The 57671-nt window shown below is 61.0% G+C and carries 54 protein-coding genes (1 of these 54 running past the window's edge); 24 read left to right on the top strand and 30 right to left on the bottom strand.

The genetic code is table 11. The annotated features are described in order from the left end of the window. A protein-coding gene (locus SM765_RS21980) for an ABC transporter permease (RefSeq protein WP_065272092.1) crosses the window boundary here: on the top strand, positions 1-525 show its 3' portion. It extends 297 nt beyond the left edge of the window; 525 of the gene's 822 nt are visible here — the last part of the coding sequence; its start codon lies off the left edge, out of view; the stop codon is at positions 523-525. Continuing rightward, complete coding sequence (locus SM765_RS21975) at positions 525-809, top strand: hypothetical protein (protein WP_065272091.1); 285 nt, start codon at positions 525-527, stop codon at positions 807-809. The genes SM765_RS21980 and SM765_RS21975 overlap by 1 nt, the downstream gene beginning before the upstream one ends. Here the strand turns inward: SM765_RS21975 and SM765_RS21970 are convergent. Continuing rightward, entirely contained in the window at positions 781-1383 is a 603-nt protein-coding gene (locus SM765_RS21970) for an alpha-ketoglutarate-dependent dioxygenase AlkB family protein (protein ID WP_274829352.1), read from the bottom strand. The genes SM765_RS21975 and SM765_RS21970 overlap by 29 nt on opposite strands. Before the next feature lie 211 nt (positions 1384-1594). Here SM765_RS21970 and dnaK point away from each other — a divergent pair, with 211 nt between their 5' ends. The 3 genes from dnaK (at position 1595) to radC (ending at position 5652) form a co-directional block, all read left to right on the top strand. Then, entirely contained in the window at positions 1595-3514 is a 1920-nt protein-coding gene (gene dnaK / locus SM765_RS21965; RefSeq protein WP_065272089.1) for a molecular chaperone DnaK, read from the top strand. Between the two features lie 82 nt (positions 3515-3596). Then, entirely contained in the window at positions 3597-4751 is a 1155-nt protein-coding gene (dnaJ, locus tag SM765_RS21960) for a molecular chaperone DnaJ (protein WP_274837882.1), read from the top strand. A gap of 139 nt (positions 4752-4890) precedes the next feature. Next, positions 4891-5652 (top strand): RadC family protein, encoded by a 762-nt coding sequence (gene radC / locus SM765_RS21955; RefSeq protein ID WP_370570789.1) that lies wholly within the window; start codon positions 4891-4893, stop codon positions 5650-5652. A 21-nt stretch (positions 5653-5673) separates the two neighbouring features. Here radC and SM765_RS21950 read toward each other — a convergent pair whose 3' ends face one another. From SM765_RS21950 to secA, 3 genes are all read right to left on the bottom strand, one after another. Then, positions 5674-7227 (bottom strand): substrate-binding domain-containing protein, encoded by a 1554-nt coding sequence (locus SM765_RS21950; protein ID WP_274836071.1) that lies wholly within the window; start codon positions 7225-7227, stop codon positions 5674-5676. A 24-nt stretch (positions 7228-7251) separates the two neighbouring features. Beyond that, positions 7252-8181 carry a hypothetical protein gene (locus SM765_RS21945; protein ID WP_274836069.1) on the bottom strand — a complete coding sequence of 310 codons (930 nt, stop codon included), beginning with the start codon at positions 8179-8181 and terminating at the stop codon, positions 7252-7254. 202 nt (positions 8182-8383) lie between these two features. Then, positions 8384-11110, bottom strand: a complete 2727-nt coding sequence (gene secA / locus SM765_RS21940; RefSeq protein WP_274829348.1) for a preprotein translocase subunit SecA — start codon at positions 11108-11110, stop codon at positions 8384-8386. 178 nt (positions 11111-11288) lie between these two features. On the opposite strand from secA, the gene SM765_RS21935 reads away from it, so the two are divergent. From SM765_RS21935 to mutT, 3 genes are read left to right on the top strand one after another with little or no spacing between them, the layout of a single operon-like run. Continuing rightward, positions 11289-12140 carry a peptidylprolyl isomerase gene (locus SM765_RS21935; protein WP_274829347.1) on the top strand — a complete coding sequence of 284 codons (852 nt, stop codon included), beginning with the start codon at positions 11289-11291 and terminating at the stop codon, positions 12138-12140. A gap of 4 nt (positions 12141-12144) precedes the next feature. Next, complete coding sequence (gene argJ, locus SM765_RS21930; RefSeq protein ID WP_274837880.1) at positions 12145-13371, top strand: bifunctional glutamate N-acetyltransferase/amino-acid acetyltransferase ArgJ; 1227 nt, start codon at positions 12145-12147, stop codon at positions 13369-13371. After that, positions 13368-13766: an 8-oxo-dGTP diphosphatase MutT gene (gene mutT / locus SM765_RS21925; protein WP_065272081.1), complete on the top strand. Its 399-nt coding sequence runs from the start codon at positions 13368-13370 to the stop codon at positions 13764-13766. Before argJ ends, mutT begins: the two co-directional genes overlap by 4 nt. 517 nt (positions 13767-14283) lie before the next feature. Here the strand turns inward: mutT and infB are convergent. From infB to pip, 6 genes are all read right to left on the bottom strand, one after another. After that, positions 14284-16770, bottom strand: coding sequence for a translation initiation factor IF-2 (infB, locus tag SM765_RS21920; protein ID WP_065272080.1), 2487 nt, complete (start codon positions 16768-16770; stop codon positions 14284-14286). Between the two features lie 8 nt (positions 16771-16778). Further along, entirely contained in the window at positions 16779-17399 is a 621-nt protein-coding gene (locus SM765_RS21915; protein WP_274831714.1) for an RNA-binding protein, read from the bottom strand. A gap of 29 nt (positions 17400-17428) precedes the next feature. Further along, on the bottom strand, positions 17429-19063 hold the full coding sequence (nusA, locus tag SM765_RS21910; protein WP_065272078.1) for a transcription termination factor NusA: 1635 nt from the start codon (positions 19061-19063) through the stop codon (positions 17429-17431). Continuing rightward, positions 19063-19680: a ribosome maturation factor RimP gene (gene rimP, locus SM765_RS21905; RefSeq protein WP_274837879.1), complete on the bottom strand. Its 618-nt coding sequence runs from the start codon at positions 19678-19680 to the stop codon at positions 19063-19065. The genes nusA and rimP overlap by 1 nt, the downstream gene beginning before the upstream one ends. A gap of 164 nt (positions 19681-19844) precedes the next feature. Further along, positions 19845-20690 carry an ABC transporter substrate-binding protein gene (locus tag SM765_RS21900; protein WP_274837878.1) on the bottom strand — a complete coding sequence of 282 codons (846 nt, stop codon included), beginning with the start codon at positions 20688-20690 and terminating at the stop codon, positions 19845-19847. Then, on the bottom strand, positions 20687-21667 hold the full coding sequence (gene pip / locus SM765_RS21895; RefSeq protein WP_065272074.1) for a prolyl aminopeptidase: 981 nt from the start codon (positions 21665-21667) through the stop codon (positions 20687-20689). Before pip ends, SM765_RS21900 begins: the two co-directional genes overlap by 4 nt. A gap of 49 nt (positions 21668-21716) precedes the next feature. Between pip and ubiG the strand changes: the two genes are divergently transcribed. Further along, a complete protein-coding gene (ubiG, locus tag SM765_RS21890; protein ID WP_274836062.1) occupies positions 21717-22466 on the top strand; it encodes a bifunctional 2-polyprenyl-6-hydroxyphenol methylase/3-demethylubiquinol 3-O-methyltransferase UbiG in 750 nt (249 codons plus the stop codon). 307 nt (positions 22467-22773) lie between these two features. Here ubiG and SM765_RS21885 read toward each other — a convergent pair whose 3' ends face one another. The 4 genes from SM765_RS21885 to SM765_RS21870 all read right to left on the bottom strand — a co-directional run bounded on the left by SM765_RS21885 (position 22774) and on the right by SM765_RS21870 (position 25131). Beyond that, the gene (locus tag SM765_RS21885; protein WP_065272072.1) at positions 22774-23211 is read right to left on the bottom strand and encodes a MarR family winged helix-turn-helix transcriptional regulator; all 438 of its coding nucleotides are present in this window, start codon (positions 23209-23211) and stop codon (positions 22774-22776) included. After that, complete coding sequence (locus SM765_RS21880; protein ID WP_274837877.1) at positions 23211-24041, bottom strand: carbon-nitrogen hydrolase family protein; 831 nt, start codon at positions 24039-24041, stop codon at positions 23211-23213. The genes SM765_RS21885 and SM765_RS21880 overlap by 1 nt, the downstream gene beginning before the upstream one ends. A 17-nt stretch (positions 24042-24058) precedes the next feature. Continuing rightward, positions 24059-24316 (bottom strand): glutaredoxin 3, encoded by a 258-nt coding sequence (gene grxC / locus SM765_RS21875; protein WP_065273656.1) that lies wholly within the window; start codon positions 24314-24316, stop codon positions 24059-24061. A gap of 86 nt (positions 24317-24402) precedes the next feature. Beyond that, a complete protein-coding gene (locus tag SM765_RS21870) occupies positions 24403-25131 on the bottom strand; it encodes a ComF family protein (RefSeq protein ID WP_274837876.1) in 729 nt (242 codons plus the stop codon). Positions 25132-25145: 14 nt separating this feature from the next. Here SM765_RS21870 and SM765_RS21865 point away from each other — a divergent pair, with 14 nt between their 5' ends. The 3 genes from SM765_RS21865 (at position 25146) to SM765_RS21855 (ending at position 30233) form a co-directional block, all read left to right on the top strand. Continuing rightward, on the top strand, positions 25146-25976 hold the full coding sequence (locus SM765_RS21865; protein ID WP_274837875.1) for a methyltransferase domain-containing protein: 831 nt from the start codon (positions 25146-25148) through the stop codon (positions 25974-25976). Positions 25977-26101: 125 nt separating this feature from the next. Beyond that, positions 26102-27163 (top strand): ferrochelatase, encoded by a 1062-nt coding sequence (gene hemH, locus SM765_RS21860; protein ID WP_274837874.1) that lies wholly within the window; start codon positions 26102-26104, stop codon positions 27161-27163. 67 nt (positions 27164-27230) lie between these two features. Then, positions 27231-30233: an aminotransferase class III-fold pyridoxal phosphate-dependent enzyme gene (locus SM765_RS21855; RefSeq protein WP_274837873.1), complete on the top strand. Its 3003-nt coding sequence runs from the start codon at positions 27231-27233 to the stop codon at positions 30231-30233. Between the two features lie 91 nt (positions 30234-30324). Here the strand turns inward: SM765_RS21855 and SM765_RS21850 are convergent, their stop codons facing one another. Next, the gene (locus SM765_RS21850; protein WP_065272066.1) at positions 30325-30507 is read right to left on the bottom strand and encodes a hypothetical protein; all 183 of its coding nucleotides are present in this window, start codon (positions 30505-30507) and stop codon (positions 30325-30327) included. A 138-nt stretch (positions 30508-30645) separates the two neighbouring features. Beyond that, entirely contained in the window at positions 30646-31263 is a 618-nt protein-coding gene (locus SM765_RS21845) for a L,D-transpeptidase (protein WP_065272065.1), read from the bottom strand. A 167-nt stretch (positions 31264-31430) separates the two neighbouring features. On the opposite strand from SM765_RS21845, the gene dalA reads away from it, so the two are divergent. Then, a complete protein-coding gene (dalA, locus tag SM765_RS21840) occupies positions 31431-31925 on the top strand; it encodes a divisome-associated lipoprotein DalA (RefSeq protein WP_065273655.1) in 495 nt (164 codons plus the stop codon). 63 nt (positions 31926-31988) lie between these two features. On the opposite strand, the gene SM765_RS21835 is transcribed toward dalA, so the two are convergent. From SM765_RS21835 to hslO, 8 genes are all read right to left on the bottom strand, one after another. Further along, complete coding sequence (locus SM765_RS21835) at positions 31989-32507, bottom strand: L,D-transpeptidase family protein (protein WP_065272064.1); 519 nt, start codon at positions 32505-32507, stop codon at positions 31989-31991. Positions 32508-32570: 63 nt separating this feature from the next. Then, complete coding sequence (locus SM765_RS21830; RefSeq protein ID WP_274836054.1) at positions 32571-33368, bottom strand: ion transporter; 798 nt, start codon at positions 33366-33368, stop codon at positions 32571-32573. Between the two features lie 23 nt (positions 33369-33391). After that, on the bottom strand, positions 33392-34639 hold the full coding sequence (locus tag SM765_RS21825; protein ID WP_274836053.1) for a class I SAM-dependent RNA methyltransferase: 1248 nt from the start codon (positions 34637-34639) through the stop codon (positions 33392-33394). Between the two features lie 78 nt (positions 34640-34717). Beyond that, on the bottom strand, positions 34718-36571 hold the full coding sequence (locus SM765_RS21820) for an ABC transporter ATP-binding protein (RefSeq protein ID WP_274837872.1): 1854 nt from the start codon (positions 36569-36571) through the stop codon (positions 34718-34720). Then, positions 36565-38409, bottom strand: coding sequence for an ABC transporter ATP-binding protein (locus SM765_RS21815; protein ID WP_274837871.1), 1845 nt, complete (start codon positions 38407-38409; stop codon positions 36565-36567). The genes SM765_RS21820 and SM765_RS21815 overlap by 7 nt, the downstream gene beginning before the upstream one ends. 224 nt (positions 38410-38633) lie before the next feature. After that, positions 38634-39797, bottom strand: coding sequence for a CCA tRNA nucleotidyltransferase (locus SM765_RS21810; protein ID WP_274837870.1), 1164 nt, complete (start codon positions 39795-39797; stop codon positions 38634-38636). Then, complete coding sequence (locus tag SM765_RS21805; protein WP_425537305.1) at positions 39797-40369, bottom strand: CoA pyrophosphatase; 573 nt, start codon at positions 40367-40369, stop codon at positions 39797-39799. Before SM765_RS21805 ends, SM765_RS21810 begins: the two co-directional genes overlap by 1 nt. 65 nt (positions 40370-40434) lie before the next feature. Beyond that, a complete protein-coding gene (gene hslO / locus SM765_RS21800; protein WP_274829333.1) occupies positions 40435-41421 on the bottom strand; it encodes an Hsp33 family molecular chaperone HslO in 987 nt (328 codons plus the stop codon). A 76-nt stretch (positions 41422-41497) separates the two neighbouring features. On the opposite strand from hslO, the gene SM765_RS21795 reads away from it, so the two are divergent. Further along, entirely contained in the window at positions 41498-41935 is a 438-nt protein-coding gene (locus tag SM765_RS21795) for an NUDIX hydrolase (RefSeq protein ID WP_274837868.1), read from the top strand. 282 nt (positions 41936-42217) lie between these two features. On the opposite strand, the gene SM765_RS21790 is transcribed toward SM765_RS21795, so the two are convergent. Then, on the bottom strand, positions 42218-43450 hold the full coding sequence (locus tag SM765_RS21790; protein WP_370570785.1) for a PP2C family protein-serine/threonine phosphatase: 1233 nt from the start codon (positions 43448-43450) through the stop codon (positions 42218-42220). A 215-nt stretch (positions 43451-43665) separates the two neighbouring features. On the opposite strand from SM765_RS21790, the gene SM765_RS21785 reads away from it, so the two are divergent. Then, positions 43666-43989 carry an Hpt domain-containing protein gene (locus tag SM765_RS21785; RefSeq protein ID WP_065272056.1) on the top strand — a complete coding sequence of 108 codons (324 nt, stop codon included), beginning with the start codon at positions 43666-43668 and terminating at the stop codon, positions 43987-43989. 58 nt (positions 43990-44047) lie between these two features. On the opposite strand, the gene ilvA is transcribed toward SM765_RS21785, so the two are convergent. Both ilvA and SM765_RS21775 read right to left on the bottom strand, forming a co-directional pair. Further along, positions 44048-45286, bottom strand: coding sequence for a threonine ammonia-lyase IlvA (gene ilvA, locus SM765_RS21780; RefSeq protein ID WP_274837866.1), 1239 nt, complete (start codon positions 45284-45286; stop codon positions 44048-44050). Between the two features lie 82 nt (positions 45287-45368). Further along, positions 45369-46127, bottom strand: coding sequence for a hypothetical protein (locus SM765_RS21775; protein WP_274831729.1), 759 nt, complete (start codon positions 46125-46127; stop codon positions 45369-45371). Between the two features lie 137 nt (positions 46128-46264). On the opposite strand from SM765_RS21775, the gene SM765_RS21770 reads away from it, so the two are divergent. The 3 genes from SM765_RS21770 (at position 46265) to SM765_RS21760 (ending at position 48317) form a co-directional block, all read left to right on the top strand. After that, positions 46265-47491, top strand: coding sequence for an argininosuccinate synthase (locus tag SM765_RS21770; protein ID WP_274831730.1), 1227 nt, complete (start codon positions 46265-46267; stop codon positions 47489-47491). Then, positions 47488-47952, top strand: coding sequence for a DUF1810 domain-containing protein (locus tag SM765_RS21765; protein WP_274836047.1), 465 nt, complete (start codon positions 47488-47490; stop codon positions 47950-47952). Before SM765_RS21770 ends, SM765_RS21765 begins: the two co-directional genes overlap by 4 nt. A gap of 80 nt (positions 47953-48032) precedes the next feature. Then, positions 48033-48317: an SCP2 sterol-binding domain-containing protein gene (locus tag SM765_RS21760; RefSeq protein WP_274836046.1), complete on the top strand. Its 285-nt coding sequence runs from the start codon at positions 48033-48035 to the stop codon at positions 48315-48317. 22 nt (positions 48318-48339) lie between these two features. Here the strand turns inward: SM765_RS21760 and SM765_RS21755 are convergent, their stop codons facing one another. Both SM765_RS21755 and SM765_RS21750 read right to left on the bottom strand, forming a co-directional pair. Further along, on the bottom strand, positions 48340-49053 hold the full coding sequence (locus tag SM765_RS21755) for a sulfotransferase-like domain-containing protein (protein ID WP_274836044.1): 714 nt from the start codon (positions 49051-49053) through the stop codon (positions 48340-48342). Beyond that, complete coding sequence (locus tag SM765_RS21750) at positions 49053-49961, bottom strand: D-amino acid aminotransferase (RefSeq protein ID WP_065272049.1); 909 nt, start codon at positions 49959-49961, stop codon at positions 49053-49055. The genes SM765_RS21755 and SM765_RS21750 overlap by 1 nt, the downstream gene beginning before the upstream one ends. A gap of 141 nt (positions 49962-50102) precedes the next feature. On the opposite strand from SM765_RS21750, the gene msrA reads away from it, so the two are divergent. The 6 genes from msrA to SM765_RS21720 all read left to right on the top strand — a co-directional run bounded on the left by msrA (position 50103) and on the right by SM765_RS21720 (position 56358). Then, positions 50103-50768, top strand: coding sequence for a peptide-methionine (S)-S-oxide reductase MsrA (msrA, locus tag SM765_RS21745; protein WP_065273652.1), 666 nt, complete (start codon positions 50103-50105; stop codon positions 50766-50768). Positions 50769-50990: 222 nt separating this feature from the next. Next, positions 50991-51767, top strand: coding sequence for a substrate-binding periplasmic protein (locus tag SM765_RS21740; protein ID WP_082996063.1), 777 nt, complete (start codon positions 50991-50993; stop codon positions 51765-51767). Between the two features lie 154 nt (positions 51768-51921). After that, the gene (locus SM765_RS21735) at positions 51922-54141 is read left to right on the top strand and encodes a putative bifunctional diguanylate cyclase/phosphodiesterase (RefSeq protein ID WP_274837864.1); all 2220 of its coding nucleotides are present in this window, start codon (positions 51922-51924) and stop codon (positions 54139-54141) included. Positions 54142-54402: 261 nt separating this feature from the next. Continuing rightward, a complete protein-coding gene (locus tag SM765_RS21730; protein ID WP_342455894.1) occupies positions 54403-55188 on the top strand; it encodes an energy-coupling factor ABC transporter ATP-binding protein in 786 nt (261 codons plus the stop codon). Beyond that, positions 55163-55762, top strand: coding sequence for an energy-coupling factor transporter transmembrane component T family protein (locus tag SM765_RS21725; protein ID WP_274837863.1), 600 nt, complete (start codon positions 55163-55165; stop codon positions 55760-55762). The genes SM765_RS21730 and SM765_RS21725 overlap by 26 nt, the downstream gene beginning before the upstream one ends. A gap of 47 nt (positions 55763-55809) precedes the next feature. Beyond that, the gene (locus SM765_RS21720) at positions 55810-56358 is read left to right on the top strand and encodes a biotin transporter BioY (RefSeq protein WP_274837862.1); all 549 of its coding nucleotides are present in this window, start codon (positions 55810-55812) and stop codon (positions 56356-56358) included. A gap of 106 nt (positions 56359-56464) precedes the next feature. Here the strand turns inward: SM765_RS21720 and SM765_RS21715 are convergent, their stop codons facing one another. Further along, positions 56465-56905: a response regulator gene (locus SM765_RS21715; protein WP_274829320.1), complete on the bottom strand. Its 441-nt coding sequence runs from the start codon at positions 56903-56905 to the stop codon at positions 56465-56467. Positions 56906-57671: the final 766 nt, after the last annotated feature.

Below are 57671 nucleotides of genomic sequence, written 5' to 3'. Positions count from 1 at the left end.
AGCAGCCCGATGATGCAGCACGCGCCGATGAACACCATGGTGGCGATCCTGTCAGCGGCGCTTGGCTCACTTTATATCCAGGTGCTGTCGCTGCTGATCATCCTGTTCGTCTATCACGTCGCCTTTACCCCGGTGCATATCGAACAACCCATCGGCGCCTTTGGTATGGTTTTGCTGGCCTGGTTCACTGGCGCGGCGGTCGGGCTTGTTTTTCTGGTGATGAAGCCTTGGGCACCCAGCCTCGTTGGTATCTTCTCGATGATCTACCAGCGCGCCAACATGATCGCCTCGGGCAAGATGTTCCTCGCCAATACCCTGCCGACCTTCATGCTGGCCATGTTCGACTGGAACCCACTGTTCCACTGCATCGACCAGTCGCGCGGCTATGTCTTCATCAACTACAATCCCCACCACAGCACATGGCAATACGCCGCCTGGGTGGGTCTGGTGCTGGTGATGATCGGCCTGATGGGTGAATTCTACACCCGCCGCCACGTCTCGCTCAGCTGGAGCGCGCGCCGATAGTGGCGCACCCATACCACGTTCTTGCTTCGGTCAACCTGCCTGACGGCACCAACAGCATCTGCGTCGATATCTTCCGGCGGGATGATGGCTCGTTCGGGTTTGACCTGTTCCGGCGCGAACCCGAAGACGGACGCGGCTGGTTTTCTATCGGCTATTTTGGTGATCGCCGTTTCAACAGCGCCGCAGAGGCCGCGGTGACAGCCTGCGCCGACGTACATTGGCTGAAAGACGCAGCCCCCGACCTGGTCCAACGCTTTAAGTCACAACGCGCAGCGTCAGATTGAGCCGCCCACCTTTGGGCAAGAGCCGCGAAGACTTGAACCGGATCCGGTCCACCCCATGATAGGCCAGCCGCGCCTCTCCGCCCATGACCACCACGTCGCCGGAATTGAGCCAGAGCGAATCCGTCTTGCCGCCGCGTGTCGGATTGCCAAGGCGCAGCAGCCCGTCATCACCAAGGGAAATGGACACAACCGGATAGGAGAAATCCGCCTCGTCCTTGTCCTGATGCAGACCCATGCGCGCGTCTTCGCCGTAGTAGTTGATGAGACAGCAATCGGGCAGACGCTCCAACCCCGTCAGTTCCCGCCAGATGTCGAGAATCGGTTCCGGGATCGCGGGCCAGTCGCTGCCGCGCGGATGCTTTGGAGCGTAGCGGTAGCCCTCGGCGTCGGAATACCAGCCGAACGCCCCAGCCGAGGTCATGCGCACCGACATCTGCCCGCCTCCAGGCACCACAGGCGAAAACAGCGGCGCCGCCTTCAGAACCGGGCGCAACGCCGCGATCAGGTTCCGCTGCGCATCGGGGGTCAGATGGCTTTTGTAAATCTCGAACCCGCGCAGGCGCAGCTTGCTCATCGCCGTTATTCCATTCTTAACCACGGCCCATGCAAAAAAGCGCATTGAATCGTCTTTCTCGACGCGTTCAGGCGCTTGCAGGGGCAAATTCCGCTCCCTATATACGCCGTGACGCCGGGAGATGCAGACCTCCTGGCACCGAAATCGGGGTCTGGATGCCAAAACGGGTCCAGGTCTCGGGAAATCGCCTTGAAAAGAAAAGGGATCGAAAATGAGCAAAGTTATCGGGATCGACCTCGGGACCACCAACTCCTGCGTTGCCATCATGGATGGTTCGCAGCCGCGCGTGATTGAAAACGCCGAAGGGACCCGCACCACTCCGTCCATCGTCGCATTCACCGACGAAGAGCGTCTGGTTGGCCAGCCCGCCAAACGTCAGGCCGTCACCAACCCGGACAACACCATCTTCGGCGTCAAGCGCCTGATCGGCCGCCGGTTTGACGATGCGGATCTGGCAAAAGACAAGAAAAACCTGCCGTTCAACGTGATCAGCGGCGGCAATGGCGACGCATGGGTCGAAGCCAAGGGTGAGAAGTATTCGCCGAGCCAGATCTCGGCCTTCATTCTCGGCAAGATGAAAGAGACCGCGGAGTCCTACCTCGGTGAGGAAGTGACCCAGGCCGTCATCACCGTGCCTGCCTATTTCAACGACGCACAGCGTCAGGCCACCAAAGACGCAGGCAAGATCGCCGGTCTTGAAGTCCTGCGTATCATCAACGAGCCGACAGCCGCCGCGCTGGCCTATGGTCTCGACAAGGAAGACACCCAGACCATCGCGGTTTATGACCTTGGTGGTGGTACCTTCGACGTGACCATTCTGGAAATCGACGACGGCCTGTTCGAAGTGAAGTCGACCAACGGCGACACCTTCCTCGGTGGTGAAGACTTTGACATGCGCATCGTCAACTACCTCGCGGATCAGTTCAAGAAAGAGCACCAGGTCGACCTGACCAAGGACAAGATGGCCCTGCAGCGACTGAAAGAAGCCGCTGAAAAAGCCAAGATCGAACTGTCCTCCAGCTCGCAGACCGAAATCAACCAGCCGTTCATCTCGATGGATCCGTCCTCGGGCCAGCCGCTGCACATGGTCATGAAACTGACCCGCGCCAAGCTGGAAAGCCTGGTTGGCGACCTGATCAAGGCTTCGATGAAGCCCTGCGCCGCAGCTCTGAAAGACGCCGGTCTGTCCGCGTCCGACATTGATGAGGTGGTTCTGGTCGGTGGTATGACCCGGATGCCGAAAGTCATCGAAGAGGTGACCAAGTTCTTCGGTAAAGAGCCGCACAAGGGTGTGAACCCGGACGAAGTGGTCGCCATGGGCGCCGCCATTCAGGCCGGTGTTCTGCAGGGTGACGTGAAAGACGTTGTTCTGCTCGACGTGACCCCGCTGAGCTTGGGTATCGAAACCCTGGGTGGTGTCTTCACCCGCCTGATCGACCGCAACACCACTATCCCGACCAAGAAGTCGCAGGTGTTCTCGACCGCGGAAGACAATCAGAACGCCGTGACCATTCGTGTGTTCCAGGGTGAGCGCGAGATGGCTGCCGACAACAAGATGCTCGGTCAGTTCAACCTCGAGGACATCCCGCCGGCACCGCGCGGCATGCCGCAGATCGAAGTGACCTTTGACATCGACGCCAACGGTATCGTTTCGGTCGGCGCCAAGGACAAGGCGACCGGCAAAGAGCAGACGATCACCATTCAGGCTTCGGGCGGTCTGTCCGATGACGACATCGAAAAGATGGTCAAGGACGCCGAGGACAACGCCGAGGCGGACAAGGAACGCCGCGAGCTGATCGAAGCGAAGAACCAGGCCGAAAGCCTGATCCATTCGACCGAGAAGTCGCTTGAAGAGCACAGCGACAAGGTGGACCCGTCCACCGTCGAAGTGATCGAACTGGCGGTTGCCGCGCTGAAGGACGACCTGGAAAGCGACAAAGCCAATGCCGAGAAGATCAAGGCTGGCATCCAGAACGTCACCGAAGCGGCGATGAAACTGGGCGAAGCGATCTACAAGGCGCAGGCTGAAGAAGGTGAAGAAGAACCCACAGCTGCTGACGAAGCCAGCGGCCCGGGCGACGACGACATCGTGGATGCCGAATTCGAAGACCTGGACGGCGACAAACGCTAAGGTCTGAATCATTGGCTTGACCCTCGGGCCGGTCCGGACCCCGGACTGGCCCGTTTTACGTTGAGGCAGAAGGGGTAAACCGATGTCAAAACGCGACTATTACGACATTCTCGGGGTGGCCAAAGGCGCCACCGCCGAGGAAATCAAAAAAGGCTATCGCAAGAAAGCCAAGGAACTGCACCCGGATCGCAATGCCGATAACCCGGATGCCGAAGCGCAGTTCAAAGAGGCCAACGAGGCCTATGAGGTTCTGAAGGACGCCGAGAAGAAGGCAGCCTATGACCGCTATGGTCATGCCGCCTTTGAAAACGGCATGGGCGGTGGCGGCGGTCCCCGCGGCGGCCATCCGGGCGGCGGCGATTTCTCCTCGGCCTTCTCGGATGTGTTCGACGACCTGTTCGGCGACTTTATGGGGGGCCGTGGCCAGGCAGGCGGGCGTCAGCGCGCATCGCGCGGCGCGGATCTGCGCTATAACCTGCGCGTCACCCTGGAAGAGGCCTTCTCCGGGCTGCACAAGACGATCAAGGTTCCGACCTCGGTCGCCTGTACCTCCTGCGAGGGCACCGGTGCCGAAGGTGGGGTCGAACCCACCACCTGCCCGACCTGTTCGGGCATGGGCAAGGTGCGTGCGCAACAGGGCTTTTTCACGGTGGAGCGCAGCTGTCCGACCTGTTCGGGCCTGGGCCAGATCATCAAGAACCCGTGCAAAACCTGCCACGGCCATGGCCGCGTGGAAAAGGACCGCTCGCTGTCGGTGAATATTCCGGCGGGTGTGGAAACCGGCACGCGAATCCGTCTGGCTGGTGAAGGCGAGGCGGGCCTGCGCGGTGGACCTCCGGGCGATCTCTACATCTTTGTCGAGGTTTCGCCGCACGATCTGTTCGAACGCGACGGCAACAATCTTTATTGCCGGGTGCCCGTGTCGATGGCCACAGCTGCCCTGGGCGGTGCCATCGAGGTGCCGACCATCGACGGCGGCCGTGGCCGCGTCCAGATCCCCGAAGGCAGCCAGTCCGGCCGTCAGATGCGTCTGCGCGGCAAGGGTATGCCTGCGCTGCGTGGCGGTAGCCCCGGTGACATGTTCATCGAGCTGGCCGTGGAAACGCCGGTCAACCTGACCTCCCGACAAAAGGAACTGCTGCGCGAGTTCGAAGACCTCTCGGAAGAGAACACGAACCCGGAATCCCGCAGCTTCTTCTCCTCGGTCAAAAGCTTCTGGGACGGCATGAAGGGGTAATCCCTGAACCCTCCCCGGCTTTTGGGTCGAATACCATCGCAAAAACGCCCCCTCGTGGGGCGTTTTTACTTTGTGCAGCCCACCCCGCTGGCCCTTAATACCGAGGACAGGCCTGATACCTTCAACGATGGTGATCGTGGTGAAAGCTGGCGCATTCCGGGACAAGACCCTGCCACTGTTTGATTGCAGTGACGAAGCGCGCGCCGCGCTGGTGCCTGCCGGACGCCTACCGTCCTATATCAAGGATCACCGCGCCCGGCTGCGCCTGCGGTTCATGGAGGGCGGCGCGGCAGCCATGCCGGATTATGAGCTGCTGGAACTGATACTGTTCCGGTCGATCCCGCGTCAGGACGTCAAACCGCTGGCCCGCAGGCTGATGGACACCTTCGGCGATTTCAACCGGGTCATCACCGCCCCGGCAGAGCGCCTGTTGCAGGTAAAGGGCATTGGCGAAGCGGTGATCACCGACCTTAAGGTGCTGGAGGCCGCCGCCCACCGAATGGCGCGTTCCCGCATCATGCAGCGGCAGGTGCTATCCAGTTGGGATGCGCTGCTGGACTACTGCCACACCACCATGTCCCACTCTGAAGTCGAGCAGTTCCGGGTGCTGTTCCTGGACCGCAAGAACGTGCTGATCGCGGATGAGGAACAGGCCCGCGGCACCGTTGATCATGTGCCGGTCTACCCGCGCGAGGTCGCCAAGCGGGCGCTGGAGCTGAACGCCAGCGCTGTGATTCTGGTGCACAATCACCCCTCCGGCGATCCGACCCCCTCGGAAAGCGATATCAGCATGACCGCAACCATTGAGAACGCCCTGACCGCGCTTGGCATCACCCTACACGATCACCTGATCATCGGGAAATCGTCAGAACTGAGCTTTCGCAGCCACGGATATCTGTAGTGCTGGCAACCGCCGCAGGGGTCAGCGTACCCAGACTTCAACCCGGCGGTTCACCTCGCGGCCCCAGGCGCTGTCGTCGCAGGCCATGGGCAGGGCCTCACCAAAGGCAGCCACGTCGATCTCTACCCGGTCGAGATTGGCGGTCTCTGCCGCTGCCGCCACCGCATCGCGTACCGCATTGGCCCGCTTAATGGCGATCTTGCGGTTTGTCTCAGCCGGTCCCACTCCGTCGGAGAAGCCGACGAAGAGCAACCTGTGCGAATCGTAGATCCCGGCCTCCAGCGCCCGGCCCAATTGCTCGATATTGCTGCGGGATTGTGCATCGGGGCGGGTTGAACCCGGTTCAAACCGGAAGGATGTTGTCAGCCTCTGGAGCCCGCGCAGAGTAGATGTCAGCCGCTGCAGTTCTTCCAGATCCACCTCCGGCCCTGCCGCCTCTATCGCGTTGGCCAGCCGGTCCCCCTGGGCGGCAATCGACACGCGTTCCGGCGCCTGATCGACGAATCCCGCCCTGCGGATCACGATCTGCGCGCCGGGACCACGCACGTAGCTAAGGAAATCCCGCGCCACCTTGGGCAGCCGCCGTTCCGGCAGATAGAGGAACATGGGAGAGGTCAGAGGGTAATCCTCAGTCTTGATCGACCGGCGCGTCGCGCGCAGGGAGAACCCACATGGCCCGGTCAGGGTCAGCGCTCGCGCGGTGCCCGTATTGGCAAAACTGCCGATAGCGAGTGCGAAGGGGTCCGTGGCAACCATGCGCACCATCGTGCTGTGCCGGTCATGGCGACGCAGATCAGGCATTAATGTCGCCTTGGCCGGGGCCAGCAGCTTGTCCTCAACCGCCTGGGCCAGGCCTGAGCCTTCGACCGGCAGGTGCAGGGAAATCGGTGCATCGGCGCCGCCCAGCTCGGACCAGTTGGTGATCTCACCGGAAAGGATCGCAACCAGCTGCGGCAGAGAGATACGCTGCACCGGGTTTTCCGGCGACACCAGCGGCACCATCGCATCAAGCGCCAGAACCCGGCTACGCGACGGGCCCGTCATATCCCCCATGCCAGCCGCCTGCGCGTGTTCGCGCTCGGCCGGGCGGATTTCCCGCAGCGCCATGACGATATCCGCCTCATCCGCCAGAAGATCAGCAAAGCCTTCGTCGGTATTGCTGACGAAAAAATCGAACCGGGCGGCGGGACGATCCCCGCGCAGCAGAACATATTCGAAATTGTCGCCGGGCAGCGGATCGCGGCGCGTCTGGTAGCCGTTGCGCAGGGCAAACCCTTCGATCAGGGCGGGCAGCAGGACCTCTGCCATGGTCGAGGATCCCGACAGGGTGATCTCGGCCACGTAATCGGACAGGCTGGGACAGCCCGGACCGTCACAGCTGACCCCGGATCCGTCGACGGTCAACTCGCCGAACTTGGTGTCGACACGGTAATATTCTCCGTCGAATCCCAACAGGTTGCCGGTGATTTCCACGGCCCCATCGGGAGAAGACAGCGTGACATCCTGGGCGGCCAGCGATGTGACAGTTCCGGACAGAAGAAGTGCGGCGCAAATCGCCGCACGAAAGAAAGCCATGAGAAATCCTGGAATGAATGCGGATCAGTTGGAGGCGATTTTCAGGTTTTCCAACAGATTATTCAACACCAGAAAGTCACCCTTGGCCGCGCAATCAGGGATTGCCAGCGTCAGGTCGCGGGTCTGCAGTTTACTCTGCCCGCCAGCCCGATGCAGGGTCAGGGCCTGCGCCTCAACATCACGGCCACAGTTGATCGCGGTGATCTCTGCCTCGACGCTGATTTCCACCGTTTCTCCGGCTTGTTCGGCGGCGCGCGGGAAGCTGTAAACCTCGGCCAGACGCGGCGCCAGCTGGCTGTCATCGCCCAGCCGCACCATATGGCCCATGCCAGAGGCCGGGTCAGAACCATGCCAGACATGCCCCGGCGCGCCATAGTCGGCGCCGTTTTCGCGGGCATGAATTTCAAAACCGCTGTTGCCGGTCCATTGCAGCGCGACGCGGTCGATTTCGGAAAGGTCCGGCACCGGCACCACTGCGACTTCGGCCATCCCGTCCTGCGGCTCGATGATGAATACCGCCGAAGTGGCCAGAGCTGGCACCTCTTGTGTCAGATGGCCCGTATCATCCAGCGCCACCGTGAACATCATGCCCTGATGATGCACCGTCAGCCGCTTTCCCGCCTGGCAGGGCGCGGATACGTCGAGTTTCACCATGGCACCGGGCAGTGCATTAGCTGCGACCGACAGGGCGCAGTCATCCTTGGCGACAGCCGCTTCGGCCTGCGCGGTCTCTGCCTGCTGCGGCGCCGGATCTTCGTGCGGAACCGAGGTCAGCGTGATGTTCTCGATGGTCAGCTCGGACAGATCCGGATCGGCCGGGACCTGCACCGACGCGGCACTGATCTCCGGTGTTTCATAGATACGCGGAGCGGCGGACTGCTGCATGAAAAAGCCGATCCCCAGCGCACAGGCCACGGTTCCGCTGCTCAAGATCAAGATACGTTTGTCCATCATCACACACTCCACACCCTGGATAGGTTAAGGAAGTATAGCATGGGAAAGGCGGCCAGTTTGTGGCCGCCTGCGGGAGAGATTCGGGCAGAATAAAGAGAATTTTAATATCTCTGTCTGAATGGCCCCCGCGTGCGGTCAGGCCAAATCAGGGGCCGATCCCCGGTTAAAACGGCTGGCGTTCAACCGGGGATGCAGGCGTATCTCAGGCCAGACGCCCGTGGCAATGTTTGAACTTCTTGCCCGATCCACAGGGGCATTTGTCATTGCGCGACGGGTTGCCCCAGGTTTCGGGATCATCCTCGACAAATCCGGGCGCGGGCTCTTCCGCGAGTTCAGCAACAGCTTCGCCTTCTGCAGCAGGCGCAGGTGCGCCGCCAGCGGAGGCCATTTGCTGCATGGCGGCCTGGCGGGCTGCCATTTCCATCATCATCTGGCGCTGCTCTTCTTCGTTCATCGGACGCACGCGGCTCAGCTGCTTGGCAACGTCTTCGCGCAGGGAGTCGAGCATGCTTTCGAACAGCTGGAAGCTTTCGTTCTTATACTCGTTCAGCGGATCACGCTGCGCATAGCCGCGGAAGCCCACGACCGAGCGCAGATGCTCCAGCGTCAGCAGATGTTCGCGCCACTTGGCGTCGATGGTCTGCAGCAGCACCTGCTTTTCGATGTTGCGCATGTTTTCCGGACCGAAGGCTTCGGTCTTTTCCGCCATCAGCGCATCGCTTGCGGCCTCAAGCCGTTCGCGGATCTGTTCGTCGTCGACGCCTTCCTCGGCAGCCCATTCGGCCACCGGCGCGTCGATGCCCAGCCCTTCAAGCACAGCGGCCTGCAGGCCTGCGGTGTCCCACTGTTCGGCGTAGGTCTTGGGCGGCATGTAAGTGTCGATCAGGTCGTCGATCACCTCGTGACGCATATCATTGACGATCTCGGACAGATCCTCTGCCGCCATGATTTCACGGCGCTGGCCAAAGATCACCTTGCGCTGGTCGTTCATCACATCGTCGAACTTCAGCACGTTCTTGCGCATGTCGAAGTTGCGGCCTTCGACCTTGGCCTGGGCACGTTCCAGCGATTTGTTCACCCAGGGGTGAATGATCGCTTCGCCTTCTTTCATGCCCAGCGAGGACAGGACCTTGTCGAGGCGCTCGGACCCGAAAATCCGCATCAGGTCGTCTTCGAGGCTGAGATAGAACCGGGTACGGCCGGGGTCACCCTGACGGCCCGAACGGCCGCGCAGCTGGTTGTCGATGCGGCGGCTTTCGTGGCGTTCAGAGGCCATCACGAACAGGCCGCCCGCGTCCAGAACCTTCTGCTTTTCTTCGGCGTGCTTGGCTTCCTCGGCGGCGCGCAGCTCGGCAGGATCGGCATCGGGGTTGGCCTCAAGCGCGGCCATCACCTTGATGTCAACGTTGCCGCCCAGCTGAATATCGGTACCCCGGCCAGCCATATTGGTGGCGATGGTCACCGCACCAAGCCGCCCTGCATCGGCGACGATCTGCGCTTCCTGCTCGTGGTGGCGCGCGTTCAGCACGTTGTGTTCGATGCCTTCCTGCTGCAGCATCTGGCTCAGCAGTTCGGATTTCTCGATCGAGGTGGTGCCCAGAAGAACCGGCTGCCCCTTGGCATGGGCCTTCTTGGTCTCTTCGATCATCGCGCGGTATTTTTCCATCGCGGTGCGGTAGACTTGGTCGTCCTCGTCCACCCGTGCAATCGGCCGGTTGGTCGGAACCTCGACTACGCCCAGACCATAGATCTCGGCGAATTCCTCGGCTTCGGTCATGGCAGTACCGGTCATGCCCGACAGGCGGTCATAAAGGCGGAAATAGTTCTGGAAGGTCACCGAGGCCAGCGTCGTGTTCTCGGGCTGGATCTGCACCTCTTCCTTGGCTTCGATGGCCTGATGCAGGCCTTCGGACAGGCGGCGCCCGGCCATCATGCGGCCGGTGAATTCGTCGATCAGCACAACCTCGCCATCGCGCACGATGTAGTCCTTGTCACGCTGGAACAGTTTATGCGCGCGCAGGGCCTGGTTAACGTGGTGCACCACGGTGGTGCTTTCGGGGTCATAGAGCGAGGCCCCCTCTTCCAGCAGGCCGCGTTCGATCAGCTTCTGCTCAAGGTATTCGTTGCCCTCTTCGGTGAAGGTCACACCGCGGGTCTTCTCGTCGATCTCATAGTGTTCCTCGCTCAAGAGCGGGATCACCGTGTCGATGGTGGTATAAAGCTCGGAGCGATCTTCAGCCGGGCCGGAAATGATCAGCGGCGTACGCGCCTCGTCGATCAGGATCGAGTCGACCTCATCGACGATGGCAAAGTTGTGATACTTCTGGAACACTTGGTCCAGGCTGGGCTTCATGTTGTCGCGCAGGTAGTCAAAGCCCAACTCGTTGTTGGTCGCATAGGTCACATCGGACTGGTAGGCGGCCATCTTCTGATCGTCGGGCTGACCGGACCAGATCACGCCTGTCGTCATGCCCAGCTGTTCAAAGACCTTGCCCATCCATTCGCTGTCACGTTTGGCCAGGTATTCGTTCACCGTAACCACATGCACGCCCTTACCGGTCAGCGCATTGAGGTAGGCTGGGAAAGTGGCGACAAGTGTCTTACCCTCACCCGTTTTCATCTCGGCGATATTGCCCTGATGCAGGAAGACACCGCCCATAAGCTGCGTATCAAAGGCCCGCAGACCCAGCGCCCGGCGGGCCCCTTCGCGTACGTTGGCAAAGGCTTCGGGCAACAGAGCGTCGAGGGCTTCACCGTCCAGCGCGCGTTTGCGCAGCTCTTCGGTTTTCTCGATCAGACCCTGGTCGCTGAGCTTTTCGAATTCGGGTTCCAGCGCGTTGATCTTTGCGATCAGCGGCCGCGTCGCCTTGATTTTTCGGTCATTCGGTGTGCCGAAAATCTTTTTGGCGAGTGTTCCGATACCCAGCATGTGCTCTCCCACGGTCCTGTCATGGCTTCTGACCTAAGGCAGGCTTGCCCGCCCTGCCCGCAACCCATAAACAAAGGTGGAAACGACGGTCCTGCCATTGGCCCTTAGGCGATGTAAGCGGCAGGCATATAAGTGTCAACGCCGCGCCATGCTGCGGCCCGGGAATAGGAAGAATTGAATGCTGAAAGGTCTCACTTTTCTGCGAGGCGCGGCAACTGCGGCCCTGATGGCGCTGCCTTTGTCGGTACAGGCCGCACCGCATGCCAATACCGTGGTGGCCTCAGTCAACGGCGAAGAGATCACCCTTGGTCACATGATCATGGCCCGTGAAAACCTGCCCCAGCAGTACAAGCAACTGCCGGACGAGGTGCTGTACAACGCCATTCTGGACCAGCTGATCCAGCAGACAGCACTGAAACAGCAACTGCATGGCGAAGTGCCCCACTACGTGGAGCTGTCGGTCGAAAACGAAAGCCGGGCATTGCTGGCCGCTGATGTCATCGAAATGGTGATGGCCAACGCAACCGGTGAGGAAGCCCTGCGCGCGGCCTATGACCGTAAATACTCCACCGGCGATGGCGGCGATGAATTCCACGCGGCGCACATTCTGGTGGAAACCGAAGAAGAAGCCAAAAAGATCAAGATGGAGCTGGAAGACGGCGCCGATTTTGCCACCACTGCCAAGGCGCGGTCGACCGGCCCCTCCGGGCCGAGCGGCGGTGATCTGGGCTGGTTCGGGCTGGGTAGTATGGTTCCCGAATTCGAAGAGGCTGTACTTGCCATGCGGTCGGGGGATATCTCTGATCCGGTGAAAACCCAGTTCGGCTGGCACGTGATCCTGCTGCGCGAACGGCGCAAATCTGCCGCGCCCAGCTTTGACGAAGTGCGCGGCGAGCTGGAGCAGGAACTGCGGACACGCGCCGTCGAAGATCGCGTCAACGCACTGACAGCTGAGGCCACCATCGAACGACCCGAAATCGAAGGGCTGGACCCGGCGATGATTAAAGATCTTGGCCTGGTAAGGAACTGATCCGATGGCAAAACCTCTGCCCTGTTCTCCACTGGCTCCGGCCGGATTTCCCGATCTTCCCACGATCAAAGGCGTGCGGTTCGCCACCGCAGCCGCTGGTGTAAAATACAAGGACCGGACCGATGTTATGCTGGCGGTACTGGATCCGGGCACCACGGTTTCCGGGGTGTTCACTCGCTCCAAGACGCGATCTGCACCTGTGCGCGATTGTCAGGAGAAACTTGGGGCAGACCCTTCGGCTAGCGCCGCTATTCTGGTCAACTCGGGCAATTCCAATGCCTTTACCGGTCATCACGGGCAAACCTCGGTGGCAGAGATCGTCGCCGCCGTCTCCGGCATCACTGGGGCACCAGCGGGGCGCGTCTTTACCGCCTCGACCGGGGTGATTGGTGAACCGCTGCCGCATGATCGGATCGTCGCCAAGATCGCCGAGCTGAATGATGGGCTGAATGCCGATGCGCTGGAAGCAGCAGCCGCCGCCATCATGACCACCGATACCTTTGCCAAGGGCGCTGGCGCCACGGTCACCATCGACGGGCAGACCGTGAACATCGCCGGAATCGCCAAAGGTTCCGGCATGATTGCGCCTGATATGGCGACCATGCTGGTCTATATCTTCACCGATGCCAAGATCGAGCAAAGCGCGCTGCAGGCGCAGCTGGCCAAAATCTGTGACCGGACCTTCAACTGCATCACGGTAGACAGCGACACCTCGACCTCGGACAGCCTGATGCTCTGTGCGACCGGCGCATCGGGCGTTGACGCAACCGGGAACCCGGAGTTTGAGCAGGCGCTGGAGGGCGTGATGCTGGATCTGGCGCATCAAGTCGTCCGCGATGGGGAAGGCGCCACGAAGTTCGTCGAGATCCAGGTGACCGGCGCCGAAAGCGACGCAGATGCCAAGACCCACGGGCTGGCGATTGCCAATTCGCCTCTGGTGAAAACCGCAATCGCGGGTGAGGATCCCAACTGGGGCCGCGTGGTGATGGCAATCGGAAAATCCGGCGCTGCGGCGGACCGGGACCTGCTGTCGATCTCCTTCGGCGATGTTCTGGTGGCTGAAAATGGCTGGGTTGCGCCCTCATACAAGGAAGAGGACGGCGCCGCGCAAATGAAACAGGACGAGATCACGATCAAGGTGGATCTGGGTCTTGGCGATGGCGCGGCAACGGTCTGGACCTGCGATTTGACCCATCAATACATCACCATCAACGCGGATTATCGGTCATGAAAACGGTTCTCGTCTCGGCCGTGGCCCTGATCGACGTCGAAGGGCGGATCCTGCTGGCGCAGCGCCCCGAAGGCAAATCCATGGCCGGGCTTTGGGAATTCCCCGGCGGCAAGGTTGAAGCCGGGGAGACCCCCGAAGTGGCGCTGATCCGCGAACTGGAAGAGGAGCTGGGCATCAACACCTGGCAATCCTGCCTAGCGCCGCTGACCTTTGCCAGCCACAGCTATGAAGATTTTCACCTGCTGATGCCGCTGTTTGCATGCCGCAAATGGGAGGGCATTCCGCAGGCCCGGGAAGGCCAGGTTCTAAAATGGGCGCGGCCGCAAGAGCTGCGTGATTACCCGATGCCTCCGGCCGATATTCCGCTGATTCCGATCCTGCGGGATTGGCTGTAGCGTTCAAAAACTGGCGGTCCGCCCGGCGGGCTGCCCTCTGCATACCCCGAATTTCCCCTCCAATCCGGACGCAATTTACTACCGGATATTGGAGATTTGTCGGTAGAAACACTAGCCATTGTTGCTTTGGCGCAAGTCGTCAAGATTTTGTTAACCAATTTGTCAAAAACTGGTTACACTATCTGGCAGTGAACCTTTTTGAACTTCTCCCTGACGAAGGATCAGACAACAGGTGGACCTATTTGGGCACGTGTTTTCTGGTCCGGGACAGGTTCATGCAGGCACACATCAACGACCGCAACGGGGTGCCGGTAGGCGCGGCAGAACGCCTCCGAATACCACCGATTTTCGCGGCACACTGAAGACCCACTGAAGACCAATCACTCACGGCAATAGAGGGCAGCCCGGCGGCTGCCCTCAGCCGTTTTGGCGGGCACTAGACCTCCCACCACCTCAAAGATGCAAAAACCCCGGCACAGAGGCCGGGGTTTTGACTGTTTCTGAGTGTCGCAGCGCCTTAGTCGAGCTTACGTTCAACTTCCTGACGCTCGAAGATCTCGATGACATCGCCTGCGCGGATATCTTCGTAGTTCTCAAAGGCCATACCGCATTCCTGACCGGACTGAACCTCTGCGACTTCATCCTTGAAGCGCTTCAGCGTTTTCAGCGTGCCTTCGTGGATCACAACGTTGTCACGCAGCAGACGCACACCAGCCGAGCGACGGGCAACGCCTTCGGTGACCAGACAGCCGGCAACCTTGCCGACGTTGGAGACCTTGAAGACGTCCTTGATAGTCGCGTAGCCGATGAAGTTTTCCTTGATCTCGGCCGACAGCAGGCCCGAGGCCGCCGCTTTCACGTCATCCACAAGGTCATAGATCACCGAGTAATAGCGGATCTCGACGCCCTTCTGGTTGGCAGTGTTACGGGCCGAGGTATTGGCACGGACGTTGAAGCCCATGACCGGCGCACCGGAAGCTTCGGCCAGGCCGATATCGGTTTCGGTGATGGCACCAACACCCGAGTGCAGCACGCGCACGCGCACCTCGTCGTTGCCGATCTTCTCCATCGCCTGAACGATCGCTTCGGCAGAGCCCTGCACGTCTGCTTTGACCAGGATCGGCAGTTCGGAGACGTTTTCGTCTTCCTTAGCCTTGGCCATCAGCTGTTCCAGAGTGGTCGCAGCACCGGCTGCGGCGCGTTTGTCCTTGGCGGCCTGCTCGCGGTATTCCGCGATTTCGCGGGCCTGTGCCTCGGTCTCGGTCACGTTCAGCACGTCACCCGCTTCGGGCGTGCCGTTGAGACCCAGAACCTCGACCGGAACCGACGGACCGGCTTCCTTGACGCGTTCACCCTTGTCGTTGATCAGCGCACGGACCTTACCGTACTGCTCACCCACAACGAAGATGTCGCCCTGATGCAGAGTACCGTTCTGAACCAGAACAGTGGCAACCGGGCCGCGGCCCACGTCCAGCTGTGCTTCGATCACGGCGCCTTGGGCGGCACGGTTCGGGTTGGCTTTCAGTTCCAAGATTTCCGCCTGTAGCGCGATGGCTTCCAGCAGTTCATCCAGACCCTGGCCGGTCACGGCGGACACTTCCACGTCCTGAACGTCGCCGGACATGGCTTCCACGATCACCTCGTGTTGCAGCAGCTCGGCACGCACCTTGTTCGGATCGGCGGCAGGTTTGTCGATCTTGTTGATCGCCACGATCATCGGAACACCGGCAGCCTTGGCGTGGTTGATCGCCTCGATGGTCTGCGGCATGACCGAATCGTCGGCAGCCACAACCAGAACCACGATATCCGTCACCTGAGCACCGCGAGAGCGCATCGAGGTGAAGGCCGCGTGGCCCGGCGTATCGAGGAAGCTCAGTACGGTGCCGCTATCGGTGGTCACCTGATACGCACCGATGTGCTGGGTGATACCGCCTGCTTCGCCAGCCACAACCCGCGCATCGCGGATCGCATCCAGCAGCGAGGTTTTACCGTGGTCGACGTGGCCCATGATGGTGATCACCGGCGGACGCGGCTGCAGATCTTCTTCCTTGTCCTCGACCTCTTTGATCACGTCTTCGACGTCAGAGTCGGAAACGCGGACAACTTTGTGGCCGAATTCTTCGATGATCAGTTCAGCCGTATCGGCGTCGATCGACTGGTTCTGGGTGACCATCATGCCCATGTTCATGAGCGATTTGACCACGTCACCAACGCGTTCCGCCATACGGTTTGCCAGCTCGGAAACAACGATGGTTTCCGGCAGCTGCACGTCACGGATGACCTTTTCACGCTCGACGGTGCCCATTGCCTTCTGACGCGCGCGCTCCTGCTTGCGCTTCATTGCGGCCATGGACCGCTGACGGCCACCTTCGCCGGTTGCCTGACCCAGTGTCAGCTTACCCGAACGGCGACCTTGGTCGCGGCCTTTGCCACCACGGCCACGCTCTTCGCGTTCGCGGTCGGCTTTGCGCGGGGCCTGCGCTGCGGGTTTGGCCGCAGAACGACCTGCGGCGGGACCGGCAGATTTTGCCTTCTCCGGCTCTGCTGCCGGAGCCGCTGCTGCACGCTTGGCCGCTTCTTCAGCTTCGAGGCGCTTGCGCTCTTCCTCTTCCGCCTTGCGACGGGCTTTTTCCTCGGCTTCGCGCTGTTCGCGTTCCTTGGCTTCCTGCTCGGCGCGGCGGCGCTCACGCTCTTCGGCACGGGCCTTTTCCTCGGCCTCGCGCTGCGCGGCTTCTTCGACTTCACGCGCCTTGGCAGCCTGCAGCGCCTTCAGGCGGCGGGCCATTTCCGCGTCGGTGATGCCGGCAGGTCGACGGGATCCATCCGTCGCGGGAGACGCACCACTGCCGCCTTTACCCGCACCCGGCTTGGGAACCACAACGCGTTTGCGCTTGGTTTCCACTACGACATTCTTGGTCCGCCCATGGCTGAAGCTTTGTTTCACGTTCCCAGGCCGGGAACCACCACGCAAACCCAATGTCTTTTTGCCGTCACTATCGCTCATAAAGCTCTTTATCCTTCCGTGCGGCCCTTGCCGCCCACCATTTCGCGCAAACCCTGCAATCGTTGCGCTTCCTCTACAACACGTTTGCTGAGTCCACCAGAGGCCAGCGCCGCATGTATCACAGTTTGACGCCCAAATGCCATCCCCAGCTCATCCGCAGAGAGGCAACCGATATAGTTCCCCCGGTGCGGCGTGCTCAGTTTCGACTTTCCACGCCCGGATCCGTCAGCCGCCTGAATCAGCACACTCGCCTCTTCCTTCAGCAGCCAATCCTTGACTTTTTCATAGCCACCGACCGCATCACCCGACTTGCGGGCCAGGCTGATCAGATCAACGAGACGGCGCAGAACCTGCCGCTCCACCTCGTCTGCAAGGTCTTCGGGCACCTTCACCTGGGCCTTGAAGCCACGGGCGAAGAGTTTCTTCTTTACCGCCGTATCTAACGCAGAACGGCTGGCGGTCACATAAACGCCCCGACCGGGGAGTTTACCGAACACATCCGCAACGACCTGCCCGTCGGGGCCCATCACGAACCGGATGAGACCCTGCTTGGGCTGGATCTCACCTGTTGCGATGCACTTTCGCTCCGGGCCGTCTGACCGGTCTTTTTCGGCGCCTCCGCGAGCCATTCAGCGTCTCCTTTCAGGAGCAGCGGGGATCAGACCCCGGCCCCTGTGTCAGCGGCTTCTTCGTCACCTTCGGCCTCGTCATCTTCCGAGACTTCCGGTTCCAGTTCGGCGGGATCAACCCAGCCCAGCAAGACGCGGGCTGTCATGACCATATCCTGTGCCTCTTCCAGCGACATGCCGAAAGGTTCCAGAATACCGTCGTCCTTGATCCGTTCGCCGCCATCCGTGGTCCAGCCGCCGGCCAGTTCCCAGTCCGCGCAGGTGGCAAAGTCTTCCAGCGTCTTGATGCCGTCCTTTGCCAGTGCCTCAATCATCTGGGGTGTCAGACCGTCAAAGTCAATCAGGCTGTCCTCTGCGCCCAGCGCACGGGCGGCATCAATCGCTGCCTTGGCCTTGGCTTCGAGGTAGTCACGGGCCCGGGCCTGCAGCTCTTCGGCGGTACCTTCGTCAACACCGTCGATGACCAGCAGTTCATCGAGCTCCACATAGGCAACCTCTTCGAGGCTGGTGAACCCTTCGGAGACCAGCAGCTGGGCAAAGAATTCGTCCAGATCCAGAGTTTCCATGAACAGGCCGGTGCGCGCTTCGAATTCCTTCTGGCGACGCGCCGATTCCTCTTCCTCGGTCATGATGTCGATGTCGAGACCGGTCAGCTGCGAGGCCAGACGTACGTTCTGACCACGGCGGCCGATCGCGAGGCTCAGCTGTTCCTCGGGGACCACAACTTCGATCTTGCCGGCTTCTTCGTCCAGAACCACTTTCGACACTTCGGCCGGCTGCAGCGCGTTGACGAGGAAAGTCGGCTGATCTTCGTTCCACGGGATGATGTCGATCTTTTCACCCTGCAGTTCGTTCACAACGGCCTGCACGCGGCTGCCGCGCATACCGACGCAGGCGCCCACGGGGTCGATCGAACCATCATAGGAAATCACGGCAATCTTGGCGCGCGAACCGGGATCACGGGCAACGGCCTTGATCTCGATGATACCATCATAGATTTCCGGCACTTCCATCTTGAACAGCTCGGCCATGAATTCCGGCGCAGTACGGCTGAGGAAGATCTGCGGGCCGCGCGGTTCGCGGCGCACATCCTTGATGTAGCAGCGGATACGATCATTCGGACGATAGCTTTCGCGGCCGATCTTCTCGTTGCGGCGCAGGATCGCTTCGCCAGCGCCCACATCGACGATGACGTTGCCGAATTCTTCGCGTTTGACCAGACCGTTGATGATGGTACCGGCGCGGTCCTTGAATTCTTCGTACTGGCGGTCACGCTCTGCTTCGCGCACCTTCTGCAGGATGACCTGCTTGGCCGATTGGGCCGCGATACGGCCCATTTCTACCGGCGGAACCTCTTCCACATAGGTGTCGCCCACCTTGGGATCGGCCATGTACTGCTTGGCCTGCTCGACGGTCATTTCCGACTGGTAGTTTTCCAGCTCTTCATCTTCGACGACCGAGCGCACGCGGGTAAAGGTGGCCTTGCCGGTCTTGCGGTCGATGGACACACGGATGTCCATTTCGCTGCCGTAGCGGCTTTTGGCCGCCCGGGCGAGGCTTTCTTCCATGGCTTCGACCACCAGGCCGGGGTCGATCATTTTCTCGCGCGCCACGGCTTCGGCGGTTTGCAACAGCTCAAGCTGGTTTGCAGAGGTGATGGCCATTACTTGTTCTCCTCTTCGGACCCTTCGGTCACCTCGCCCTCAAGGGGCGTATCTTCGATAACGTCGTCAAAAGCATCTTCGTTCAGCGTGCCAGCCTCCTTGCGCTGGCGCAGCATTTCCTTGATCAGATCGTCGGTCAGAACCAGCTTTGCGTCGCTCAGCCAGTCGAATTTCAGACCGATGGTCACGGGTTCGCCGTGTTCCTCGATGTTGATCAGAACCTCGTCATCCTCGACACCGGCCAGCTCGCCCTTGAAGCGGCGGCGACCGTCGATCAGCTCGGCGGTTTCCAGCTTGGCCTCATAGCCTTCGAACATGTCAAAGTCCTTGAGCCGCGTCAGGGGACGGTCGATGCCGGGGCTCGACACCTCAAGCGCGTAGGCATCAAGGATCGGATCCTCGACGTCCAGAACCGCGCTGACGGCATTCGAAATATCGGCGCAATCATCGACTTCGATCCCGCCATCGGGTTTGTCGGCCATGATCTGCAAGGTTGTCGTCTTGCCGGACATCAGCCGGATACGGACCAGCTCATAGCCCAGATCCTCGATCACCGGGGTGATGATCTCGGCAAGGCGGCGGTCAATCGCGGCTTTGGCAATCAGGTCGTTGGTCATTCGGGTTCCAGCTGTCTTTCGGACACAAAAAAACGGGCGCGCGGCCCGTTGAAAATCCCGGTGGAGCCTTGGACCAGAGCCCAACGCGCCGCTGTTGTGAAAGGCATATACGCTTGATGGGGCGAATCTGCAAGGAGAAGTTCGAAACCGGGCCTGCGCCCCGGTCAGGTCCGCCACCAGCGTTCGGCAATACGGCCATCATCCAGCGCCGCGCGGCGGCCCACGGTGCGGGGCATGCCCACATCGCTGCGCGCCGCCAGCGCCATGTCGCTGGCCGAAGGATGATACAGGAATCCCCCCTTTTCGATCAGCCCTTCTGGCGCGGGCAAGGCGGCCACATCCACATAGCCATCACGCAGTGCCTCAGCCCGCACGCTGGCATCCGGGATGACGATCACCTCGACCGTATCCACCCAGCCTGCCTGCCCGGCCTTGTAATGATCGGCCAGTTTTGCCGCACGGAAATGCCGCCCGTCCTGCGCCCGCTCGACGCGGTAACAGCCGGTGCCCACGGCCTGTGCCAGTGGCAGATCCACCTGGCCCGCCGGAGCGATGACATGCGCCGGATCCGCCAGAAGGTAAGGAAGATGGGGGTTTGCGGCCGTCAGCTGGATCTCGATCCGATGGTCTGCGACCTGCTGCACCAAGGCAACCTCGGCGCCGTCGATACCGCGCCCGCTCAGCGAGGCAACCACATCCGCCGCCGTCATGGCCGCGCCATCATGGAACCGCACATCGCTGCGCAGATCAAAGGACCAGGTCCTGGCCGCGTCGCTGCTGTGCCAGCCCTCGGCCAGCTCGCCCCGCAACACGCCATCGGGCGCGATCTCTGTCAGGGTGTCGAAGACGGCGCCACGCGCCACCTGCTCCATCAGCCCGTCCTGACGCGGCACCGCAAGACGCAACACCCCGCCCGCGCGCGGCGCCGCCGCCAATGACGTGCCTGTCGCCGCCAGCAAGGCAGCCGCAGCACCAGAGGTGAACAGCGCGCGGCGGTCGATACGGGTCATGGCAGCATCTCCTCGGCAATCCGGTCCATCGTGCGCACCAGTTCGGCACTGATTCCCGGCTCCGACAAGGCATGACCTGCATTGCGGATCATTTTCAACTCGGCATTTGGCCACAGCTCGTTCAGGCGCCAGGCCGAGGTCGGCGGGCAGATCATGTCGTAACGGCCCTGCACAATGATGCCCGGAATATGGGAAATCCGCCCCATATTGGCGAGGATCTGCCCATCGAAATCCAGAAAACCGCCATTGATGAAATAGTGGTTTTCCAACCGGGCAAAGGCGCGGGCATAATCGCCGGGGCTTTCGCCGCCATGACCGTTAGAATGGACCGAGGCCAGGGCGTTCTCCCAGGATGACCAGGCACGACCGAATCGGATTTCCTCGTTCACATCGCCGGAAAATAGCCGCTTGTTATAAGCGGCGATCATATCGTGCCGCTCGTCATGCGGGACCAGCGCGACAAACCGCGCCCAGGTTTCCGGCCAGAACCGCCCGGCGCCGCCCCCGTAAAACCAGTCGAGTTCGCTTTGTGTCATCAGGAAGACACCGCGCAGGATGATGTGCTGCACGCGCTCCGGGTGCGTCTGCGCATAAATCAGCGCCAGCGTCGCCCCCCAGCTGCCACCGAACAATAGCCAGCTGTCGATCTCCAGCAGGCGGCGGATCTCCTCCATATCGGCAACCAGATGCCAGGTGGTGTTATCCTCGCAAGAGGCATGCGGGCGCGAGCGGCCGCAACCGCGCTGATCAAAAAGAATCACCCGATAGATATTGGGATCGAAATAGCGCCGCATCGCCGGGCTGCTGCCGCCGCCGGGACCACCGTGACAGACAATCACCGGAATGCCCTTGGGGTTGCCCGATTGCTCGACATAAATGCTGTGGCCCTGCCCCACATCCAGCATACGCTGGTCGTAGGCATCGACCGGAGGATAAAGATACTGCACTGCGCGCTTTTGGTCCGAGTATTTGTCCATTACTGACCTAACTAGTCTGTTAGACACAAAAGAACACACGGAGACAGGAATGCAAGCGCCTCAGTCCACGGTAGACCCGTCCGAGATCGCCAAATTCGAAGCAATGGCCGCGGAGTGGTGGGATCCCAACGGCAAGTTCAAGCCGTTGCATATGCTGAATCCCTGTCGGCTTGATTACATCACCCAGCAGATCGCCGGGGAATTCGGCCGTGATCTGACGCAGCCGGAGCCATTCAGGGGCCTGCGCCTTCTCGACATTGGCTGCGGCGGCGGGCTGTTGTCGGAACCGATGGCGCGCCTTGGCGCCGAGGTCGTGGGGGCCGATGCTGCCGCCGGGAACCTGCCGGTGGCGCGGATTCATGCGGAACAATCCGGCCTTACCATCGATTACCGCCACACCACTGCCGAGGCCCTGGCCGAAGCCGGTGAACAGTTCGACGTGGTTCTCAACATGGAGGTGGTTGAACATGTGGCCGATCCGCTGAGCTATCTGACCGCAACGCGGGAGTTGCTGAAACCGGGCGGCTTGCAGATCTGTTCCACCATCAACCGCAATCCCAAAAGCTATGTCATGGCCATCTTTGGCGCCGAGGTGGTGATGCGCTGGCTGCCGCGCGGCACCCATGAATGGAATAAATTCATCACCCCGGACGAGCTGTTCGAGCTGCTGCGCAAGGCGGGGCTGGAGCCAGTCGACCGTAAGGGGTTCGTGTTCAACCCGGTGACCTGGGGCTGGTCGATTTCTCCGCGCGATCTTTCGGTCAACTACGTCACGGCCAGCACCAAACCCGCCGCGTAACAAGGTGGCGGATAACCGCCTCCTATCCTTTCGTATAGGAGACCTAATCCCTCTGCGTACTTGGCGTTTGACTCGATTTAGTATAAAACCGTCCGATCGGTTGGGTTTTAGTCTGACCGATACCGGGCCTTGGCCCTTAACAGAGTGAATGCTGTACCCGATGGCCTATCGGCACAATGCGAAATGATCGCTGCCACCACTCACGCGGCCAGATGGGAAATTGAGAAAGGGATGCCCGTTACACGGCATCCCTTTCTTTTTGGGGCACAGGCAAACGCAAGGGCATGGAGGCCGCGCCGGGCGGCGCTTAGTCGTCTTCCAGCTTGCTGCGCAACTCCCGCAGGATCGGAAGTGCGGCGCGCACCCGGTCGCCGCCCAGCTCATCCACCACTTCGGAGATTACCGGCACGATACTGGCCAGCGCCGCATCGCGCGCCTGCCTGCCTGCGGGGCTGATCGCCACCATCTTGCGTCGGGCATCATCCCAGTCGGGGCGGATATGCACATAACCCGCCATCTCCAGCTTGTTCAGCGTATTGGTCATGGCACCGCGGGTAACGTGAAACGCCTTCGCCAGCTGCGCCGGAGAGCGTTCCAGCCCGGCCCGTGCCAGATGGTTCAGAACCGAAAAATGCGACAGTTCCATTCCCTTGGGCAGGGCCTTGCCCAGCCGCGAGCGCGCCAGCTGGTCGGCCATCAGGATTTCACTGAACAGCGAAACGGCCAGAGAATGTGATTCTTCCATCAGGGTCCGTCGAACTCTCGATCATGGGTCAGCGCAGGAACACGTTTGCGTGCTTCTGCCACTTTTTCCATATCAAGATCAACGCAGACAACCCCGGGATCGGTCCCGGCGTCCGCCAGAATCTCTCCCCAGGGCGCCACAACCAGCGAATGCCCGAATGTGCGGCGCGATGCGCCCCGGCTGGCTGGATGGGTCCCAGTCTGGGCAGGCGCCAGCACGTAGCAGCCGGTTTCGATCGCGCGGGCCTGCAGCAGCGTGTGCCAATGGGCGGCGCCAGTCACGTGGGAAAAGGCCGCCGGAACCGTCAACACCTGCGCCCCGGCCTGCGCCAGCGTCCGGTGCAGATGAGGAAAGCGCACGTCATAGCAGATGGTCATGCCGATCCTGGCAAAGGGAGTCTCTGCCAGCACCGCGCGGGTGCCGGGGCGATAGCCATCCGATTCGCGGTAGGTTTCCTCAGGCGTGACCTCCACATCGAACATGTGGATCTTGTCATAGCGGGCGACGATCCCGCCATCGGGGCCGATCAGGAACTGGCGATTGGCAAAGCGCCCATCCGCATCGTGGGTCTTGATGCCGAGCGAGCCGAGCACCATCCAGACGCCCAGTTTCGCGGCCTCGTCGCGCAGGGCAGCCAGGGTCGGATCGTCTTCTTCGTGATGCAGGACGGCTTTCTGATGCGCGCGGCTGGTCGAAAGGCAATTGGTGACCTCGGGCGTCAGCACGAAACCGGCGCCCTCGGCCACCGCTGTGGCCATCATGGCGCGCACGCTGTCCAGATTCTCGGCTGGATCATCGCTTGAGGTCATCTGCAACAGGGCTGCGCGCATCAGGTGGGTCTCCGGTTTCAGGCGGACAGCAACTGATCCAGTTTGCCGGCCTGTTCAAGCGCGTAAAGCTCATCACAACCGCCCACATGCGTGTCGCCGATAAAAATCTGCGGCACCGTGCGGCCCCCGTTCGCGCGCTGGATCATTTCAGGTTTGCGTTTCGGGTTCATCATAACGTCGACCTCGGAAAAGGTCACACCCTTCTGGTTCAAAAGCCGTTTTGCGGCGTGGCAAAAGCCGCACAGAGGCGAGGTGTAGATTTCCACCGGTTTCATGCAGGTCTCCAATATATTCGGGTTTTTGCGTTTGTGAGGGATATGGGGCCGCAATGCAATCTTTGCCAGAGGCCCCGGCAAAGCGGTCACGCATGCGTGACGCGGGCCAGAACGACGATCCGCACCTCTTCCGCACCAGCGCGCAGGCAGGCATCGGCGCAGGCCGACAGGGTCGCCCCGGAGGTCATAACATCATCCACCAACAAGACGTTGCGACCGCTCAGGGCAGGCGCCTTGCGCGGCGGCACCCCGATCACATCACCCAACAGCCGGAACCGTTCGCTCCGCGACCGCCCGTCCAATGACGGTGTTCTGCGGTGGCGGCGCAGCAGATCGGGGCAATATTGCAGCCCAGCGCGGCGTGCCAACGCCCTGGCCAGCACGGCGGACTGATTGTAACGGCGTTTCAGAAGTCGGCTCCAATGCAGGGGCACCGGGCAGACCAGCGGACTATCCTGCAGCAAAGGTTCCGCCACCCGCGCCATCCAGGCCGCCGCCGGAGGAGCAATATCAAGCCGGTCCCCATGTTTCAGCGCCAGCACCAGCTCGCGCGCCTTACCGCCATAGACAAGCGCGGCACGGCCCTGGCTCCACGGGCGGGGCGTCGCCATGCAATCATCGCATTCGATGCGAAATCCGTCGCTCTCCCCGGGCAGGGGCACCCCGCAGCCTTCGCAAACCGTGCCGGAAATGAACTCCGTCTCGCGCCAGCAGGGACCGCACAGGCCCGCGTCCTGCCCGACCAGCCCACCGCAGCCCAGACAGCGCGGCGGATAGATCAGTGAAACAGCGGTTTGAAACTGCGCCAACAGCATTTAAGTAGCCCCCCATGACGCAAAACACACAACACCAGCCACAGCTGTTTGACAGGCAGGCTTTGGCAGCGCATCGGGCCCGGCGGCAGCAAGAGGCCCTGTTCCTGCACCAGATGGCACGGGACGAGGTCGAAGATCGCCTCAGCATGGTTAACAGAACCTTTACCGCCCCTGCGGTGGTGTCTCCTTTTGCGGAGATTTGGGACGGTGCCCTTGGCGGTGCGACCTGCGTGGCGGACGAGGATGTTCTGGATCTGCAGCCCGGCGCCCATGACGTGGTGATCCATGCGATGGGCCTGCACTGGGCCAATGATCCGGTTGGCCAGCTGATCCAGTGCCGCCGCGCCCTGAAGGAAGACGGGCTGCTGCTGGCGGTGATGCTGGGCGGGCAGACATTGCAGGAGCTGCGCGTGGCGCTGGCCGGAGCAGAAACCGAGGTACTGGGCGGGCTATCTCCGCGCATCGCCCCGATGGGCGAGGTCCGCGATCTGGGCGCCTTGCTGCAACGGGCCGGGTTCGCCCTGCCGGTGGCCGATGTGGTGCCGCTGACGGCGGAATACCGCGACCTGATGCATCTGATGCGCGAATTGCGGGCCATGGGAGAGACCAACGCCCTGACATCCCGCCTGAAACGCCCGGTCCCGCGACGCCTGTTCCACCGTGCCGAAGAGATCTATCGCCAGCACTTCGAGACCGAGACCGGCCGCCTGCCCGCCAGTTTCGAACTCATCTGCCTGACCGGCTGGTCCCCCTCCGAAAGCCAGCAGAAACCGCTGCGCCCCGGCTCGGCCCAGATGCGGCTGGCGGATGCCCTGAAAGTGCCGGAAACCAAGCTGCCCGACTAGGCCCGCGCCACTTCGGACAATAGGCAAACGCGATGGCTGCACAAATTTGATCCGATTGGTCTTTGACCGCGTATGCCATTACTATTGCGCCGAAACACAAAGCCCCAACCGCACAGGACACATCAATGCTGGATTCGACCTCAACTGCAAAATGCCCTGTTCACGCTCCTGCCGACCACCCCAAGGTGCAGCCGGAAAAGGTGGGCATTCTGCTTGCGAACCTCGGCACCCCGGATGACTATAGCTACTGGCCCATGCGCCGCTATCTGAGCGAATTCCTGTCGGACAAGCGGGTGATCGACTACCCGTCGTGGAAATGGCAGCCGCTGTTGCAGCTGATCATCCTGACCAAACGTCCGTTCAGTTCGGGCGAGGCCTATAAATCCATCTGGAACCACGACAAGGGCGAAAGCCCGCTGATGACCATCACCAAGGACCAGACCGCCAAGATGGCAAAGGTGATGTCCGACCGGTATGGCGATCAGGTCATGGTCGATTTCTGCATGCGCTATGGCAACCCGTCGACCAAGTCCAAGGTCCGCGAAATGGTCAAGGCGGGCTGCCAGAAGATCCTGTTCGTGCCGCTCTATCCGCAATATGCCGGCGCCACATCGGGCACCGCGAATGACCAGTTCTTCCGTGCCCTGATGGAAGAAACCTGGCAACCTGCCGCCCGCACCATTCCTGCCTATTTCGACGAACCCGCCTATATCGATGCGCTGGCGCGTTCCGTCGAAGAGGCCTATGCCAAGGCGTCGAGTCGCCCTGATATTCTGGTCGTATCCTACCACGGCATGCCGAAACGCTATCTGATGCAGGGCGATCCCTACCACTGCCAGTGCCAGAAAACGACGCGCCTTCTGAAAGAGCGCCTTGGCTGGGAAGACACCGAGATCACGACGACCTTCCAGTCGGTCTTTGGCCCCGAGGAATGGTTGAAACCCTATACCGTCGACCACGTCGCCACGCTGGCCAAGGAAGGCAAAAAGAACATCGCCGTGATCGCCCCGGCCTTTTCTGCCGACTGCATCGAAACGCTCGAAGAGATCAACGAAGAGATCAAGGAAAGCTTTGAAGAGGCGGGGGGCGAGGACTTCCTCTATATCCCCTGCCTCAACGATGATGACGATCACATCGCAGCACTGGCCGGTGTCATCGAACAGAATTTGAAAGGCTGGGTGGACTAACGCCGCGCCCCGGTTCAAATAGGATCCAATATTGGGTTGCCGCCGAAGCGGCGGATCGGGGGGGTTTATGACACAGGCGCATTGGGCGGCCGCATTTGCGGCACATTGGGGGATCGAGGCGGAGCTAACCCGCCTTGATGGCGAATACGATCTTAACTTTCTGGCGCTGGCGGCGGATGGCTCCGGCTATATCGTCAAGGCGATGCGCCCCGGCTGCGCGCAGGATCTGGTCGATATGCAGGTGCAGGCCCTCGACCATATAGCCAGGGCGGCGCCGGATCTGCCCTGCCCGCGCGTGATTCGGGCCAGAAACGGCGCCGCAATGTGCGCGATTGCCGATGAAACCGGCGCTGAACGGCTGGTCTGGGTCATCAACCAACTGCCCGGCCGCTGCTACGCCAAGGCCGCACCGAAATCCGACAGCCTGATCCACGAGGTTGGCGCGGTGCTCGGCCAGACTGACGCGGCGCTGGCGGATTTTCAGCATCCGGGCCTTGAGCGGGATTTCAAATGGAACCTAATGCAGGCCAGGTGGATTGCCGATGATCTGGATTGCATTGCCGATCCGGCCCGCAGGGCCCTACTGACCGATATTCATGGCGCCTTTGCCGAACTGGCACCCGACCTTGTCAAGCTGCCACAGCAGGCAATCCACAATGATGCCAATGATTACAATATCATCGTATCGGGAGAACTCAGCGAACCGCGCCGGGTATCCGGCCTCATCGACCTTGGCGATATGTGCAACGCGCCGCGCGTCTGCGATCTGGCGATCGCGGCCGCCTATATCGTTCTGGACCATCCCGACCCCGAGGCCGCGCTGGCCGCGCTGGTGGCGGGCTATCATTCCGCCTGTCCGCTGAACCCGGGCGAGGTGGACATGATCTGGCCGCTGCTGCGGGCGCGGCTTGCGGTCTCAGTGGTGAACTCCACCTTGATGGCCGCAGAGAACCCCGATGATCCTTACGTGACCATCTCGCAGGCGCCTGCTTGGCGGTTCCTCGAAGGCTTTGACCTGAACGCCAAGCTGGTGAACGCCCGCCTGCGCGCCGCCTGCGGCCTGCCGGTGGTCGAAGGCGCCGATCGGGTGCTGACGTGGCTAAATGCAGAACGCGGCAATTTCGCTCCCCTGATGGGCGCGGATCTGAGCGACGTGCCGATGGGGTCGCTCTCGGTCGAAAACGCCACCTGGCCGCAGAACCCGTTCGATATGCCGCTGGAAGAAGCCGCCCGCGTCGGCGAGGAATACGGCACCGGCATCTGGCTGGGCTATTACAACGAACCGCGGCTGATCTACACCGCGCCCGCCTTTCGCAAGGGGCGCTGGAAGGCCAGCAACCGGCGCACCGTGCATCTGGGCGTGGATGGCTTTGCCCCTGCGGGTGCCCCCCTATATGCGCCGCTGGCGGGCGAGGTCTTTATCGTCGAGAACCGGGCGCATCATCTGGACTATGGCGGCACCATCATTCTGCGCCATGAGACACCGGCGGGAGACACCTTCTACACACTTTACGGCCATCTGGATCCGGAATGCTGCGACCGCCTGAAACCCGGCGACACCGTGGCGCGGGGCGAAGCCTTCTGCCGCCTGGGCGATCCCACACAGAACGGCGGTTGGGCACCGCATGTGCATTTCCAGCTGGCGATGACCACCGACGGGATCGAGGCGGACTGGCCCGGTGTCGGTGACCCGGACGAGATGTACCTGTGGCACGCGATCTGCCCCAACCCGGCGGCGCTGATGAATCTGCCCGATGACAAGACCTGCTATCAGCCCACCGACAAGGGCGAGATCTTGCAAGCGCGCCGCGCGCATTTCGGCGGCAATCTCAGCCTCACCTACTCCGATCCGGTGATGCTGCTGCGGGGCTGGAAACACCACCTGTTCGATGAATGGGGCAGGCCCTATCTCGATGCCTATAACAACGTGCCTCACGTGGGCCACGCCCATCCGCGCATTCAGGCGGTGGCGGCGGATCAGCTGAAGCGGATGAACTCCAACACACGCTACCTGCACCCTGCGCAGGTCGCCTTTGCCGAGAAGGTGCTGTCGAAACTGCCAGCCCCGTTCGAGGTCTGTTTCTTCGTCAACTCCGGCACCGAGGCGAACGAGCTGGCCCTGCGGCTGGCCCGCGCCCATACCGGCGCCAAGGGCATGGTGACGCCAGACCACGGCTATCACGGCAACACCACCGGCGTGATCGACATCTCCGCCTACAAATTCAACGCCAAGGGCGGCGTTGGCCAATCGGACTGGGTGGAACTGGTCGAGGTCGCGGACGACTATCGCGGCAGCTTCAAACGCGACGATGCGAACCGAGCGCAGAAATTCGCGGACCTCGTCGATCCTGCGATTGCCAAGCTGAAGGACAAGGGACACGGGCTGGCCGGGTTTATCGCCGAAACCTTCCCCTCGGTCGGCGGGCAGATCATCCCGCCCAAGGGGTACCTGCCGGCGGTCTATGAAAAGGTCCGCGCCGCCGGGGGCATCTGCATCGCCGACGAAGTGCAGACCGGTCTGGGACGGCTCGGGGACTATTACTTCGGCTTTGAACACCAGGGCGCGCTGCCCGATATCGTGGTGATGGGCAAGCCCATCGGTAACGGCCACCCGCTGGGTGTTCTTGTCACCACCCGCGCCATTGCCGACAGTTTCGCCAAGGGGCCGGAGTTCTTCTCGACCTTCGGCGGCTCGACCCTGTCCTGCCGCATCGGCAAGGAGGTGCTGGACATCGTCGATGACGAAGGGCTGCAACAGAACGCCAAGGCCATGGGCGACCAGCTGATGGCAGGACTGCGGCAGCTTGAGGCGAAACATGCCTGCGTCGGTGATGTGCGCGGCATGGGGCTGTTTCTGGGGCTGGAGCTGATCAACGCAGATGGCAGCGAGGCGACCGGGATCTGTTCATACGTCAAGAACCGCATGCGCGATCACCGAATCCTGATCGGCAGCGAAGGACCCAAGGATAACATCCTGAAGATTCGTCCGCCGCTGACCATCGACAGCGATGACGTGGAGATGATCGTGCAGACGCTGGATCTTATTCTGGATGAGGTCGCCACCCTCTGAGGGCGGCCCCACCGGACACTCTGTTTCCGGCCAGCAGGCAATAAAAAAGGCGGTGGAAAACCACCGCCTTTTTAAATCTTGCAAGAAGCAATTAGTTGCTTGCGACAGCTGCGCCAACCAGGACCAGCAGCAGCAGCGGCAGCAGGATGCCGGAAGACGAGCTTTCGGCCTGCTCAACGATTACCGGTGCTTCGATAACGGGCTCTGCCAGGTTGCCGGCAGAAGCGGTGGAAGCGGCGGCAGTCAGAGCAGCTGCGATAACGAGTTTTTTCATGTTAACCTCCAGAATTCGCGTCGGACACAACAATGGCCTACGCACCCAAGACTTATCTCGTATTTTTTTCTAACCAAGTAACCCTCGGGAATGCAAATGCTTGTTTAAAAGGGCAGCCTTGCGCGTGCGGCAATGTCGTCAAATTAGCAACACTTGCGTGCCCACCTTGGTCAGCTGAAACAGCTGCGCGATGTGCTCGTTATAAAGCCCGATGCAGCCGTTCGACGATTTCCGCCCAATTTTGCGCGTATCGTGGGTCCCATGGATGCGGTAGAACTTCCAACTGAGATACAAAGCATGTGATCCCAATGGGTTATCCGGTCCTGGCGGGATGTATTTTGGCCATTCAGGGTTCCGTTTCAGCATGTTCGGCGTCGGCGACCAGCTGGGGCCATCAACCTTGCGGATGACCGAAGTCCGACCCCGGCGGGTCAGATCGTCGGACAAGGGCACCGAAGAGGGGAACAATTTGTAGACCGATTCATCCTCTGACCAGTAATGCAGCGCCCGGCTGTCGATATCGACGAGAATCGCTCCTTTGCGCAGATTATCGAAATAGGGCCTCCAGTTTTTGGCGCGGAAGGCCGAGATATTGCGTTTGACCGGCGGTTCCGGCTCTGGCGGCGGGCGCAGGGGATCATAGGCAACATCCTCGTCCTGCGCGACACCTTCGGCGAGGGCCGGAGAGGACAGCAGCGCCGCCGACCCTGCCAGAAATTGGCGCCGGGACGGTTTATCAAACAGACTGTGGGTCATGGTCTTTCCCTGCAGGTAAACATCAAAATACTGGCGGTATATTATGGCTCTTAAGCCTCAGTCGCAAATCAAACCGCCGATTAAGGGTCCCGAATGGCCGACGCAGGTTTGCACCTGCGCCTCAGGAAGGCTAAGTGCAGGAACAATGAAACTGAGCGAGATGCATGATGACGCGTGTTTTCCTGATCCTGGCTGCTGCCTTCGTTACCCTTGCTGCGGCCTGTACTCCGGTCCCTCAGACGGGTGAGGGCGGCGGAACAGTCTACAGGATCCGCAATGCCGACAAAGTACAGATCCGTATGCTCGATTCGGTTAATGCACTGCGCCAGGCGGCCTCTGCCCCGCAGGTCCAGCTGAATGCCCAGCTGAACGCCGCTGCCGCCACCCATTCGCGTGACATGTCGGTTCAGAACCGTCCCTGGCACTTCGGCTCAGACGGGTCCTCGCCGCTGGATCGCGTCGCCCGCACTGGCTACCCCGGCTCCATGCTGGGCGAGGCGATTTCGGAAACCTACGAGAACGAGCTTCAGACCCTGACCGCCTGGATGGAAGACCGCGGTACCCGCGCGGTGATTCTGGATCCCAAGGCCACCAACATGGGCTTTTCCTGGTACCAGGAACCCAACGGTAAGATCTGGTGGACGCTGGTGATGGGCAACTAAAAGCCCGCTCACCGGGCAGCTCTGCCCCAGGCTATCGGGACAGGCTGCGGATTCTCGAAGCCCTCAGGGGCGCAGGGAAATCAGGGTGCCAGTCTGAACCATGGCGTAGACCTCTTCGATCTCGTGGTTCTTGACGGCGATACAGCCTGCTGTCCAATCCTTGACCCGCGCCGCGCGCTTGCGGTCCTTGTGGTCATTCGGCTCTCCGTGAATGAAGATCTCTCCACCCGGCTTTTTCCCCAAGGATTGAGCATGGGCGACATCCGCCGAGTTGGGATAAGAAATGCCCACCGACAGGTGAAAGCTGCTGTTCGGGTTGCGACGGTCAATCAGATAGGTGCCTTCCGGCGTCTTACCGTCGCCTTCGACACGCTTGGCCCCGTCCGGCGCAAAGCCAAGATCGACCTCATATTCGCGCAACACATCCTCGTTGTTGAGAAGATACATTTTACGCGCGCCCTTGTTGACCACGATTGAGGTCACCTCGGGGCCTGAATAGCTTTTGAACTTGCTCTCAGCCTGGCTGCACCCTGCAACCATCGCACAAGAAACCGCTCCGAGCCCGAATAACCGCCTGTCCATTTTCGAACCTGTTTTTATTGACTGCCTAGAGCGCAGAATACCCGAAAATTTCCGAACTCGAAATCACTTCTTTGTCTGCTGATCCACCGCCGCGCTGTCGGAAAGGCGCCGTTCGATGGCCTCCAGCCGCGCCAGAACCTCGTCCCGGTAGGCGCCAGTGCGCTGGTCGTCTTCTTCGGAATGGGCATCCTGCATGGAGTTCACAATAAGACCCACCAGAAGGTTCACCACGGCAAAGGTCGTGACCATGATAAACGGCACGAAGAAGGCCCAGGCATAGGGGTAGACCTCCATCACCGGGCGCACGATTCCCATCGACCAGCTTTCCAGCGTCATGATCTGGAACAGGGAATAGGCGCTGAGGCCAAGATCACCGAACCATTCTGGGAAACTATGACCGAACAGTTTGGTCGCCATCACCGCGCCAATATAGAAAATGATCGCCATCAGCAGGAACACCGAGCCCATCCCCGGCAGCGCGGTAATGAAACCCTCCACCACGCGACGCAGGCGGGGGGCTACCGAGATGACCCGCAAAACCCGCAGGATCCTGAGCGCCCGCAGCACCGACAGCCCCTGTGCCCCCGGCACCAGCGCGATACCGACGATGACGAAATCAAAAACGTTCCAGCCGCTGACAAAGAACCGCAGCCGCGCCACCAAAAGCTTGGCCAGAATCTCGGCAACGAAAATGGACAGGCACAGGTAGTCGATGAAGTGGATGATCGGACCGATCCGCTCCATGATCCCGGCCGAGGTCTCCATCCCCAGCGTGACCGCATTGATCAGGATGACCGTCGTCACGAACCGGCTGAACCGGTGACTGTCCAGGATCTTGCGAAGGGTCTGCATCACGCTCATCAATCCAGTCTGTTGGGCGGCTGTCAGCTGTCCAGCGTGAAGCTGGCAGCCAGTTCCGTATGGGCGGACCAGCGGAACTGGTCAACCACCTGGACCCAGTTCAGACGATAGCCCGCGGCGACCAGCGTCTTTGCGTCGCGGGCAAAGGTCACCGGGTTGCAGGAAACATAGGCAATGACCGGCGTGCGGGCCTGTGCCAGCTGGGCAATCTGCGCCTCGCCACCCGCGCGGGGCGGGTCGATGACCGCAGCGTCGAAATGGGCGCCAAAGGGGTTCAGATCCTCAGGCAGCAACGGATTGCGGAACAGATCGCGGACTTCAGAGGTGACCTTTTTCAGCCCCTGCGCCCGGCGCCAGCCCGCATCGAGGGCGGCAATCATGTCCCGCTCGCCCTCGACTGCGTGAACTTCGGCATCCTGCGCTAGTGGCAGGGCGAAAGTGCCGCATCCCGCAAAAAGGTCGACAAGGCGTTTTGCGCCTTTGGTGATTTCCTGAACGGCAGACAGCAGCGCCGCCTCGCCATCCTTGGTGGCTTGCAGAAACGATCCCGGCGGCGGGCAGACGCGGGCGGGACCAAAAGCCTGCACCGGGGGCTGCTCCATCAGCACCTGCTCATCCCCCCAGGTCAGTCGGGCCACGCCGTTCTGACCGGCGATGCGCGCCAGTTCCAGCCGCAGGGAGCCATCCAGGGGCTTGCCCTCGCGCACCATCACGTCCAGCCCGACCTCGGATGTGGTCAGCGTGACAGAAAGGGGCGCCTTGCGGCTGGCCCCGGCCATGGCGAGTTCCTCGGCCAGCGGGATGGCCCGGATCAACGCCCGATCCAGCAGCTGGCAATCCGGAATCGGGGTGATCACATCCGATGCACGCCCGTGAAACCCGGCCATCGCGCCCTTCTTGGTGCGGCGCACGGTCAGGGTGGCGCGGCGGCGGCTGCGCGACGGCGAGGTATGGATGGGGCGGAATTCGGTCTCAAGCCCCTGCGCCCGCAGCGCGGTTTTCACCACCTCGACCTTCCAATCGGCGACAAAGGCATCGCTGGCGTGCTGCAACTGGCAGCCACCACAGGATTTATAGTGTCGGCACGGCGCCTGCACGCGGGTTTCGGAGGGCGTTTCGATCCGCACTTCGGTCAGCTGGCTGCCGCTTACTACGCCGCTGACCACCTCTCCCGGCAGGGTGCGGGGGGCGAACAACGGGCCTTCGGCGACCCCGTCGCCCTGTTGGCCAAGACGGGTGATCGTAGCTGTGGTTCTGGCTGCATCTGTCATGCAGCGTAGATAGCCTGCGCAGACCCGGCGCAAAAGAGCCAAACGGCACGGGGCAGACAAACCCTCCTGCGCCGGTTGCTATTCGGCAGCTTCGGTCGTGTCCTCGTCGGTGCAGATAAATCCGCCGGACTGACGTGCCCAGAACTGCGCATAGCGCCCGCCCTGCGCCAGAAGATCCTCGTGGCTGCCCACCTCAACCATCTGGCCCTGATCCATCACAATGATCCGGTCCATTTCGCTGAGCGTGGACAGGCGGTGGGCGATGGCCAGAACCGTCTTGCCCTCCATCACCCGTTCCAGCGCGGTCTGGATTGAGGCTTCGACCTCGGAATCCAGCGCCGAGGTTGCCTCGTCCAGAACCAAGATAGGCGCATCCTTCAGGATCGCGCGGGCCAGGGCGATCCGCTGACGCTGACCGCCGGACAGTTTGACGCCACGCTCGCCCAGATGCGCCTCATAGCCCTCGCGCCCCTGACCGTCCGCAAGATCCTGAATGAATTCATGCGCCTCGGCCTTCTGTGCGGCGGCGATCAGCTCTGCCTCGCTGGCATCGGGGCGACCATACAGGATATTGTCGCGGGCGGAGCGATTGAACATGGCAGTTTCCTGCGTGACCATGCCGATCTGCCGCCGCAGGCTGTCCTGTGTGACGCCAGTGATGTCCTGCCCATCGATCAGAACGCGCCCCTCTTCGGCATCGTAAAGCCGCAAGAGCAGCGACACCAATGTCGACTTCCCGGCGCCCGAAGCCCCGACAATGCCCAGTTTCTCCCCCGGTTTGATGGTCAGGTCGATGCTGCGCACGCCGCCGATATTGCGGCCATAGGAGAAACTGACGTGATCGAAATGCACCTGTCCCTCGCGCACCACCAGATCGCGGGCATCTTCGGAATCGGTGATGCGGTCGAACCGGGCCAGCGTCTTGATGCCGTTCTCCACCTCACCCACGTTGGCGTAAATCCCCATCAGCGCAAAGCTGAGCCAGCCAGTCATCTGTGCCAGCCGGATCGCGATGGTGCCCGCCGCCACGATATCGCCTTCGCTGGCCTGCCCTCCCTGCCACAGGAGCAACGATGCACCGATCATCATCACCGGCAGAACACCGGCACAGCCCATCAGGCAGAAGCGGAAGCTCGCCGACAGGGTGCCAAGATGCAGCCTCGCATCGCGGTAGCCCGCCATGGCATCCTTGGCGCTTTCTTCCTCGTTACCGGCATGAGCGAAAAGCTTCACCGTCTTGATATTGGTGATCGTGTCGACCACCTGCCCCGACACCATGGCCCGCGCCCCGGCCATCTTACCCGAGCGTTCGCGGACGCGCGGTAGGAACCAGCGGATCAGGCTGAAATAGCCGATGAGCCAGATCGCAAACAGCCCGGTAATCCGCCAATCGATCGACCCCAGAAGGGCAAAGGTACTGATCAGCGCCGCAAGGCCAAAGATCACCACATTGATCCCCTCGACCGCGACCTGCGTCATGGCATTGGCGGTCTGCATCTGCTTTTGCGCGATGCGCCCGGCAAAATCATCGTCGAAATAGCTAACCGACTGGCCCAGCACCCAGGTGTTGATCCGCGACAGGATCAGCGGCGAAATGAAAGGCTGCACCAGCACCGCATTGGCAAAGGCGCCGAGCCCCAGAATCGCCGGGCGAAACAGCAGGAAGAAGGCCGCAAAGGCCACCACCACCAGCATATGTTCGGCAAAGAAGGCCTGCGGCCCGGCATCCACTGCGGTATCGATGATGAACCCCAGAAGAAAGGCATTGAGCGTATCCATACCGCCGGCCATCACCGACAGGATCGTGAACAGCCCCAACACCGGCCAGGCCCCCGCCAGCGCCCAGCGCGCAAAGGCCACAAGCGTTTCCGGCGGCGGCCCTGCGGCAGGCCGGAACGGATTGAGACGCCGGTCGAGAAAGGATTTCAGCATTGTTCTTCTGCCTCTGCGTTCAGAAAGCCACCCGATTGGCGCGCCCAGAATTGTGCATATAGGCCGCCCTGCTGCAAAAGCGCGTCATGGCTGCCCTGTTCGGCAATCCGTCCCTGATCCAGCACCAGAATGCGGTCCATCTGAGCGATGGTGGACAGGCGGTGGGCGATGGCAATCACCGTCTTGCCCTCCATCATGCCATAAAGAGTCTCCTGAATGGCGGCTTCGACCTCAGAATCGAGCGCCGAGGTTGCCTCGTCCAAGAGCAGAATCGGTGCGTCCTTCAGAATGACCCGCGCCAGGGTGATCCGCTGACGCTGCCCGCCAGAGAGTTTCACGCCGCGCTCCCCCACATGGGCGTCATATCCTGTGCGCCCCTGCGGGTCCTCCAGATCCAGAATGAACTCCTGCGCCTGGGCCTGCCGGGCGGCGGCGAGCATCTCTTCCTCACTGGCATCCGGGCGACCATAGAGCAGATTGTCCCGCACCGACCGATGCAGCAACGCGCTGTCCTGCTGCACCATGCCGATATTCTGGCGCAGGCTGTCTTGCGTCACCTGCCGGATGTCCTGCCCATCGATCAGAATTTGCCCCCGGTCCGGATCGTAGAACCGAAGCAAAAGCTTCACGAGCGTCGATTTGCCCGCACCAGAGCGCCCGATCAGGCCGATCTTCTCACCTGGTTTGATGGTCAGGCTGATGCTGTCCAGCCCGCCTGCCTCGCGGCCATAATGGTGCGACAGATCCCGCAGTTCGATCTCTCCCGCGCTCAGTTGCAAAGGCTGCGCTTCAGGCTGATCGACCAGCGTGATTGGCTGGGCAATCGTACGCATCCCCTCGGCCACCACGCCCAGCTGGCGGAAAAACGATGTCAGCGCCCACATGATCCAGCCGGTCATCGCGTTGAGCCGCAGCGTCAGTGCGGTGGCCGCCGCCACCACCCCGACCGAGGCCGCACCCTGCATCCACAACAGGAAGGCCCAGCCGACAACGCCAACGATCAGCAGCCCGTTCAGCATGACCAGCACCCCATCCATGACGGTGAAGATCCGCATCTCTTCCTGAAAGGTCGTGCGCGCATCCTCGATCGCCTCTTTGGCATAGGAAAGCTCACGATCGTCATGGGCGAACATCTTGACCGAATGGATATTGGAATAGCTGTCCACCACCCGCCCCGTCACGGTGGAGCGCGCATCGGAGGCCGCTTCGCTGGCCGGGCCCACGCGCCGCACGGTCCAGCGCACCAGCAGCGCATAAAGCGCGAACCAGATCGCCAGCGGCAGCATCAGCCGCGCGTCGGCGGCAAAGAGCAGCACCGCAGCCCCCACCAGATAGGCCAGTGAAAAGGTGATGGCGTCAAAGACCTGAAACACCACCTCTCCGGCAGCCGGGGGCGTCTGCATGATCCGGTTGGCAATGCGGCCGGCAAAATCGTTTTCGAACCAGCTGACCGATTGGCGCAGCACATGCCGATGTGCCCGCCAGCGGATGAGCGTGCCGAAATTGGGCAGGATCGCATTGTTCAGCAGCAGCACATCCACCAGCTGCAGGGCGGGCCGCAGGAACAGGATCAAAAGGGCGACGACGATCAGCTCGGTGCCGTGATCCTGCCAGACCTGAGCGGGCGTTCCCCCCAGCAGATCAACCACCCTGCCCATGTAATAGATCAGCCCGATCTCGATGGCAGCCACCACCACCGACATCATCGCCGTCAACACAAAGACGCGTTTGAAGGGCTGGGCATAGTCGCGCAGAAACGGCCAGAGCTGCGTCGGGGGCACGTCTTTTTCGGGATAGTCACAATAGGGATCAATGAGGTTTTCAAAGAAACGAAACATGGGCGGGTGCTCCAATCACTTGAGCAAATTATGGAATGCGGACATGCGTCAGATGGGTGCCGTCAAGGCCCCCTGACAAACGGGTGGTATCGGCGTTAGCTGTACCAGATCCCGTAATACATGAGCATTCCTCCCGGTGCCTGTCGTTCATGACAGCCCAATGGATAGACACCCAACCCGCTTTTGTCACCCCGTTTTGTCTCAGCTTGCGACTTCGCGGAGGTTCAGCCGTTCAGGCGCGCCAGCAGTGCCGCGCGATCAAGGGAAAACCCCGAGGCGATCCAATCCGATTCCAGCTGTTTCAGCGCCGCGCCCAGCGCCGCACCACTAAGGTCTGGCATCAGGTCCCGCGCCGCCACCGGGCAGGTCTGGCTGCTGCCATGAGTTGCTGCCGCAAGCGCGTCCGGCGCCAGGGGTTGCTCGAGCAGTGCCGCCCGCAGGAGCAGCGCATCGCGCCCCTGATCCGCGCCCAGCCGATACCCCAGCTCACCCGCGCCCAGGGTGCCGGTTGCAGCCTCATAAAGGCGTTCCAGCCTGCGCGCCTGTTCCTTGCTGAGCCGGAGCGATTCCTGCAGGTCTGCGCCGCCACTGATCGCAGCCAGCCGCCGGATCGGATCGGCAGGCATCCCAGCCTCGCCCTCAAGATGGACAAGCGGCGCCAGAGCGCGGTCATCCGCACCCGGCAGGATCTGTCCCAGAACCCCGGTCTGGCGCATCACCGCCACCTCAGGCGCCGGATCCGGCGCGCCGAGCAGCTTCAACAGTTCTGCCCCCACCCGTTCGCGCGACAATTTTCCCAGCCCGTCGAGGTTAGCCGCAATCGCAGCAAGCGCATCGGGATCGAAACCTGCAGCCTGATCGCCATACCAGGCATGGAATCGGAAATAGCGTAGCGAGCGCAGGTAATCCTCGCGGATGCGGTGGTCTGCTGTGCCGATAAACCGGATGCGCCGGGCCTGAAGGTCGGGCATCCCGCCCAAAGGATCGACAATGCTGCCGTCTGGGCGCGCATAAAGCGCGTTCACGGTAAAATCCCGGCGCGCGGCGTCCTCGGCGATATCGGTGGAAAAGGCAACGACGGCGCGGCGGCCATCGGTGTCCACATCCTTGCGAAAGGTGGTGATCTCATGCGGGATACCGGCCTTGATCAGCGTCACGGTGCCATGGTCGATGCCGGTCGGAACGGCGCGGATCCCGGCCTGTTCGGCCAGCGCCAGCACGGTGTCCGGCGGCACATCCGTGGCGATATCAAGATCGGAAACTGGCACCCCCAGCAGTGCATTGCGCACGCATCCGCCCACGAACAGCACTTGCGCGCCCGCCTCTGTCAGCGCGGCGCAGACGGCCTGCGTCTCGGGCGCATGCAGCCAGGGTTGGTCGATCCGCATCAGCTCTGCATCCGGTCTGCAAACTGGCGCAACATCCGCGCGGTGGCCCCCCAGATGTAATAGGGACCATAGGGCACAGTGTAATACCGCCGCCGCGTACCCCGCCAGCGGCGCGATTCGATGATGTAATTGGCCGGATCCAGAACATGAGAGAGCGGCACAGAAAAGACCTCGGCCACCTCGCCCGCCTCGGGGCGGATGTCAAACTCTGACCTCAGCAGTGCCACCACCGGCGTGACGGTGAAACTGGTGACCGTTTCATGGGTCGGCAGCGCGCCCAGAACCTCGGGCAGATCCTGCGGCAGACCGATCTCCTCCCAGGCTTCGCGCAGGGCGGTATGGGTGACATCCCGGTCGCCCTCGTCCACCTTGCCGCCCGGAAAGGCGATCTGCCCCGGGTGGTGTTTGAGCGCAGAAGACCGTTTTGTCAGGATGACCCGCGGGGCACCTGAGGCCAACGAGATCGGCACCAGAACGCCGGCCGGGCGCAGCTTGCGCGCCTGCGGCAGGGACATCTCCGGATTGAGGTCAAAATCCGAGGACCCCGCATCCGGGCGGCTTTGCACGGCCATGGAAAGGCGCAGTTTCAGGTCCTCGGGAGTGTCATACATATTGTCGGTCGCTCAGCTCGCTTTGGTCAGGACGGCGGATTTTCGGCCTCAAAGCCCAGCGTCTTCGGGTCCAGATCGTAATGGGCGCCGCAGAACTGGCAATCGGCGGTCACCCGGCCGTCCTCTGTGGTCATCGTCTCCAGATCCTTGGCCGAGTAGATCGACAGGCTGTTGCGCACCCGCTCTTCCGAGCAGGTACAGCCAAACTGCACCGCCTGCGCATCATAGACGCGCGGCTGTTCCTCGTGGAACAGTCGGACCAGAAGATCGGTCGGCGAGACCGTTGGGCCGATCAGTTCCAGATCCTCAACCGTGGCCAGCAGCATATTGACCCGGTTCCAGTTTTCCGCGGTCTCTTCCGGGATCAGATCCGCCGCATTGAGGATATCCCCGGTGCCCTGCAGTTCTGCCGCAAAGGGCGACGCCTTGGGCATGTGTTGCAGCATCATGCCACCCGCGCGCCAGCGTTCGGAAACGCCCGGCTCGGAAGATTTCCCAAAGCTGAGGCTGAACCGCGTGGGCAGCTGCTCGGACTGGGCGAAATAGGCCTCGGCGCAGGCCGAAAGCGAGCCGCCCGCCAGCGGTGTGATCCCTTGATAGGGCTGCATATCGTGGCCCTGGTCGATCATGATGGCAAAATACCCCTCGCCCACCTGATCAAAGGGCAGGCCGGGCTCCAGCCGGGAGGGATCATAGCTGGCATAGGCGCGGATCCGGGCCGGATCGCCTTCTTTTTCAGGGGCGTAGTAATCGGTGGCGATCATCCGCACGGCGGCGCCCTTGGACTGCACCTGCAGCGACAGTTTCCAGCGCAGTTTGATGGTCTGGCCGATCAGAGCAGTCAGCAGGGCCATTTCGGCCACCAGCGCCTCCACCTGGGGCGGATAGTCGTGCTGTTTCAGAATACCATCCAGAACGCCGTCAAGACGCGCGACGCGGCCGCGCATGTCCGAGGCATCAAGCTGGAAGGGCAGGACCGTATCGTCCCACGCGATTTTCGAACCAAGTGTCATGGGGTTTCCTTACACGCCGGAGGTTGGCATATCGAGCCTATATAGGGTTTTGCCATTCGGAGTGAAGGGGGCGCATGTGATCAGACGTTTTGGAAAGCCGCCCGAAGCGGGGCGAAGCTACAGGCTGCGGCCCGGAATCTATGCGCTGCTTCCGCGCGACGGGCAATTGCTGCTGACCTGCCAGCTGGATCCGGGGCCGGACATCCAGCTGCCCGGAGGCGGCATCGACCCCGGCGAATCGCCCCTGCCCGCGCTGCATCGGGAGGTTTATGAGGAAACCGGATGGAGTATCGCCGCGCCACGTCGCCTTGGTGCGTTCCGGCGGTTCGTCTTCATGCCGGAATACGATCTCTGGGCGGAGAAACTCTGCCATATCTATATGGCCCGTCCGCTGCAGCGCTTGGGCCCTCCGCTGGAGCCCGGCCACGAGGCGCTGTGGATGCCCGCTGATGAAGCCGTTACGCACCTCGGCAACCCCGGGGATCGCCATTTTGCCGCCCGGTTCTGCCCGTAGGGAAAATGAGGACCGTCCACCACACAACATAGCCCCGGGGGCACTCCCGCGCGTGACTTGAACGGCCCACTGGGCCTTCGGTCCCCCTTGGGCATGGCAGCGCGCAAGCGCGCTGCGGTGGGATTCCATAGGGTTGGTTGTGTATATGAGTGGCGTTAGAAGCGTGACCGCTGCACGCCCTGGCGTGCAGCCCGACCCAACAAGAGCCGATGATCGTTGATCATCAGGCGATTGGCGGGAGAGCCCTGCCGAGGCGATCCCGGTGCAGGGATACGGTCCGGATTACGGTCCTTCGTATTCGAACAGGGTGGCGGAAACGTCATCCTCCAGCCCGTGCTCTGGCGACAGGATCTGGGTCAGGTTCCAGTAGAGATCGTCCAGGAACTCCTTGCCGGACTGGCTGCTGTCGCATTTGCGGATCAGTTCGAGCAGCCCCTCGGCCTCCAGCATCTCACCGGATTCCAGGCGCGCTTCGGTAAAACCATCGGAGTAAAGCAGCAGCCGGTCGCCCTTTTCCATCACCAGCTCTTCCTGGCTGTAGCCGATATCCGGCACCAGACCGACGGGGACCCCGCCTTTGCCGATGAATTCAGCGGTTCCATCCTTGCGCAGCAGCAAGGGGTGCGGATGCCCGGCCTGCACCATCTTCAGCACGCCGCTGCGCAGATCGACGATGCAATAGGCCATGGTGAAGTATTCTTCGATGCCGGTATCCGCGATCAGGCGGGCGTTCAGCATGCTGGCCACCTCTTCCGGCTGCCGCAGCGCATAGAATCGGTTGAACCGCTTTTCCATGCCGACGTTCTGGTCGAAATAGGTCGAGGACAGGTAGCCACCCAGTCGTGCGGTCATCATCGCCGAGGTGATACCGTGGCCCGATACGTCGATGGAATAGAAGCCGATTCGGTTGACGCCCGGACAAAACATGCCCACCAAATCGCCACCGATATGGCCACAAGGCTTCAAAAGCAGGCTGACGGTCGAGGAGCCAAACGACTTGGACAGCTCCGGCACCAGTGATTCCTGAATCTTGCGCGCCTGAATCAGATCCTTGTCGATCGCATCATAAACCCGCTGCAGCTCACCCAGGGTTTCCGAGACGATCCGGTTCTTTTCCGACAGTTCCCGCTGCATCCGCAGGATCCGTTCTCCGGCCGAAATCCGCGCCCGCAGCTCATCCGAGCTGACCGGTTTGGTGAGGAAATCATCAGCCCCTGCATCCAGGCCTTCGGCGACTTCGTTCTTTTCGCTCTTGGAGGTTAGAAGAATAAAATAGCTATATTTATCAGTGCCCTGAGCCCGGAATTCACGGCAGAACTCGATACCGTTCATGCCAGGCATCATCCAGTCGCTGAGGATAAGATCCGGCGGATCGTTCCGGCAGATTTCCATCGCCTGTTCGCCGCCCTCGGCTTCCAGAACGTCAAAACCCCATTTCTTCAGAGACGCGACAAGAATCCGGCGCTGCAGCCGACTATCATCGACAACCAGCACACGGTTGATCGATCCGCTCATAGCGTCTTCCTCATGGTCCACGGGACTGTCTGGCAGCAACTAACGACACCTCAATACACTAGCAAGGAATTTGCCCACAATAGCGGGCATTATCCAGCCAGTTCTTTAACAGGTTATGAAGCGGAAAGATTGAACTCACCACCTGCTTTCACTTTAAATTTACCCGTGGGACGTTATGAAATACTTACCGGGAAACAAGAAGCAGGACTTGGATTATGATTAACTGGCCTCGCGTCAAGGAACTTCGCCAGGAAGTAGGGGAAGAGGACTTCGATGAGGTTGTGGAGCTCTTCCTGGAGGAGGTAGAGGGCGTCATCAGCAAACTTCGCACTGGAGATCGCGGCGCCTTGGAGCAAGACCTTCATTTCCTCAAAGGCAGCGCAATGAATCTGGGTTTTGATGCCTTCTCTGACCTCTGTCTTGCCGGGGAGCGCCAGTCGGCAAGCGGCGCCGCCGGATCGGTCGATCTGGACGCGGTGATCTCTGCCTATGAAAAATCCAAGACGCAGTTTCTGGCAGAGCTGCCCAACCTGAGTTGACCGACTGTCGGCCTCAGCTACCGGTCTGAGCGTACCCCCTCTGCCTGAGAAGAACCTTTCAGATCAGAAACTGCGCCAGCGTTTCGTCATTGGTGATATCGGTATAGGTCATGCCTGCCTCATCCAGGCGGGCAAAAAGCGCGGCGAAATTCTCCGGGCGCTTGGTTTCGATCCCGATCAGAACCGAGCCGAAGTTGCGCGCCGACTTCTTCAGGTACTCAAACCGCGCAATATCATCCTCGGGGCCAAGGATGTTGAGGAACTCCTTCAGCGCGCCGGGCCGTTGCGGCAGACGCAGCAGGAAGTATTTCTTGATGCCCGAATAGCGCAGCGCCCGTTCCTTGACCTCTGGCAGACGTTCGAAATCGAAATTTCCGCCAGAGGTGACACAGACCACGCTTTTGCCGCGAATCCAGGAGCGCACATCGTTCAGCGCCTCGACCGACAGCGCGCCAGCGGGTTCCAGCACGATGCCTTCGACATTCAGCATCTCGATGATGGTGGTGCAGATCCGGTCCTCTGAAATGGCGATCACATCCGGCAGCGGGATGTGTTTCAGAAGGTCAAAGGGCTGCGCGCCGATGGTGCCCACCGCGGCGCCATCGACAAAGGTATCAACCTTGTCCAGCGCCACCGGATGCCCCGCCGTCAGCGCCGCGCGCAGGCAGGCCCCGCCTGTGGGTTCGGCAAAGAGGCAATGCACCGCATCGCCAAAAAAGGTCGCAACGCCCGAGGACATGCCCCCCCCGCCCACCGGCAAAATCACATGGTCGGGGATCCCGCCAAGCTGCTCTTCGATTTCCACCGCGATCGAGGCCTGACCTTCGATCACATCGCTGTCGTCAAAGGGCGACAGGAAATGGCCCCCTTCGCGCGCGCACCACTCTTGTGCAGCAGACAGCGTGTCGTCGAAATAGTCGCCGATCAGGTGCACCTCGATATTGTCACCGCCGAACATGCGGGTCTTCTGGATCTTCTGCTGCGGCGTTGTCACCGGCATGAAGATCACCCCGCGCTTGCCCAGATGCTTGCACATGAAGGCAACGCCCTGCGCGTGGTTGCCGGCTGAGGCGCAGACAAAGAGATCCTGATCGGGCTGCTTGCGCATGGCGTTAAGCGCGCCGCGAATCTTGTAGGAGCGGACCGGGCTCAGATCCTCGCGCTTGAGGTAGATATCCGCCCCGAAGCGTTCGGAAAGGTGGACATTGCGCTGCAAAGGCGTTGCGGGAAACACCTCGCGCATGGCCGCCTCGGCGGCGCGGGCGGCATCTGTGAACCGGGTCTGAAAATCGCTCATACCCTTTCAGTGGCGCAAGCCCGCCCCCAAGGCAAGGGGCAGGCGCAAAGCATGCAAAAGAATACCGGTGAGCGGGTCGTCGTCAGATCGGGCGCCCCTGCACGTAATGGCCATAAAGGGTGGTCAGGATACTCACATTAACCAGCGTCATCACCAACGCCGCGCCAAGCGAGAAGATGAAGCCAAGCGGCGCAAAGACCATCATCGAGGCCCCGACGATGAACTGCAGCAACAACTGCACGAGGATCAGAACCACGAACAGCATGATCGCCGTTCCCGCCGTCCCGCGCGTCGCCTGTAGAGACTGGCTCATGCTGAGCCGTTCGCCGATGGCCGCCGCCGGCAACATGGGCAACAGCCGGAACAGAAAAACGCCCACAAAAACAAAGGCCGCAATGGCCAGGATCATCGCGATAACGGGCGGAAAGACCGCAGCAGACATCATCACGACCATTCCGATGACAACAGCGGAAACAAGCCCCATCACAAGCGCAAGGATCAGAGACACACCGATGTAGGCCAGGATGCGCCCGCCACGAAAAGGCGGGATCCAGCCTTGGGGATATTCCTCAAGCAACACGAAACGGTGCCAGTTCACAAACACCCAGAGCTCCAGGATGATGAAAACCACGGCAGCCAGAAACAGCGGACCGGCAAGGGCAGGATCCACGGTCGGAACGCCGTTTGCGTCCATATGCATGGCTTCTGACATCAGCCCACCAAGGAAGGCCACAAACAGCACAACTCCGATCAAAACGGGCACAAGAGCGATGCGGAGGGCGTCGCGCCAGTTGCGCAGCACCATGTTGAGGGAATGCGAAAATATCTTCCAACTGATCACGGGAAATGTCTCCTGAAAAACAACTTTCCTTTCTTCTTGCACGTATTGCGCGCAGCAAGACAAGGAAAACCCGGCGAACCTTGCCCTTCTCTGCAAAACCCGCTACCCCGCAAACGTTCTGATCAAGAGGAAAACCCATGTCCGCGCCCAAAAAAGTTGTGCTGGCCTACTCTGGCGGCCTTGATACGTCGATCATCCTGAAATGGCTGCAGACCGAATATGGCTGCGAGGTGGTGACCTTTACCGCCGATCTGGGCCAGGGCGAAGAGCTGGAGCCCGCCCGCAAGAAGGCCGAGATGCTGGGCATCAAGCCGGAAAACATCTACATCGAAGACGTCCGCGAAGAGTTCGTGAAAGACTTCGTCTTCCCGATGTTCCGTGGCAATGCGCTCTATGAGGGCGAGTACCTCTTGGGCACCTCGATTGCGCGCCCGCTGATCTCCAAGCGCCTCGTGGAAATCGCCGCTGAAACCGGCGCCGATGCCGTGGCCCACGGCGCCACCGGCAAGGGCAACGACCAGGTGCGTTTCGAACTGGCGGCCTATGCGCTGAACCCCGACATCAAGGTGATCGCCCCCTGGCGCGAATGGGACCTGACCTCGCGCACGCGCCTCTTGGAATTCGCCGAGAAGAACCAGATCCCGATCGCCAAGGACAAGCGCGGCGAAGCGCCTTTCTCGGTCGATGCGAACCTGCTGCACACCTCTTCCGAGGGCAAAGTGCTGGAAGATCCCGCCGAACAGGCCCCCGATTACGTCTACCAGCGCACCGTGAACCCCGAGGATGCACCGGATACGCCGGAAATCATCACCATCGGTTTCGAGCAGGGCGATGCGGTTTCGATCAACGGCGAGGCGATGAGCCCGGCCACCATCCTGACCGCGCTGAACGACTATGGCCGCAAGCATGGCATTGGCCGTCTGGATTTCGTGGAAAACCGCTTTGTCGGCATGAAATCCCGCGGCATCTACGAGACCCCCGGCGGTACCATCCTGCTGCAGGCGCACCGCGGTATCGAGCAGATCACTCTCGACAGTGGCGCAGGCCACCTGAAGGATTCGATCATGCCCCGCTATGCCGAGCTGATCTACAACGGTTTCTGGTACAGCCCCGAGCGTGAAATGCTGCAGGCCCTGATCGACAAGAGCCAAGAACACGTCACCGGTACCGTGACCCTGAAACTCTACAAAGGGTCGGTCTTTGTGGTGGCACGTGATTCCGAGCATTCGCTCTACTCCGAGGCCCACGTGACCTTTGAAGAAGACGCCGGCGCCTACAATCAGGAAGACGCGGCAGGCTTTATCCAGCTGAACGCCCTGCGCCTGAAACTGCTGGCCGCACGCGACCGTCGGCTGAAAAAATGAGTGACGACTACGACATAGACGGCGATTTCGAGGACGATTTCGAAGAAGAGCTGGAAATGTTCGTCGAAGCCCAGGACACGGTCTGGTCCGATGTCCTGAGCGAACTTTCTGTGGGTAAAAAGACGAGCCACTGGATGTGGTTCGTCTTCCCGCAACTGGCCGAGCTTGGCAAATCCCACATGGCACAGCTTTACGGGATCGAGGATCTGGCCGAGGCCAAGGCCTATCTTGGCCACGAGGTCCTCAGCGCTCGCCTAGTCGAAGTCGCCCGCCTGATGCTGTCGCACGCGGATCAGGACGCCGCCGAGATCCTCGGCAAGGTCGACGCCAAGAAACTGCGCTCTTCCATGACGCTGTTTGCCGCCGTGCCGGATGCACCGGGCGAATTCAAACAGGTCCTTGATGAATTTTACAGCGGCAGCCCCTGTCCGCTGACGATCGAGGCACTGGCAAGCGCCTGAGGCTCGCCTCCCGCTTGGTCATGCTTGCCCAGCGCAAATCCCTTGCCTAACGCTCACGTCAGGCAAGAGGAGATTCCCTGATGGCACTTCACGACATCGCCGCCGGTATCCAGTCCGGCCTATCCGGAAAAAGCTTTGACGGCTCGCTGAAATTCGACTGCGGCGAGGAGGGCGTCATCGTCCTGGCCGACGGCACCGCGACCACTGAAGACAGCGACACCGACTGCACCCTGCGCCTGTCGGAAGAAAATCTGAAAAAGCTGCTGACCGGCAAGCTGAACCCGATGACCGCCGTGATGATGGGCAAGATCAAGATCACCGGCGACATGGGCGTGGCGATGAAACTGGGCAAGCTGATCGGCTGACCAGCCTGCCCGTGAAGCGGCCTTAGATCTTCACCGCCTTCAACTGCTCGTAATAGGGCATCGCCTCCTCCAGCACCGGTTGCAGGTGTTCGGGCACCTCGGGCAGATCGCCTTCGGCACCGGCAAAACCGGTAGAGGTCCAGACCGCGCCATACCAGACCTCGGCCCAGACGCCATCGTCCTTGTGGCCGCCCTTGGGCCAGCTCAGCATCTTGGGCGAATAGGCAAGGCCGATGGCATCGCACATCTGTTCCAGCTTGGCTGCGGGGTCCTGGCGGATGTCATAGCTGTCCACCACTACCGGCTCCTGCCCCCAGCTGCGGCAAAGCTCATAGAGTTCAGCCTGCTGACGAAAGCCGATATCGTCCAGGTTGGGATTCTCGCGTTTCGCCGCATAAGAGGCGATGACCCGCGCTGGGTGACGGATCAGGAAGACATTCGTCACCTCCCGCATCCAGTCGCGCGGCATGCCGGGGATCATGTGCTGACTCATATGCTTTTGATAATAAACCGGTTTTGCAGCCGGAATATCTCCGATCAGCATATCGGCCACCACTTTGGGATCCTGGCTCTGGCTGTCCATGATCTCTTCGCGCATGGGATGGTCGAGGCCGGTCATCTTCAGATAGGCGGCGTAAAAGGGCTCATCGACCACCGCGCAATCGCCACGGTTGCCAAAGGAATACATCATCGCCGTCGAGAGGTTCCGCGGCCCCGACCACATTGCAATCCGCATCAGGCGCACTCCTGCTCGATCAGACCCTTGTAGAGCGCCCTGATCCGTTTGGTCACCGGACCCATTTCGCCCGTGCCGATCTGGCGTCCGTCGATATCGCCCACCGGGGTTTGCGCGCCGAAGGTGCCGGTCAGAAACGCCTCGTCGGCGCCATAGGTGTCGACCAGCGAATAGTTGCGTTCATGCACGGGGATGTCATTGGCGCGACACAGATCGATCACCTTTTGCCGGGTGATGCCGTTCATGCAGTAATCCCCGGTCGAGGTCCAAACCTCGCCACCGCGCACGATGAAGAAGTTGCAGGCGTTGGTGGTGTTCACAAAGCCGTTCACATCCAGCATCAGCCCTTCGTCCGCGCCCGCCTTTTCGGCGGCGATGCAGGCCAGGATACAGTTTAGTTTGGAATGGGAGTTCAGCTTGGGGTCCTGGCTCATCGGCAGGCCGCGAATATGGGGCACGGTCGCGAGCCGGATCGGGCGCGGCAGATGCGGGCGGGAATGCTCCATGATGATGACCATGGTCGGCCCCTGCTGCGACAGGCTGGGGTGCTGGAAGGGCCGCGTTTTCGGGCCGCGCGTCACCATCAGCCGGGCGTGGGCATCCGTGGTCATGCCGTTGGCCTTCTGCGTGTCCAGCACCGCCTGTTTCACCCCCTCCGGGGTCAGGCCGATGTCCAGATCTATGGCCTTTGCTGCCTCGAACAGACGGTTCAGGTGTTCGTCGATGAAGGCCCAGGTGCCGTTGTAAAGGCGCAGCCCTTCCCAGACGCCGTCACCCAGCATGAAACCGCTGTCATAGACGCTGACGGTGGCCTCGGCCTTGGGCACGATCTTCCCGTTCAGATAGATGAGGATCTCTTCGTTGCGCTGATCTTCTTCAGCCTGATGGGTACTCATTTTTTCAGTCATAGGACCCTCCTTTTGCGGCACGCTAGCCAGATTGGATCCAATTTCCAAGCGATAACTTGCGCTCACCAGTGCGTGACATTTGATGACATGGGTTGAGCGCAGGCGCGCCCGGCGGCAGGGTTTCAAAAAACGGAGGCGATGATGAAGACATTGCATCACATCAAACAGGTTTCCCTGGCCATCCTGATCCTGGCTGCGGGCCTGTTGCGCGGATATGAAGCCCATGCGGCCGAGCAGGAAACGCTGACCGTAGCGGGCGGCTGTTTCTGGTGCGTCGAGAGCGATTTTGAATCGGTTCCCGGCGTCTCCGAGGCCGTTTCTGGCTACACCGGCGGCACCACCAAGAACCCCACCTACAAGGAGGTCGGCCGTGGCGGCACCGGTCATTACGAGGCGGTGCAGATCACCTTTGACCCGGCCAAGGTAAGTCGCGCGCATCTGCTGGATCTGTTTTTTCGCTCCGTCGACCCTACCGATCCGGGCGGCCAATTCTGCGATCGCGGCGAAAGCTACCGTACCGCCGTTTTCGTGTCCTCCGACGCGGAAAAAACAACCGCAGACCAGGCAAAGGCCAAGGCGCAGGCAGAGCTGGGGCAGACCATCGTCACGCCAGTCCTGCCAGCCGGTCCCTTTTACCGGGCCGAGGATTACCATCAGGATTATTACAAGGGCGACAATCTGGTCTTTACCCGCTTTGGCCCCAAGAGACAGTCCAGCGCCTATAAACGCTACCGTGAAGCCTGCGGCCGCGATGCCCGTGTGCGGCAGCTGTGGGGGGATGCAGCGCCCTTTGCCAACGCTCACTAGGCGAAACACCACTGGCCCAAACCTTATTGGACCAGTTCCCGCACGCTAAGGCGCATTGCCCGCCTGCCTGAGGGCAAGATCGCGCGCGGTGTTTATTAAATTTCTCTCTATAAAACGACCGAAAATCACGGTGGTTTTGCGTTTTGTCGGGCAGGTACTGAGATTCATTTAACCCGTCTCGCGCAGTCTGACTGTTACTTGTTTTTAGGAGGTAACAGTCGCATGCGGAGTGTCCGTCCCATCCGTGCCAGATCAGCGATGAATGTTCTGGCTGCACTGTTGTTGCTAGGGACGCCTGTCAGCGCGGATGTCATTGACCTGCGCGCTGACGCCTGGTGTCCATTCAACTGCGATCCGGCCAGCGACCAGCCGGGGTATATGGTGGAAGTGGCGCAAGAGGCGCTGGCGCTTTTTGGGCACGAGGTACGTTATACGTCGATGACCTGGAGCCGCAGCCTGTCGCAGGCTCTCAGCGGCGACATTACCGGTGTCATCGGCACCGATCAGGAAGAATCGCCTGATCTGATCCTTGGCCCGCCCATGGGCAACTATCAGGAGGCTGTCGTGTTCCGCGCCGGGGAAGCCCGGTCAATCGCGACCGCCGAAGATCTGGAAGGTATCCGGATCGGGGCGATCTTGGACTATGAGTACAACACCGTGATCGCCGCCTATGTTGCAGAGAACGCCAGAAACCCCGAGCGGGTTCAGATGATCGGCGGCGATGATGCACTGAAACGAAATCTGCAAAAGCTGAAGGCCGGGCGGATCGACATGGCAATCGATGAACGTTCGGTTGTGACCTACATGATCGATCAGCTGGGATTGCAGGACGATCTGCAAGTCGCGAACTATGGCGAGGCGACCGAGCTTCACATCGGTTTCTCCCCGGCGCTGGAGGCATCTGCGCTTTATGCGCAGCAGCTGACAGAAGGGGTAGCGCAGCTCAAGGCATCTGGGCGCTACGGTGAGATCCTGAAACGCTATGGACTGACTGAGTAATTCTGCCATGAATGTTGTCGGCCCCAAAACCCTTCGCACCCGCATTCTGTTGGGCGTCCTGATCCCAGTTTTTCTAATCCTGGCGGCAGGTCTGACCTACGAATCCTATGATCACAGAGCGCATCTGATAGAGGGTCAGCACCAGCAAGGGGACATGGTCGCCCGATTGACGGCAACGACCGTGACGCAGGCTCTGTGGGATTTCGACATTGTTCAGGTGGAACAATCGCTGCAACAGATCGTGGCCCTTGGCCAGGTCGCAAGTGTTGAAATTATTGGTCTGGCTGGCGAGCAGATCGCGGCCGCTACCGCACCGGGGTTCACCCCGAGTGAAGGGGATTTCATCACCACACATGTGATCGAGTATGTTCTGGGTGACCAACACGAAGAGCTGGGAGAATTACGGCTGACTCTCCCAGTGGAACACGTCACTGGTCCCTTGATGGACACGACGGTTCAGCATGCTGCGGTCTCGGTACTTATCTTTGCTCTGCTGGCCGTCAGCGTGTTTCTTGTCCTGACGCGGATTTCGCAGCCGCTGACCAAGATCGGCACAGCGATCGACGATATTTACAATGGTCGGTTTGACACGGTGGTTCCCTATCAGTCCCGTACTGATGAGATCGGCATGCTGGCACAGACGCTGGAGCAGATGCGCCGCAATGAGGTCGAAATGGCAGACCTGCGCGCCCACACGACCGAAGCAAGCAGGCGCGAAAGAAAACGTATTTACCGCGCCCTGAAATCCACCCGCGATGGCGTGATCCTGACGGATGAAACGGGTCACGTGGTGTTCTCCAACGCCAACGCCAGCATCTTCTTTGCCGATGCGCGGGACGGGGAAAAACTGAACTTCCGCTCCTGGTTGCCGCAGGACGTGGCCGAACAGATCGAAGAACGCGTCGCCGCCAATCAGGATTTTGCCGCCGAGGCAAGCGTCACCCATTTCAACAGCGGTGAAGAGCTGAACCTGTTGGTGCGGGGCGGTCCGATCCGGGACGAAGAGGGCCTGTATTTGGGCACACTGCTGCTGGCCACCGATCACAGCGATCAGGCACGTCAGGCCGCGCGCGTCAAATTCATGGCGGAACATGACAGCCTGACCGGCCTGCCGAACCGGCGCCTGCTAGAGCACACCCTCGGCAACTGGCTCAATCAGGGGGAACAGGTATCGATCCTGCTGGCGGATCTGGATCATTTCAAGATGATCAACGACACGCTTGGCCATCCCACCGGTGACGCCCTGCTAAAGGTCGTGGGTGAAAAATTCCTGGGCAACTGCGGGAAAAACGCCTTGGCAGCGCGGCTTGGCGGCGACGAGTTTGCGATCCTCGTCAAAGGCGCCGCAAGCGAGGAACGCCTGAACAGCATTGCCAACTCGCTGGTCTATGATCTGTCGAAACCGCTGACCATCGACGGCAACGTCCTGCACACCGGCATGAGTGCGGGAATCGCAACCCTGTCTGGTTCTGAGGCCGGATCCACCGATGGCATCCGCTGCGCTGATCTGGCGCTTTATGAGGCGAAAAAGGGCGGCCGTGGCCGGGTCGAGATTTTCCACAAGGATCTGGAAACCGTCATCAAACGCAAAACCCTTCTGGAGCGGGAATTGCGCGGCGCCCTCAACGAAGGCAGCATCCGCCCCGTCTTTCAGGTCCAGACCGACCTCAAGACAGGTCAGATCATCGGATTTGAAACCCTTGCACGCTGGCATCACCGGCATCTGGGCAGCATCTCTCCGGCGGAATTCATCCCTGTCGCCGAAGACAGCGGGCTGATCCGCGAGCTAACCTACCAGATCATGACCCATGCCTTCCGCGCCGCGGCACGCTGGCATGACATGGGCTGGACCGGCCGGGTGGCAGTTAATCTCTCACCCAAGCTGTTTGGCTCGCAAGTCGATGAATTCGTCAATGACTGCCTGTATGAAACCGGCTGCCCCGCCAGCGCGGTCGAGGCCGAAATCACCGAAACAGTTGTCCTGTCGAGCGGCCAGTCTGCGCTGAAAGAGATCGAAGCCCTGCAACGGCTGGGCGTGACCGTGGCACTTGACGATTTTGGCATGGGCTATTCCTCGCTCAGCTACCTGCAGAAATTCCCGGTGAACAAGATCAAGGTCGACGCGGCCTTTGTCTCCAAACTGCCTGATTCCGCCGAAACCCGGGCCATCGTCGTGGCCATCGCGGAACTGGGGCATGCCCTTGGCATGCATGTCACCGGCGAAGGCGCTGAGACCGAACTGCACCGGCAACTGCTTCGGGAATGCAAGGTCGACTATCTGCAAGGCTATTTTGATGGTCCGCCCATGGCCGAACGTGCTGCGACCGCTCGTCTCTTCCCTGGCGCCGGTCTGCACCTGCAAATGTCCAACTGACAAGCGCGCACCAAAATTCGTAGCAAAACCTCGGTCACGGGTTGGTTATTCCTGTCTCAATCTCACTGGCGCTTCCGCAGCCCGGCACGCCGGTTCTGCTATTGCTTTGACACGGCGCAGGCTTTTGACCAGCCATCAGCCCCCTCCCGGCCTCGATTTGGCTGATTTTCTTGCGGAAAACGTTGCCTGAAGCAAAAAAACCGGTATCACCTGCCGAACCGATTTCGCCACGCCATCATCGCCACAAAGGAGCCCCGCGTTTTGAAACCTGCTGCACCGGACCAGAGGCTGGACAGCGCAGGCGCGCCCACTGCCGACTCTGCCCGGGCTGCCGTGGTGGATCTGCAGGCGGTGCATGTGATCGCAGGCGAAAAGACGCTGTTGCAGGACATCTCATTTCGCGCCGATGAAGCGCGGGTTGGAATCGTCGGGCGCAATGGATCAGGAAAAACCACTCTGTCGCGCGTCCTGGCCGGCCTGATCGCGCCAGATCAGGGAGAGGCCCGGGTCGACGGTATCGACCTGTCGCGCGACCGCAAGGCGGCGCTGGAGCTGGTGGGCGTGCTGTTCCAGAACCCAGACCGGCAGATCATTTTCCCCACGGTGGAAGAAGAGATCGGTTTCGGGCTGCGCCAGATGGGTCTGAGCAAATTCGACACCGCCGCAGAGGTGGCGCAAACCCTGGCCCGTTTCGGAAAATCGCAATGGGCAAAGGCGCCGACACATCTTCTGTCGCAGGGGCAAAAACAACTGCTGTGCCTGATGGCTATTCTCGCCATGAAACCGCGAATCATCCTGCTGGATGAACCCTTTGCCGGGCTGGATATCCCAACCCGCATGCAGTTGCAGCGCGCGCTGGATCAGGCCGAAGCACAGCTTTTCCACGTCTCGCACGACCCGCAACACCTGGAACACTATGACCGTATCCTGTGGATCGAGGCAGGCCAGCTGCGGGCCGATGGGTCACCCGCTGACGTCTTGCCGGAGTTCACCAGACAGATGACCGAATGGGGGGCAAGCGATGATCTCTCTGACCTCGCCAGTTGAAACCTGGGCGCACCGTTGGCCCGCGGGGCTAAAGCTGGCCATCCTCTGCGCCACCACGGTGGTTCTGTTCTCCCTGAAAACACCAGCGGCGCAGGGTGGCGCGCTGGCGCTGACGCTGGGTCTCTATCTCAGCGCCGGGCCCGTCTTTGCGCGCAGCGGCGTGCGGAGCCTGCGCATTCTCTGGCCCTTCTTCGTGGTCATCGCACTGTGGCATCTGATCGAAGGCACCCCGGCAACCGGGATGACCATCGCGCTGCGGCTGACCACCGCAGTGGCACTGGCGAATTTTGTCACCATGACCACCCGGCTCACTGATATGGTCGGGGTTGCCGCATGGCTGCTGACGCCGTTTCGCCGGATTGGCCTCAGCACCCGGGCGCTTGAAACCGCAATCGCGCTGGTGATCCGCTTTGGCCCGCTGCTGGCACATCGCGGCGCGGATTTGGCCGAGGCCTGGCGCGCAAGATCACCGCGCCGCCCGTCGTGGCGTATTGCCCTGCCGATGACCATTCTGGCGCTGGATGACGCCGACCACGTTGCCGAAGCGCTGAAGGCGCGCGGCGGCGTTCAATAATCTCACGCCCGGCTGCGCAGCGGGGCATGCACAAGGATCGAAATCACATGGAACGTTCTATCGCTTACATCGCTCTCTTTGCGGCGCTGATCGCCGCATTGGGGCTGATCCCGCAGATCACCCTTGCCTTTGGCGTGCCCGTTTCGGCCCAGAGCCTCGGTATCATGCTCTGCGGCACGGTACTGGGCGCCCGGCGCGGATTGCTGGCCGTCCTCCTGTTCCTGCTTCTTGTCGCCCTTGGCCTGCCCCTGCTGTCCGGCGGGCGCGGTGGGCTCAGCGTCTTTTCCTCGCCCACGGCTGGCTTCCTTGTTGGCTTCCCGATTGCGGCCTTTGTCACCGGCCTGATCATGGAGCGGATGCGGGGTATTCCGCTGGTGGCGACGGCGATCATCGCCGCGATGCTGGGCGGGATCGTCGTGCTCTATCTGTTTGGTGTGGCCGGAATGGCCATCACCCTCGACAAGTCCTTTACCGACGCTGCAGCCCTGGTCCTGATCTTCATTCCGGGCGACATCCTGAAGGCCGTGGTTGCCGGGCTGCTGACCGCCGGACTGGCGCGGGCGCGCCCCGGCAGCCTGCTATCGCGCAACAGCTAAGGTCCGACCCGAAGCCTCGGACACTCTGACATACACCGCAACGGAGCAGGCATGCGGCCTGCTCCGTTGATCAGATCGCCACACCAGCCTGATGCCCTTCGGCGCCTTAGTCCTCTTGGACCTCCTCGCCGCCGCAAAATTCATGCGCAAGATTGATAATCAGCCATTTGAACAGAGGCTTGGGCAGGATATCGATCATCCCCCATTCGGTGCCACGCTGGAATTTCTCCAGGTTGGCGCAATCCGACATCCCAATGATCGCAGGGCCCGCCGAACCACCCCCAAGCGCGGCAATCTTCCGGGAAATCTCTCCCACCAGATTGCCAGCGGGAAACCGGATATCCATCAGCACCAGACCATACGCCGTCCGCCGCGCCGCGCAGCGCCGAAACGCCTCATGAGGATCCGCGCACAGTTCAAAAGGCACGCCCGCTTCGCGCAGGAATTCCTCCAGACGAAGGCGCACCCAGGGATCATCGTCAACGGCCAGGACCGACAGCGCCGGGATGGCGCGGGTTTCAATGGTTTCGGATCTCAAAGCAGACATAACAACACCCTCCCAAAGGCCGGGTTTCTACCCACAAACGTACCAACACCCCCAGAGCCTGTCTGGGATCGGCTGCGATCTGAAAATGCGGATTTACGACGCAAGGAAGACACGCTGAGAATCCGCATTCAGATTCAGCCCAAAAGGTCACATCTGGCGGAATACGACAGATCACACCCGCTCAGGTTGTTAACCTTAACACACCCCAAGACGTTAAAACATACAAGTTATCTAGAATTAACGACCAATTTTCTAAATATACGGAAAACAGCCCAGTAAATAAAGCCACGCCTCAGGGAAAGCAACTAATCCCAAAAGGATTTTCATTATAAATCAATTGCCTAGCGTAATTCTCAAGAACGCAGAACAACACCTGTGCAGGAATTATAGTCAAGTCTGAGGTGGGCACAATTTTGCCCAACTCAAAGCCATCAGCGCATATCACCGTAAATAGAATGAAAGGACCGCAACGGTCTCAATAATTTTTGCACCCGAAACTTAAGTCACCCCAGAAACCCCGCCCACCTGTCGGTGAGGAGAATATCGGCGCGCGACGTTTTCACTGCCGCAGTCACGAATCGCCGACCATCTTCGACGGAACGCCCAGACCCCTATGGGGTGCCCTGACGATCTGTGTTGGCCCCGCTTCACAGTCGTCGAAGCCGGTTCCGAAAACTGACACTCTGGGCGGTTTCATTGCTTGTAAAGCGTTGCGGTGTTAAGTGCGTGGCCAAGTTGAGGCTGAGCCAGAATGGAGTTGCCAATG

It is taken from the genome of Pseudophaeobacter sp. 1A09344 (genome assembly GCF_041008745.1).
GTDB classification, from domain to species: domain Bacteria; phylum Pseudomonadota; class Alphaproteobacteria; order Rhodobacterales; family Rhodobacteraceae; genus Phycobacter; species Phycobacter gallaeciensis_A.
This window is presented reverse-complemented; position numbering and strand designations above follow the sequence as displayed.

Bases quoted from the DNA above. Each gene is read 5' to 3' on its own strand.
- infB (WP_065272080.1), bottom strand. From the start codon at position 16,770: ATGAGCGATAGTGACGGCAAAAAGACATTGGGTTTGCGTGGTGGTTCC.
- SM765_RS21845 (WP_065272065.1), bottom strand. From the start codon at position 31,263: ATGACCCACAGTCTGTTTGATAAACCGTCCCGGCGCCAATTTCTGGCA.
- SM765_RS21970 (WP_274829352.1), bottom strand. From the start codon at position 1,383: ATGAGCAAGCTGCGCCTGCGCGGGTTCGAGATTTACAAAAGCCATCTG.
- dalA (WP_065273655.1), top strand. From the start codon at position 31,431: ATGACGCGTGTTTTCCTGATCCTGGCTGCTGCCTTCGTTACCCTTGCT.
- SM765_RS21755 (WP_274836044.1), bottom strand. From the start codon at position 49,053: ATGCGGATTGCAATGTGGTCGGGGCCGCGGAACCTCTCGACGGCGATG.
- SM765_RS21740 (WP_082996063.1), top strand. From the start codon at position 50,991: ATGCGGAGTGTCCGTCCCATCCGTGCCAGATCAGCGATGAATGTTCTG.
- SM765_RS21915 (WP_274831714.1), bottom strand. From the start codon at position 17,399: ATGGCTCGCGGAGGCGCCGAAAAAGACCGGTCAGACGGCCCGGAGCGA.
- dnaK (WP_065272089.1), top strand. From the start codon at position 1,595: ATGAGCAAAGTTATCGGGATCGACCTCGGGACCACCAACTCCTGCGTT.
- SM765_RS21865 (WP_274837875.1), top strand. From the start codon at position 25,146: ATGACGCAAAACACACAACACCAGCCACAGCTGTTTGACAGGCAGGCT.
- SM765_RS21760 (WP_274836046.1), top strand. From the start codon at position 48,033: ATGGCACTTCACGACATCGCCGCCGGTATCCAGTCCGGCCTATCCGGA.
- SM765_RS21725 (WP_274837863.1), top strand. From the start codon at position 55,163: ATGATCTCTCTGACCTCGCCAGTTGAAACCTGGGCGCACCGTTGGCCC.
- SM765_RS21850 (WP_065272066.1), bottom strand. From the start codon at position 30,507: ATGAAAAAACTCGTTATCGCAGCTGCTCTGACTGCCGCCGCTTCCACC.
- ubiG (WP_274836062.1), top strand. From the start codon at position 21,717: ATGCAAGCGCCTCAGTCCACGGTAGACCCGTCCGAGATCGCCAAATTC.
- SM765_RS21735 (WP_274837864.1), top strand. From the start codon at position 51,922: ATGGTCGCCCGATTGACGGCAACGACCGTGACGCAGGCTCTGTGGGAT.
- SM765_RS21870 (WP_274837876.1), bottom strand. From the start codon at position 25,131: ATGCTGTTGGCGCAGTTTCAAACCGCTGTTTCACTGATCTATCCGCCG.
- nusA (WP_065272078.1), bottom strand. From the start codon at position 19,063: ATGGCCATCACCTCTGCAAACCAGCTTGAGCTGTTGCAAACCGCCGAA.
- hemH (WP_274837874.1), top strand. From the start codon at position 26,102: ATGCTGGATTCGACCTCAACTGCAAAATGCCCTGTTCACGCTCCTGCC.
- SM765_RS21765 (WP_274836047.1), top strand. From the start codon at position 47,488: ATGAGTGACGACTACGACATAGACGGCGATTTCGAGGACGATTTCGAA.
- SM765_RS21900 (WP_274837878.1), bottom strand. From the start codon at position 20,690: ATGACCCGTATCGACCGCCGCGCGCTGTTCACCTCTGGTGCTGCGGCT.
- SM765_RS21720 (WP_274837862.1), top strand. From the start codon at position 55,810: ATGGAACGTTCTATCGCTTACATCGCTCTCTTTGCGGCGCTGATCGCC.
- SM765_RS21790 (WP_370570785.1), bottom strand. From the start codon at position 43,450: ATGAGCGGATCGATCAACCGTGTGCTGGTTGTCGATGATAGTCGGCTG.
- SM765_RS21810 (WP_274837870.1), bottom strand. From the start codon at position 39,797: ATGCGGATCGACCAACCCTGGCTGCATGCGCCCGAGACGCAGGCCGTC.
- SM765_RS21820 (WP_274837872.1), bottom strand. From the start codon at position 36,571: ATGCTGAAATCCTTTCTCGACCGGCGTCTCAATCCGTTCCGGCCTGCC.
- ilvA (WP_274837866.1), bottom strand. From the start codon at position 45,286: ATGAGCGATTTTCAGACCCGGTTCACAGATGCCGCCCGCGCCGCCGAG.
- argJ (WP_274837880.1), top strand. From the start codon at position 12,145: ATGGCAAAACCTCTGCCCTGTTCTCCACTGGCTCCGGCCGGATTTCCC.
- mutT (WP_065272081.1), top strand. From the start codon at position 13,368: ATGAAAACGGTTCTCGTCTCGGCCGTGGCCCTGATCGACGTCGAAGGG.
- dnaJ (WP_274837882.1), top strand. From the start codon at position 3,597: ATGTCAAAACGCGACTATTACGACATTCTCGGGGTGGCCAAAGGCGCC.
- SM765_RS21805 (WP_425537305.1), bottom strand. From the start codon at position 40,369: ATGGCCGTGCAAAGCCGCCCGGATGCGGGGTCCTCGGATTTTGACCTC.
- SM765_RS21855 (WP_274837873.1), top strand. From the start codon at position 27,231: ATGACACAGGCGCATTGGGCGGCCGCATTTGCGGCACATTGGGGGATC.
- hslO (WP_274829333.1), bottom strand. From the start codon at position 41,421: ATGACACTTGGTTCGAAAATCGCGTGGGACGATACGGTCCTGCCCTTC.
- secA (WP_274829348.1), bottom strand. From the start codon at position 11,110: ATGCTGGGTATCGGAACACTCGCCAAAAAGATTTTCGGCACACCGAAT.
- SM765_RS21885 (WP_065272072.1), bottom strand. From the start codon at position 23,211: ATGGAAGAATCACATTCTCTGGCCGTTTCGCTGTTCAGTGAAATCCTG.
- SM765_RS21715 (WP_274829320.1), bottom strand. From the start codon at position 56,905: ATGTCTGCTTTGAGATCCGAAACCATTGAAACCCGCGCCATCCCGGCG.
- SM765_RS21750 (WP_065272049.1), bottom strand. From the start codon at position 49,961: ATGACTGAAAAAATGAGTACCCATCAGGCTGAAGAAGATCAGCGCAAC.
- SM765_RS21950 (WP_274836071.1), bottom strand. From the start codon at position 7,227: ATGGCTTTCTTTCGTGCGGCGATTTGCGCCGCACTTCTTCTGTCCGGA.
- msrA (WP_065273652.1), top strand. From the start codon at position 50,103: ATGAAGACATTGCATCACATCAAACAGGTTTCCCTGGCCATCCTGATC.
- grxC (WP_065273656.1), bottom strand. From the start codon at position 24,316: ATGAAACCGGTGGAAATCTACACCTCGCCTCTGTGCGGCTTTTGCCAC.
- SM765_RS21935 (WP_274829347.1), top strand. From the start codon at position 11,289: ATGCTGAAAGGTCTCACTTTTCTGCGAGGCGCGGCAACTGCGGCCCTG.
- SM765_RS21770 (WP_274831730.1), top strand. From the start codon at position 46,265: ATGTCCGCGCCCAAAAAAGTTGTGCTGGCCTACTCTGGCGGCCTTGAT.
- SM765_RS21825 (WP_274836053.1), bottom strand. From the start codon at position 34,639: ATGACAGATGCAGCCAGAACCACAGCTACGATCACCCGTCTTGGCCAA.
- SM765_RS21830 (WP_274836054.1), bottom strand. From the start codon at position 33,368: ATGAGCGTGATGCAGACCCTTCGCAAGATCCTGGACAGTCACCGGTTC.
- rimP (WP_274837879.1), bottom strand. From the start codon at position 19,680: ATGACCAACGACCTGATTGCCAAAGCCGCGATTGACCGCCGCCTTGCC.
- SM765_RS21815 (WP_274837871.1), bottom strand. From the start codon at position 38,409: ATGTTTCGTTTCTTTGAAAACCTCATTGATCCCTATTGTGACTATCCC.
- pip (WP_065272074.1), bottom strand. From the start codon at position 21,667: ATGGACAAATACTCGGACCAAAAGCGCGCAGTGCAGTATCTTTATCCT.
- SM765_RS21945 (WP_274836069.1), bottom strand. From the start codon at position 8,181: ATGATGGACAAACGTATCTTGATCTTGAGCAGCGGAACCGTGGCCTGT.
- SM765_RS21835 (WP_065272064.1), bottom strand. From the start codon at position 32,507: ATGGACAGGCGGTTATTCGGGCTCGGAGCGGTTTCTTGTGCGATGGTT.
- SM765_RS21785 (WP_065272056.1), top strand. From the start codon at position 43,666: ATGATTAACTGGCCTCGCGTCAAGGAACTTCGCCAGGAAGTAGGGGAA.
- SM765_RS21880 (WP_274837877.1), bottom strand. From the start codon at position 24,041: ATGCGCGCAGCCCTGTTGCAGATGACCTCAAGCGATGATCCAGCCGAG.